Source organism: Mariprofundus micogutta (assembly GCF_001895085.1).
GTDB lineage: Bacteria > Pseudomonadota > Zetaproteobacteria > Mariprofundales > Mariprofundaceae > Mariprofundus > Mariprofundus micogutta.
In genome coordinates this window covers 57,672-115,342 of record NZ_BDFD01000005.1, presented here as the reverse complement: position 1 = coordinate 115,342, position 57,671 = coordinate 57,672, and the positions used below count along the sequence as shown (strand labels likewise).

Sequence of the window (57,671 nt, the reverse complement as noted above, 5' to 3'; positions counted from 1 at the left end):
ATGGAGCTATCCCAATACTTAACCGCCTCTTCGCCAAGGTCAGTTAGTGTAGCCCCAACATCTTCAGCACCAAGGTTCTCAGCAAGCCAGCCTATACCTTTAACCATGGATGCGCCGCCCTTCATCACAGAGGCACCATAATCTTTCATTGTGGCAGATTCACCATTGCTACCTACCTGATCCATAAAGGAGGGTGATTCATCAACTACAGCCCAAGGGTCAATCTGTTCTGAGCCAGGTGATACCTGTTGCGCTGGTTCTTCTGACATAACAGCCCATGGTTCTGGAATCTTGTTAGGTGCTACTGGTTCCTCTGCGACTACATCCCAAGCACCCATATCATTTCACCCTGACCGGTCTACCACTATCCAGCGTCCATTGTTGACCGTTACCAAATGAAGTTACCTTGCCTTCCCTGAGTTGCTGCGCTGCCTGCGGTGGTAATACTCCGTCAGAGCCCTCTTGGCCCTGAATCACCCGTGGTGCTGGTTGGGCCTCACTTTCCTTTCCACTAATCTGATCAATCAGCCCATATGCCTCACTGATCATCTGCTCACGACTACGGTAACGTGGGTCGCCTGGCTTGACCTGAAACATCAGCTGGTTCTCTTCAGATGCTTCTACCATATCAGCAACAAGCTTGGTTGGATTTGATTTTGCCCGTTGAGTGATTTTGAGAGCTTCACTTTTGTTTTTGGCAAGGCCATTTGATACCAAATACTCAATGTTTCTCTGCATGTTTGTTGGCTGTACCGGTTTAGCGGCATTCTCCGTCATTCGGTACTTATGCTTACGGTCTGCAAGTCGGGTTTCTTTGTCTTCCAGAAGTTTGAGTTTTTCTTTCTCAGTTAATTTGCCATCATCAAATACTCCAGAAGTATTCCAAAGCAAGTCACTGAAAACTTCTACTGGCATAATGGTTCCCTGGCCATCCTTCCTGCCAGGGTAATCCAGAGGGCCGGTTTCACCATCAGTTCTATTCAAATGAGTCAATACTCCCAAGTTGCCCTGATCGCTTTCCAAAAGCTGATATCCAGCGACTGGTTTATCTGGATTGATTGCACCTGAAGGGCTGCTAGCCAGATACTTCTTCATGAACCCAGCCTCATTGTTGAACCATGCGGCCCCCTGATTCATGGTGTCGATTCGTTTCATCCGTTCATCGTCAGGTAATGATTTGAATGCCTCTAGTGTTAGTGGGCTACCATTCCTATCTGACATGGCGGCACGAACCCTTTTAGACACAAACTTGCCACGCCGCATAAATTCTTCATCTTTCAAAGCGTTTGATCTCAGCTGATTTAGCTCAGCATTCATGTCCAATGTCTGCTGGCGTTGATCCATCATGCGATTGCGATAAGCCCGGGTTTCCGCCCTGTCTGCTTTTCGCTCTTCATCCAAACGATCCTGCCTGTTCATCTCATGACCAGTACGTATTCCGTTAAGAAACCCACTAGAGAATCCTTTTGCTCCAAAACCACTAATACCAAAAGCCATGTCACTGCCTCCAAAACGCAAAAAGACCGCTCCCCTTGCGGAAAACGGTCTTCGAAATAAATCGGCATCCCCTATATGGGAACAGTTGCTATTTTACTCCTTGGTGTACGTTCGTCAACCAATCACTGATGCATGCACCTCACGAGAAGTCTGAATCAGTACTTCTGCAGGAATACCAAGCCCCTGGTTAAGATTTCTGATCATATTTAGAGATAGGTTTCGCTTATGAGAAAGAACTTCGTATACACGGTTGCTCCTTCCAATCATTGGTTCAAGGTCTTTAATTGATAGACCTTGTTGCTCCATCTCAAACTTGATGGCCTCAATCGGGTCAGGCATATCAATTGGATAGTGTTTTGCTTCATAAGCTTCAACCAGTGTTGCAAGCACATCCAGTTTCTCACCTTCTGGGGAATCAGCTTTTGCCATCATAAGAGATTCAATCTCTTTTAATGCTGAGCGGTAATCAGCATCTGTCTTGATTGGTTTAATATCCACGATTACATACCTCCGGCATTAAATAGTTTGCACATCAATTTTATCATATTGCTCATGGGTACCAATAAAACGGATATAAACCACCCGATAAGCATAATTTATCCACACTACAAGCCGATATTTGTTTCCGGCTATATTGAACACAGCTCTTCCATCTCTAAGAGTGCTTGCGTTCTTAAACTGCCCTTTCAGCTCTGCAGGCGTTGACCAGTCTGCTTTTACTGTATGCTGATACCACGCTTCAAGAGGTTCCTTTGCATCAGCATAAGAGGGGGTACTGTCCAAAAACTCTCTGATTGCTGATCGGGCAATTACTCTCATTTACAGAATAATAGTCCCAGCATGGGACTATTTCAAGAGCTAATAATGTAACATCCCTATATCTATCAATTCCCTCTCCAACTGATCTGTAGCATACGGCAGAGCAGCGGACACCCAGGCTTTAACCAAATTAAACCAATTAGACACCTGCTTCCTGTTTGTTGAAAGTCGGTTTGCATGATCAATTTGGCGATAGCGTTGAGGGATATTTGCAATCTTACGAAGAGCGCCCTCAATTAGCAGAGGGTCACAATCAAGCTTTGGCACCAATTTCAAGGACAGGACTTCACATGCCTCCTCTGCTCGCTCGTAACGATCCGCATTGATTGCAACCAGTAAGAGTCCCATTTCATCGGTCAGGATATTCGATGCCGTGCGAACTACGTCATTTTCATGTGGCTGATTGAATGAAATGCGAATGGCCTCATCAAGTGAAGGGAATACAGAAGTCCATTTTTCTCCATCAATAATCATGGCCGAATCTCGACTGAATAATCCTTTTGGATGACTCCTCTTTTGCCTGAGCCAACAGCACACGACGAAACCCATGTGGTTTTGCCGGTTGGTAGTTTGCGGATATGTCCCCGCCTTAAATGGAGCCTTGGCGAACGGTGGCTGCCAGCGCCCCCACCTTCGTATGTTTTGCGTCCTTTGATGGTCAGTATTCGATACTCAAATTTCAGAAATTCACGTTTAAGCTTTCCAAGCTTTTGCCCCGGCTTAACCTTTGGAGCTGGTACAGTTTCAACTGCAATATTATTGCACTCAATTAGGGCATGCAAACCCATAAGAGCAGCTATGGCAGCTTTACAGGTATCTATTGAATTGGATTGTAATTGTTCCGTGAGCTCTGTACTTCTGGCCTCATATCGTTTCAGATCATCTGTACCAATGGTTATAAAGCGGTGTATTCCACATTCTCTAGTTTCGATTTCTGCCCAGCTAGGAGAACATATCCAACCATGATTGCCATGCTCTCGACTAAATAAGAATGTTCGTACTGACGTTGGAGACGTTCGCTTGTAGAGAACTACAACATCATGATCACCGTCTTCACCCTCATTGGAAATGAACTCAATACACATTAAATCAAATTCCAAATGAATCGGACTAGATCGAAATAGACCATCATCAGCCATATCACACTGAAAAGGCAGCTCATCGGTGGGACCAAGTGAAAACTTTACCGAGTGTCGTAGGTCTTCAAGTACATCTTCGGGCACTTGAAATTCGTTTAATATCTTATGCCCCCTGAAGTACTGTATGACCTTCGCCGAAAGCCCCTTGATTACAGGGTCTGCATATTCAACTGGTTTCTGGCTCATACCTTATCTCCTATTTCTAACCGCTTTGCATACGTTGCCATCAGCAGCGCATCAGCTTTGCCGTCATCGGCTTTGTATTTCAGTTCTACTTCAGGGAATAAGCGCCGAGCCATATTCAGGCTGCGTGCCTTGGTGTCCCCTGTGCCGGCATCAAGCACAGCCTTTTGCCACTTGTGCGGTGTAATGGTCATATGTGGGATACCAAGAGCTGCAAGGATGCCAAGCCAGGCACCGAAGTTTTGACCAAATTTAAACGTACTGCTTACACCTTGCTTGGGCATAGAATGAACAGATTCAATACAGGCCATGGTGATGTTGTGATTAACATGAATGTCGCGCAGCAGATCAGCAGCACTGACAATATCACCCGGATAACGCCATGCTTCTGCTCCTTCAGGGTGAATAATGGCAACCCCACCCTTCTGACCAGGATCAATTCCCAGAAAGCTTTTCATATTCCATCTCCTGTTGTTCAGATTTTATTTCTGTCTGTTGATTGTTTGAACCATCTTGAATGCATTTCTGGCATGACGTTACCCAACTGATGTCCAACAAGGCGCTGATGCCGAACACGTGTCCACACCTCAGGCAAGTGGTGGTTTTGAGTTTGTTTCGCATTAGAAATCTTCCCGGGCTAATGATTCGTAGCTAGCTGAACTTCCAACCCAAGCCATTGGCGCGTCACCGGTAGGCCCATTTCTATTTTTGGCAACGATTACTATTGCCCGGTCGTTATTCGACTCATCTTTATAGCGGTAAGGTAGCATAATTACATCCGAATCCTGTTCTATAGAGCCTGATTCTCTGAGGTGAGCAAGTGTTGGCCGTTTACCATCTGCTTCACGGTTTAACTGGCACAACAGCATCACGCAGCAGTTCAGCTGCTTGGCCAGGGTCTTAAATATTCGTGTCATTTCTCCAACCTGAAGATGGCGTGGCAGGCTTTTAGTTGACTCAGGATCCAGTAGACCGAGATAATCCACCATGAGCAGATCGAGTCCCTTCTTTGCATGATGCCTGCGAGCCTGTGCAGCAATCTGGCTAGCTGACCTCTTTGGATTATCATCAATGTAGAAGTTCAACTTTTTGATTGTATCAACCGACTTAGCCGCTCCTTCCCATGCTGAGTTTGAAATGACTGCGCCGGTTCGTAATAGCTTCAGATCCATCCTCGAAATAGAAGCCATGAGTCGATAAGCCACTGATTGATTATCCATTTCAATTGATGAAAAGCAGACCGCATTTGATTCAGCAACCCTTTGGCACATACCCATCGCGAAAGCCGTCTTGCCCATTGATACCCTACCAGCTACGGTTACAAGGGAGCCTCTTTCCAGCCCGCCGGTAAGGAAGTCCAGATCAGGATAACCCGATGGCATAAAGCGATTGTCATCAGTTCCCTCATGCCTGGACCGCATGTCATTGTAAGCATCAACAATCAGATCAACCACCGGTCGGTATTCTGAATCACATTCACTGTCTGCTGCTGTAATCAAACCTGTCAGCGAAGCATCTACACTTTCACCGGATTTTAGTTTCTTGTGAGCCAGAACAAGTGCAGACATGAAAACCCTCTTTCGATGTGCCTCAATTATCTCCCTGCCATGTTTCTCCGCTGCAGATGTGTATGCCTGGCCGATCATGTCTGAGATCGCCTGTTCATGCTCACTGCCTATCTCACGGCAAACAGAAACTGGATCTGAATAACCCGCAAGCATCGTGCGCCAGACATGAGAACAAAGCTTATCGCTAAAGTGATCAGGTTTAACTGACACCAAACCGATCAGATCCTGATCTATCAGGCATGAGCCTATGAAAGATTGTTCGATCTTTTTCATAGTGCCCTCGGTAGATCTTCGAGAGCCACACGGCTCATGTCTGCTGCACATTGGATCGGAACAGCATCAGCAGACTGTTGGTGAACTAGACCGCCATGCCATCCTTTCTCCTTTCGGCTACGAAGGTAATTGCGAAAGGTCGCATGCCAATCTGATTTCTTGTCGCCTTTGCTTTTCCAATAATCAACAAATTCAGCGATATACTTTTCTGGATTCTTGATATCTTCTTTTGTTGTCCAGGTGATCAGATTGTCATCTAGCCTGAAGTCATCAGGGACAGATGAAGTGCGAGTTTTCTCGCGCGGTTTATCTTCTTTCTTACCATTCTTTCCCTTCTTACCATTCTTGTCTGTGGCCCTAGTTTGGCCCTCCTTTGGCCCTTGTTCGGCCCCATCGCTGGCCCTTACCTTGGCCCCTGTGTCTCCATTTGATTGATAAAGTCCCCAATTCATAAGGGTTATAACTGATACTGCTTTGGCCCTTCCTGCCGCCCCTTTCATGGCCGCAATTTCGGCATTTTCAAAAAGTTTTAGAATTCTTCTAATTTGCTTTTCAGTGAGTCCGCACACCTTTGCCAATCGTTTTCGACCACCCAGCACTTGACCAGGCAATAACTCGATCACCTGTCCATCAACCACAACTTTATGTGGCTTATGGGTGGCACTAGTAAGCAGATAGATGAATACCGCCAAGGCATCATGATCACCCTGAATCATCCAACTATCCCTGATTTTCCGGGATAACTTCACATAGCCTTCAGCCATGCTACGCCCCTTTCCGAGCAACATTAGCCGACTTCCAGAAAGCTGATTGGCATTCAACGAGCAGTATCGATGACCTACCCTGTGATTTCAGGAAGGCTTTGAATGCAGCCCATACCTCTGCAGCAGTGGCATGTCTCTGTGCGCCACTCATGACCACATCTCCTTTGCATATGCAGCTGCTTTGGATTGAGTAAGAAAACTGGCAGCCAATTCATTGCATATGATGACTAGCCAGCAGCCGTGAGAATTTTTTTGTATTTTGCAGGTGGTATCTGTAGCTTTAGCTTCTCTTTCTTCGCCAAAAGAATTAAAAGCCCTAGCCTTATGTGCTGGGGTTTTTTGTGAGGTTTCCATGATTCACACCTCAGCCTGTTCAGAAGGTTGGCGATGGCTCCAGTCTTTGCCATCCAAAATTAGTTGTGCCATCTCATCTATAAAATCTGAACGCCAAACTGTGGTGCGCGTTGCCATTCTGATAGCTGGTGGTGCCTTCCCTTCTTTTACAAGTCTCCACCAAGTTGAAGATGAAATTCCGAATCTCTTACAGCAATCGCGTGTTCTCACAAATTCAATTTTATTGTTTTCCATTATCACTCCATAATACGAAAAAAAGGGCCGCCGAATGGCAGCCCTAGAAACAAAAAAAGCCGCTCAAAGGCGGCTTACAGTGTCATCCTGTGAAGGAATACAAATTGTGATTATTGATTAATTCATCCGTATCCTCCAAACAAAAAAGCCCCGCCAAAGGCAGGGCTCTCAGAATTTATTTTGATATAAAAAAAGCCGCCATATTGGCAGCCATTAAGTAATCAATTCGCACGTGTAGCGAAAGTATGGAAAAATATAGGGGTGTATTTGCCATCTGTCAATATTTAAGTTGCATCATGTGCGCCATACAGGCCAAGATCAAGATCTCCGCATGATTGGTATCACATCTGCACCAGCACAGAGGCCATCTAAATAATCGGCCCAGTGTTGCATCATTTTCTGGCGCTCTGGCAAATGCCGGGCATGGTTATATGAACGCTTCACTTCATTACCCTCTTGGTGGGCTAGCTGGCGTTCAATAACATCTGTAGGCCAGCCCTGCTCATGTAGAATTGTTGATGCCATACCACGGAACCCATGTGCACAGATCTCACTCTTATCATAACCCAGCCTACGCAGTGCGCTGTTCACCGTATTATTAGACATTGGCCGGGCAGCACTCCGAATTGAAGGGAAAACGTATTTCCCCTCACCTGTGAGCGCATGGGCATCACGAAGGATAGTTATCACCTGATCACTGAGCGGCACAATGTGAACTTGTTTCATTTTCATCTTCTCTGCAGGGATTCTCCACTCAGCTTTCTCTATGTTGATTTCTGACCACTCTGCTTGTCGTAATTCACCTGGCCTTACAAAGAGATACGGCGTTATCTTCATGGCACACTGAACAATAAATGTACCTTCAAAACTTTGGATAGCTCGTAACAGTTCGCCTACCTTTTTAGGGTCAGTAATTGTTGCCCTATGGGACACCACTTTAGGTTCAAGAGCACCTCTAAGGTCACGGGAGGGGTCGCTATCGATTCGTGCTGTCGCAACCGCATAGCGGAATACTTGGCCACATATAGAACGAAGTTTGTGTGCAGTATCTACTGCGCCTCGGTCTTCGGCTTTCCTCAACACTGCCAACACATCAACAGCTTTAATCTCATCGATAGGTAATGAGCCGATCCATGGGCAAATATCATTGTTCAGCCAGTTCTGGATTCGGTTTGTGTATTCAGGCACCCACTTTACTTTGTTTTTGATCAACCATTCTTTGGACACGCCTTCAAAGGTTAAAGCCATTCTTTGAGACTGTTTCTCTCGTCTGTCATGTTGCTTGGCCTGGCTGGGGTCAATATTTAGCTCTAAAAGCTTCTTTGCCTCATCACGCTTGGTACGGGCCTCTTTGAGCGTCACAGATGGATAGACACCTATTGCAAGCGTCTTCTGCTTGCCACCGAAGCGATAATTCATACGCCAGTATTTACCGGCGTTGGTTACTTGAAGGTACAGCCCACCACCATCGGATAATCTCACCTGTCTCTTGCCTTCAGGAAGCGCTGCAGATTTCACTTTCATATCAGACAACTTCATTCAACACCTCCATAGCGAATCGCCTTAAGCACTGGAAATAAAACGATTACGTTATATTTGATGGTATTAATTGAGCTCATTTCCATCAATTTGAATAAATACCATCAAAATTACCATCAATTTGTTGGTACATTATGAAGCATCATATCGTATCAGTTGTGATTTAGGCAAGAAAAAAGCCCAGAAACATTAGGTTTCTGAGCTGGAATGAAGCTTCTGAGGCTTTGATTTGGTACTCCCTAGGGGAATCGAACCCCTGTTTCCGGCGTGAGAGGCCAGCGTCCTAACCGCTAGACGAAGGGAGCGGGAAGATGTGTATTATTATTACCCGGGAATACTGCTTAGCAAGCCATTTAATCGCTCTATCAGATCATCCAGATTGTCTTTGAGGTGTCGTTTAACCACATAGGTGTTTGCGCCAGCATCCAGCGCACTACGCTGATCATTATCACTGTCGCGCGATGCCATCACCATAATTGGAGTAGATGCTGCACTTTTATCCTCACTGATTCTCACTCTTTTGATAAGATCCACACCGTTGATTCCCGGCATGTCCAAATCAGTTACAAGCAGGGCGTAACTGTTCAATGCCAGCTTATCCAGGGCATCCTCCCCCCCTACTGCCGTATCAACGATAAAACCAAACGATTCAAATAAATGTTTTTCGATTTCAAGTGCAATAGTTGAATCATCAACCAGTAACAGATGTTGATCGAATATATCCTTCCCCTGCAATAACTCAGATGTATATTCAACATCCGGTGCAGTTCGCCACATCTCTTTCAAACCGTTGGGTTCGATCAATAGCAATACACTTCCATCATCGGCAATCGCGTTGCCCATCAAACCCAGCGGGTGGTAATATTTCAGATATGGATCAATTTCACGCACAATAATTTCACGCTCTTCGTATACATCATCCACTACAATACCGAGGAAGCCTTCAATGTGTTCAACGATGACCAGACTGGCCTGCGTAGAAGTACTCGTCGCATTCCCCCCACCAAGGGCTTGATGAAGGTCAATAACAGGCACCCGATGCCCTTCATGTTTCAAATAACCCTGACTGAATGGCCCGTGCCCCCGCTTGATCTCCTCTTCATTCAACGGCAACACCTGATGAATAAACTGACTCAGCAGACCGAAATGGTTATTGGCTATCCTGAATGAGACCGCCTTCTGAACAGTCACACTGACAGGAAGAGTCAGTATAAATTTACTGCCTTTGCCCTGTTCTGATTCAACATGAACCGTACCTGTCAGTTCACGCATGGCCTCCAAAACAACACTCAGCCCAACTCCGCGACCGGCAACAGAATCCGTATTTGCAGCAGTTGAGAAGCCTGAATGGAAGATAAGCTCCAGCACTTCAGGCGTATCCATCTCACTGGCTTCAGATTCACTAATAATTCCTTGTTCCATGGCTTTCTTGCGAATTTTATCTGTATCAATCCCGGCACCGTCATCAATCACTTCGATACAGATACCGGTCCCCTTCCGAATAGCAGAGATGGTAATCTGCCCCTCTTCAGGTTTGTTGAGCCCCTTGCGAACCCCTGGGGTTTCAACACCGTGAACCACTGCATTATTAATCAGGTGGATCAGTGACTCTGACAGTGCCTGGGCTGCAATCTGGTCCATCTCAACATTTTCGCCGGAGACCAGAAGCTGGACCTTTTTGTCATAACGCTGGGATATATCCCGAACAGCACGGGGGAAGATTGAAAACACAGAACCAAGTGGCCTTAGCATCAAACCAAAAACCTGATCTCTGAGTCCACCTTGCATCAGCAGTGAACGTTTTTGAAACATACGAAATGTGTCTCGGAAGGTTTGAATGTCTCTCAATGCCTGGTCAAACTCAACCTGTAGCCTGGCATTTTGTGATGATTTCTCTGACTGGATAAAATCATCAGAAAACACCTTGTTTTTCAACTGTTTGAAATCACCCTGCAAACGCTCCAGCTGTTCAGGCATTGAGCCTCCACGGTAACGTTCCGAGCTGAATTCAATAATTTGATTGGAAAGCCTGTCCAGTCGGCTTCGATCAACCCTGAGGAAACTGCCAGAACTATTCTCTGGCGTACTATTATCTTCGAGTTGGTCCAGCACCGGGCGAAAATCAATTTCACGTACTACTTCTTTTTCTATTGCTGGTTTGGTAACAAGCGTGGGCAATGTTTCTTCAGGAGCCACGGACTTCTCAGTTTCGAGTGAACTTTCTATCGTTCCCATTACAGCCGCTATCAAATTTCTATTTACACGATGCTTCTTCTTTTTTCGACGCGGCTTTAATGACTCTTCCTGTGGGAGTTCTTCTGGCAAGGCTGAATCCTGTTCCTGTTGTTCATAATGATCACTCAGCTCTCTAAATCTCTCATGAAGCGGGGTCACATCAATATGTACCTCTCCATCCACGTGATTCACACGCTCAGCCAGCTGGTCATGCAGATCATACAGTAGCTGAATCATTGATTGTGAGCGCACATGGGTATGCTCAATGACAAACTCCATAGCATCTTCAAACAGATGAATGACGTCGCTGACATCCTGCACGCCAAGCATTTGCGCAGAGCCTTTAATGTTGTGGGCATCTCGCCTGAGTTGGGTTAAAGATTCCTCATCAAGGTTGCCGGATTCAAGCAGTACCACTCTTCGATTGATCGATATGAGACGTTCTTTCGCTTCATCAAAAAAAGAAGCAAGAAAGCCGGATGTATCAAATTTAGTCACACTTATACTTACGACATATTCTGCAGGCTTTCGGATGCTTCACTCAAACGTTTTGTTGCCTCTCTTGATTCCTGCAGTTTGGTTCCTGATATATTCAATAATTCAGAAATATGTTTGAGTGCCTGAAGAATTTTCTGATTCCTGTCATTTTGCCGTTCGGATGCCTGCATAATAACTGATGCTGTCTGCGTGGTTTTATCCGCCACATTTTGTGTTTTATCCATTAAGCCTGAGACGCGGGCACAGGTCTCAAGGCTTTGCACGATTTCCTGAGCTGCATCGCTATTTTCACCAGCGGATTCTACTGCCATTGTTTTCAGTTCCTCTACGGATGTGCGGATATCTTCGGCAACCTGACGAATTTGATCTGACATTGCCTGTACTTCAGACGTTACTGAAGAATTGTCGCCGGTAGATTCTATTGAAGCATTCAATGCCAGCAGATTTGCTTCTTCGGCCACCTCCAGAATTTGCCCGATAGCAGCAAGCACCTGATTCGACTTCTGATCAATAATAGACATTTTATCCGATGAAGTGTTGATGACATCCCGTACTTTGCCAATCGAAGAATCCAGCCCCTTGATTTCGGCAACTGCACCTTTGACAAATGAAGATGTGCCATCAGCATTTTTCTCCATAGTCGCAACGGTCGCTGAGATTTTATGACCTGAATCGGAAATCAATTCCAGCCCTTTGATTACTCTATGTATAAATTTCGATTGCTGGTCGGCCGCATCGACTTGCCCCTCACTCACACTAAGCATATTACCAGCGCTTACAGCCACACTGGAAGAAACCTTGGATAGCTCCTGTGCATGCCGGACCAGCCTGCGATTAAACAACTCAAGCAGAATCACAATCAGCAGAATAAACCCCAGCACAGCATACAACTGCAACTTGGCTTTTTTGTCATGCTCAGCTGACTTTTCCTGCAGGACTTTTTCAAGACTGATTACGATAGACTCAAGTTTTTCTGCAGTTGCCAGAACCAGATTCTGCGCCAGCACTGTTACATGGTCTGCCTGATTCGCAGGTATTTTTTTATCTGCGACATCCGAGGCAATATCCATCACTTCACTCATCAGGCGATTCACCTGATCCAGTGCCTTCTGATGCTCTTCAGTTAAATGATCAATGGCTTTGATTTGCGCATATGAATCTTTATAGGCTTTTACAGCCTTTTTCAATTTGGGAAAGTTTTCTTCGCTGGCTGTCAGGGCAAAATCATTCAGAGGCCGGACCACATCAGAAAGCGAGGCTCTGAATTGTTCAATATGGAACTGGTCGACATAAACCTTTTCAAGATTTTTCATACTGCTCTGCTCCCGCTGCATAGCGATGAAAATAATCGCAACCAGAATTACAAACAGTAAAATTGAATATATAAAGTTACGCCCAGCCATCTGCTTAAGCGATGTATGTTTGCCTGACTTATTATCCCCTGTATCTTCCATGACGCTGTCCCCTTCCCTTCAATACATAGCAGGAAAACCTTAACAGGTTTGCCAAAACAAATTCAATCTAATTTGTTAAATGCCTGATTCTCTTATTTCTGCAGTAATTGTGAGCAATCAAGCAATGCATAGTCGAGTCCATCATGCTCAAGTTGTGCAACATTTCCATATAGTTCAGACGCAGTGCTTTGGGCAATCAAATCGCGATCGATTTTCTGCATCCTTTTTACTTCATCAACCCAAATGCCAACATGCATCACTGGATGCCGTAACATTAACAGGCGTGTACGCGCTGTTGCATGCAGTGATGGCGATGGTAGCGATGAAACTTTCCCCACATTAATAATACAGACAATTTGTCCGTGAATATTCGCCAAACCTATCAGGTGGTCAGGTGCCATTGGAACGGCAGTAAGAGCTCCCGGCCTGACTACCTCCTTGATTTGAGTTGAGCGCAACAGCACATCTTTGCCACCGACAATTACGTGTAGCATATCATCCTGATCTCTCATCTGTTCAATATCTTTAGCAGTCTGCATACATCACCATATCTGATTTTATTGTACATTGGAGCGTATATGCGCATACAGACCAAGTGTTTTTTTCACTCTGGCCTGCAACTTCAATGGCTCTACAGGTTTGCCGATATAATCGTCAGCGCCATATTTCAAACCCAGCACTTCATCTTCCTCACTCTTGCGCGCTGTAAGCAGGATAATCGGCACATCACTAAAGCGCTCCTGTTCCCGCATGCGCTGGAGCAATTCCAGACCTGTCATATTCGGCATTTCGCAATCGGTCAGAACCAGGTTCGGTTTCATACTCTGCAACATATTCCACGCCTGCTGGCCATCCTCTGCCTGCAGCACTTTATATCCATCAGCATCAAGAATAAATTCGACAAGGTTTCGTACGCTGCTTGAATCATCAACAACAAGAATGGTCTGTTGGCCCGTATCTGTGTTCTGTTGCTGGCGCTGGTCCCTGTTTTTCTGAACTTTTCCATATGAGAGCATCTGCATGTTTTCATCGAGATGTTCATATAATTTAAACCCTTCAGGTTGTGTCGTTACGCGAATCACCTCTTCAAGACTGGTCTGGCCGGCCATTGCTTTCGACAAGCCATCCTCAAACATGGTGAACATACCCTCTTCTCTGGCAGCCTGCATCAGTTCGCGATCCAGTGCTCCGCGCGAAATCAGCTTGCGCATGCGATCATTCACATAAAGAACCTCATGGATGCCAAGACGGCCTTTATAGCCGATATCCATGCATTCTTTGCAACCTACCTTTTCAAAAAATACCACGTCATCAGGGATTCCCAGGCGCTCTATAAGATCACTGTTCGGGCGCCCTACCTTGCGACATTTTGTGCACAGACGGCGCACCAGACGTTGAGCAACAATCAAACTCAATGATGAACCAAGCATCATCGGGTCAATGCCTATATCGATAAGTCTGGTAATGGTGGAAGGGGCATCGTTGGTATGCAATGTTGATAATACGAGATGACCTGTCTGAGCTGCATGCAAAGCAATCTCAGCCGTTTCTTCATCACGAATCTCACCAACCATCACCACATCCGGATCTTGTCGCAGAATGGAACGTAATACCGTAGAAAAAGTCATACCGGACTTCTGGTTAACCTGTACCTGGTTGATACCTTCGATCTGGAATTCAACCGGATCTTCGATCGTAATCAGGTTCATCTCTTCATCTTTGATATGATGCAGAAATGAATACAGCGTCGTCGTTTTGCCACTGCCCGTCGGGCCGGTCACAAGTATCGCCCCCGTTGGCAGCTTAATGCATTCCCTGACCCGCTTATAGGCCAACTCTTCAAAGCAGAGCACATCCAGACTCAGTGCAAGTCCGCCTTTGTCCAGAATACGCATGACAACTTTTTCACCATGCATAGCCGGTAAAGTGGAGATACGCATATCATAGCTTTTACCCCATAGCTTGATGCGGGTACGTCCATCCTGAGGTGTACGGGCATTGGCAATATCCAGTTTGGACATGATTTTAATGCGCGAGACCACCAGAGGGTGCGCCTTGGAGGGAAACTTCAGCATAGGACGCAGTCGACCATCCACACGCAAACGCACCACACTCTGGCGCTCACCGGGTTCAATATGCACATCCGAACTACCAATCTTCATTGCCTGTACAATGATTCCGTTCACCAGCTTGAAAATGGGGGAATCTTCGGCACCGCGTTTTAGCTCATCCAGGTTTGCCGACACCGTACCAGAGTCAATCTCCTGGGTAAGCGCATGCTCATCATCAAGCCCTTCCATCGCAGCATCAAATGCCGAATCACTATTACTATAACTATCAGAAATTTTGCGTTGAATATAATCCGGGTGGGTAAAACGGGGCACTATGCGTTTCCCCAGCTTAAACCCCAGTGCATTAAGCATATTCACATCAAGCGGGTTTCCGGTTGCAATCAACAGATCTGTTTCATTTTGGGAAATAGGTACAAAGTCGTATTGCATGCACAGCTTTTCAGAACAGAGTTCCAGTAAACTGTCATCAATGGTCAGATTAGTAATATCTACATATGGGGTTTTATAAATTTTGGATACTGCATTAAGTAGTGTGCTGCTATCTACATTATGCATCTCAAGAAGACACAGGAGTAAACCTTTTTTATGAAACTGATCACTTTGTTCGGCTTCAGTAATCTGAGCCTCACTGATCACTCCCAGTTGAATCAGTTGCCGTTGATGCTTCAATTGCATTGTATCAGACCATGCCCTCACGATTGAATAAACATCTTATGGAAACTCATAAAAATCAGAGCGCCCGTTCAGGCCACATGGCCTGCCAAAACCGTGTACATCTTGCCCGTTTTTTCAAACAAAGACAAAACAGACTCTGCATCACACACTGAAAAACAGATTAATACCTTTCAGCTGTTTCTTAATGATATCAATCAAGCAGCCAAATATAAATCATATTATGACTTCAATGATATTGTGGAGTAGCAGTTTTACTGACTAGAGCTGACGTTAGCGTAAAAGGCAATACCATTTTCCTCGTCTTCATATAACGCAACCCATGCATCAATTCCCTGTTCCGTATCAGGCAGGGCGATCATCGGGATAATCACAGTGACATTCGTATTCAGAGAATCAATGATTTTACACAACCCCCCTACTTCAAAGGAAGTGTTGTCTTCACTGCTCAAGTCCAGGTATGAGAGGCTGCAGTTGATACCCATATCATTCAGGCTTCCTTCAGCATCACGTAATACGTCTTGCTGTACGTTGATGACATCGCCATTGACCGCATTTCTCGTTTGCGAAATCATCAGTACCATAGAACCTTTCATCGCCTGAATAAAATCACTGAACTTGCCAAGAACTATCGGCTCGAATTCAAAGTTTTCATCATACTTCTGGAATACGGCGAAATTAAAATTCCTGATTTCACCATCTGCATGTGCAGGTAATGGGGTCACGGTCAGCATTAGAAATGCTGCCACTGCAGATAAAAGCGTAAAACGCTGACGGTTTCGTCGAACAAATATGCTAGAAATGTATTTAGATGTTGCGGATTGCATAAATCGCATCCTCCATCATCTGATTGATCTTATCTTCCATGGCACGACGCATACGGTTCACATCTTTTTTACTCAAACCGGCTTTTTCCAATTCATCAAAATCTTTCATGCTGCCCATCGCATCACGCAATTTTCTAATGATAAGCTTCAAACGTTTCATGCCATCTACAGCTTCTGCAGCCTGTGCCTTCTGATAGCCAAACGACACATGTTCAGTAGTTGTTACCGGTGCAGCCAAAGCAAACATCACTGCAATAGTCATTGCGAATAAACTTTTTTTCACAGTTTTCCCCCACGGATTCATAATTAGCAGATGATACCAGCAATGTTACAACACATTGTCAAGATTGATGTCTATACCCTTGAAATAAAAAGGGAAACTGTCTTTAGAGCAATACGATGTAATTCAATGCTTTCGCGGTTATAGTTGCCCTGTGCTTAATTATCTGATGAAACGCATGGCTGGAATGATCCCCCTACTTCTGGGGATCACTATTATATCTTTTGGAATCATGCACCTTGCACCGGGTGAACCGGTGGTTACTGGGCAAGAGTTTAACCCGAAGGTTTCCAGTCAGGATATCGAACGCCTGCGTGCCTATTACGGTCTGGACAAACCCTTATATGAACAATACTGGAATTGGCTGAATCGTCTGGTCGTACTGGATTTTGGCCAATCATTTTCTGCAGATGGTCGTAGTGTGCTGGACAAAATATCGGAACGTATCCCCGTAACGCTATGGATTAATGTACTGGCCATGATGGTGATTATTGCCATTGCCATCCCCATAGGCATTGCCAGTGCTGTACGCCGGGACTCATGGTTTGATAAGGGCATGACCATCTTTGTCTTCATCGGTTTTGCCATCCCTTCTTTCTGGCTGGGACTTCTGTTAATGATCTCTCTTGGCGCCAATTTACAGTGGCTACCCATATCCGGATTACATGACTATAACTGGCAGCAAATGGGCTTCTGGCAACAGCAGATGGATCTACTGGAACACCTTGTCTTACCGGTATTTATCTCCGCCATTGGCGGGCTTGCCGGCATGAGCCGGTTTATGCGCACAGGCATGCTGGATGTCATACGCTCTGATTACATCACAACTGCACGTGCCATGGGTGTACCCGAAGGTGTGATTCGATACCGACTGGCGTTGAAAAATGCACTGCTGCCGATTATTACGCTGCTAGGTCTCTCCATTCCCGGATTGATCGGTGGCTCGGTAATTGTCGAGCAGCTATTCTCACTACCGGGCATGGGCCTGTTGTTTTTCGAAGCTGTCATGTCACGTGACTACCCTCTGGTGATGGGTATTACCGTGATTGGCGCAGTGCTGACACTGCTGGGCAACCTGATTGCAGACCTCTCCTATGCCTGGGCAGATCCTCGCATCCGCCATGGAGCAGGCTCATGACTTCCTTTGCCAGGCAGCGACCATTAATGTTTATCGGTGGCCTTATCGTGGCTATCATTACAGGCCTTGCCCTGTTTGCACCTTGGCTAGCCCCCTATGACCCATCTGAAATCAACGTCAAAGTGATACTCATGCCGCCATCCTGGGAACACTGGTGCGGCACAGATACTTTGGGGCGCGATATCTTTTCCCGCATGCTTTACGGTGCACGAATCTCTCTGGCAGTTGGTTTTGTCGCAGTCGGCATATCCCTGTTGATCGGGCTGATACTCGGAGCCGTTGCCGGATACAATGGTGGTCGCACCGATGGCATCGTTATGCGCCTGACTGATATGGTGCTCTGCTTCCCGACTTTTTTCCTGATTCTGGCTGTGATTGCATTTCTTGAGCCCTCGATCTGGAATATTATGATCATCATAGGCCTCACTTCATGGATGGGTGTAGCACGACTTGTAAGGGCTGAATTTCTCTCATTGCGTCATCGTGAGTTTGTTCTGGCGGCACAAAGCCTCGGAGTTCCGTCTATTCGCATGATGTGGCGTTATTTGCTACCCAATGCCATGGGGCCCATTCTGGTGTCAGCTGTACTTGGCATTGCTGGTGCTGTGCTTGTTGAATCCGGTCTCTCTTTTCTGGGGCTGGGAGTTCAACCACCAACACCTTCCTGGGGCAATATTCTTATTGAAGGAAAAGATAATATTGAAATTGCATGGTGGGTTTCAATGTTCCCGGGCCTTGCCATTCTGATTACAGTGCTGGGATATAATCTGCTTGGTGAGGGATTGAGAGATTACTTTGACCCGAAACTGGAACGTTGATGCAAAGTGATACTGATTACATGAACAAAGCTTTGCAACAGGCTGAAATAGCAGCGGAAAATGGCGAAGTACCTGTTGGCGCACTACTGATCACTGCTGATGGAGAGGAGTTTGTATCGGGCAATGCACCAATCACAACTGATGATGCTTCAGCCCACGCAGAAATGCGTGTCATTCGAGAGGCATGTCAGGCACTCGGCAATTATCGCCTGACTGGAAGTACGCTCTATGTGACGCTGGAACCGTGCCTGATGTGTGCAGGTGCCATCGTACATGCTCGCATAAGTCGAGTGGTATATGCAGCAAGTGATCCAAAAACCGGAGCAGTTGAATCCTTATACCAAATTCTGTCTGATGAAAGGTTAAATCATCAAGCAGAGATTACATCGGGCGTATTGGCCGATGAGAGCAGTAAGCTTCTGAAGTCTTTCTTCAGGTCACGTCGGAACAAACGCAAAAACAGTTAATCGATTGCTTTAAATTCCCGACCTAACAGAAAAAACTCGGGGGACGTTTTACGACTGGCTGCAGGTTTGATGTTTTTAATCTTCTTGAATGACAAACCAAGATCACGCCGGAAGGCATCATAACCTTCACCCATAAAAGTTTTCATCAGCACATCGCCTCCGGGACGCAAGTACTGACGGGCAAAATGCAAAGTCATCTCGTTCAGACCTATCATACGCATCTGATCCACCAGTTTGTCGCCGCTCATCTCCGGAGCCATATCGGACACCACCATATCAACTGCACGTCCTTCTAATGCTTCCTCAAGCGCCTTCTGTCCTTCTGGTGAATCAAAGTCAGCCTGAATCAGGCTAACGCCCTCAATCGGTTTGAGCGGCAACAGGTCAATACCAATGACTTTGCCTTCAGGACCCACACGTTTGGCAAGCTCAATACTCCATGAGCCTGGTGCACAACCGAGATCAACAATCACGGCATTTTTTTTAACCTGCAACTGATGCTGTTCAAGAATTTCAGTGAGCTTGAAAGCTGCACGTGAACGTTTCCCCTCTTTCTGGGCTCTTTTTACATGAGGATCGTTTGCATGGCGCTGATACCAGGCTGATGTCTTACGTGCAGCTTTGCTTTTTGAGTTGTACATAAAACCTCATTATCTGCATTTTTTGAATTGTGCCAAGTGAAGCAAACCCACTGCTTTGTTCTCTTTAGAACTATCGCACCAACTTTAGCAATACCCATTGCTCTGTTCTCTTTTGAACTATCGCACCAACTTAAGCAATACCCATTGCTCTGTTCTCTTTTGAACTATCGCACCAACTTAAGCAATACCCATTGCTTAAGTTGGTTTGCTACTCTTTCATTCTCCAGCCATTATACCACAGTGACCAGCAGGCCAGAATGGTGATGATAACTGATCCGAGTACAATACTAATTGAAGCAAACGGGTCCGTGTCACCTAGACCAAGGAAACCGAAACGGAAGCCATCAGTCAAATAGAAGAATGGATTAAAGGTATTAACCTGCTGCCAGATCTCGGGTAGCTGCTTCACTGAATAAAACACACCGGAGAGAAAGGTTAACGGCATAATCACAAAGTTGGTAATCATGGCAACATTATCAAAGTCTTTCGCCCACATGCCGCTAATCAGGCCAAGTCCACCCATAATAATGCTACCACTTATACCATAGAGCAGAATCACACCCGGATGCAAAAGCGAAAGATCAACAAATGGTATGAGTACCGTCAGAAACACTGTGGCCACGACCACCGCGCGCACAACAGCTGCAGCAAGAAAAGCAAACACCACTTCAATGGCAGATAACGGTGCCATAAGCAGATAGATATGCATACCCATAACTTTTCCCATAATCATCGAGCTGGATGTATTCGCAAAAGCGTTTTGCATCATGGCCATCATAGCCAAACCCGGAACAAGAAAGGTGAAATAGTCGATTTCCAGACCGGGAACCTGCCGTTCTCCCATCGCATAACGAAAAATCATCAGATACAGAATTGCAGTCAGTGCAGGTGTGATGATGGTTTGCATTTTAACTTTAAGAAAACGGCGAATTTCGCGTAGAAACAGGGTCCATGTGCCGCGCGGATTGATTGGTATCATGCTTTCGCCCCATGTCTGGCAGTGAGTCGCAGGAACACATCTTCCAGGTCTTCTGAGCGCACACCTGCGTCCACGGGTGGTCCAAAACGTGCAACAGCAGCTTCATAGGCCTGATGAAACGTTGAATTGCCATCGTCCAGACGCCCCAGTTTCAGGCAAAGCCCTTCTTCACTGCTTCTGGGTTCGTATGTGGCAAGGGCCAGCTTATCTGTTTCATTTAATGTCACAGGCTTGGCATAATTCAGCCACAGATATGAAGATGCAACGCTTTGCATCAACTGCTGCATAGGCTGGGCAGTCAGCAGATTGCCCTGATCGATAATGGCCACTTGATCACATAATTCTTCAGCTTCATCGAGATAATGGGTCGTCAACAGAATTGTGATACCTTTATTATTCAGTTCGCGCATGAAATCCCACAGACGACGGCGCAGTTCAACATCAACACCTGCAGTCGGTTCGTCTAATATCACCAGTTCAGGCCTGTGTACCAGGGCCTGTGCCACAAGCAGGCGACGACGCATACCACCAGAGAGCTGACGTGTATTCTTTTTGCTGTGTTCAGTCAGTTCCAATCGTTCAAACAGCTCATCAATCCACGCCTCATCCGGTTTGCAACCAAATAAGCCAGATGTGAAACGCAGTACCTCTCGCGGCGTGAAGAATGGGTCAAAAGCAATCTCTTGCGGCACGACTCCCATACGCTTTTTACACCAGGCACGATCATTAAACAGATCACGCCCGAACAGGGAAACATTGCCGGCAGTCGGCCGGACTGTATCAGCCAGAACGTTAATCATCGTACTTTTACCTGCACCATTGGGCCCTAGCAGCGCAAAAAAACTTCCCTGAGGTACTGTCAGGTTCACATCTTGAAGTGCGGTTTTGCCATTATTGTAAGTTTTACCCAGACCATGAATTTCAAGCGCATGCATTGTCAAACCCTATAGACTCACTAACAACAAAAAAACGAGGCCCGAGGACCCCGTTTTAAAAAGAAAATACCGGCAATCAGTATTCAGCATTGGCGCAACCGCCACCGTTCTCTGCAGGCGTGAATGATTTGCCGCAACCACAGGTGGAGCCTGCATTCGGATTACGAATGACAAAAGATTCCCCCTGAATCGACGTCTGATAATCAATCTCTGACCCATCCAGAAGATCAAGGCTGGACTGATCCACCAATAGTTTTACGCCATGGTTTTCAACCAGTGTATCATTATCATTCATCTGATCATCAAAGGTGAATCCATACTGGAACCCAGAGCAACCGCCACCGGATACAAATACGCGCAGGTTCAACGCTTCATTACTCTCTTTTTCCAACAGTCCCTGCACTTTCCGGGCTGCAGATTCAGTTAACATCACTGTCATTTTTAAACCTCTCAAAATACCTGAGGCTAATAATCAGGTATTTTGCAGATAAAATCAAACCCACAAGATGTATTGCTTCTTGCCTGACAGGCAAACAAAGCAACAATAGCTACATGTTTCGCCTGCTATTATTCCTGATGATTACTATTTTCCTGTCTGCATGCAGCGGACCTGAAGATATTCACGAAACCCGTTTTATCATGGGAACATTGGTTGAATTCACCATTGCAGATGCAGACAAAGAGAGGGCGGAGAAAGCCATCACTGCTGCAGCCCTGGAAATGCAGCGAATTGAAGATACTTTTACCATTTATGGAACACACCCCAATAGCGTGAAAGATTTTAACAACTCGGGGATCAATACCCCGGTGATATTGCCAAAGGAAGTCTCCGACCTGCTCCGGGTTGCGCTAAAAATTAAACAACAGAGTCAGGGTGCTTTCGATCCTGCTATCGGCGGACTCAATCTGCTATGGGGGTTTTCAGGCAGTGATACACCGTCGTTGCCTCCAGCTCAATCCGCTATCGATCAGATCAAACCGCCATCAACATGTATAAAAGAGACTGAAGGTGCCTGGATGCGCACTGATACTCGTTGCCTGCTTGATTTCGGGGCCATAGCCAAAGGTTATGCCATTGATCGGGGTATCGAACTATTCAAGCAACACGGTATCAATAGTGCCATTATCAATGCCGGTGGTGATATCCGCCTGATCGGCAGTCATGGTGACCGTCCCTGGCGAATCGGCATCAGGCACCCTCGCAATAAAGGTGAAGTTATCGAGACACTGGAGCTTGAAGGAGATGTGGCAGTCGTAACCTCAGGGGATTACGAACGTTTCTATATCCATGAAGGAAACAGATATCACCATATCATTAATCCGGCCACTGGGCATCCAGCCACAAACAGTCAGAGCGCAACCATTATTGCCGATAATGCCACATTAGCCGATGCCTGGAGCACTGCCCTGTTTATCCTTGGCGAGGATGGCATGAAACTAACAAATAACCTTAAGTATAAGTCTCTAACTATTGATTTAAAAGGGAGAAAGGCGATCTCAGATTAAAGCCATCTCTATTTTGTAAATAGTGTAAAGTTATAGCCAAAAGCAAGGCTCAGGACCTTAGCTCTGAATTTACCTTTTGGAGCGCGCATATATCCATATTGTGCTAACAGACTGAAATCATCCATCAACTGATATCCAAGCCCTGCATTGGCCTGCCATACAAGGCCACCACCTACAGCTAAACCACCACCACCTGCTGCCCCCAATAATCCTTCGGCTTCTATGAATAGAGGTGTGTTAAACATAGGGAGATGCACTCCAGCACCAACCAACCCAGTCATGTATGCACCAGCCTTGCCCTTATAAGCAGCAATCCCCTGCCCTGTCAGATAAAAATTAGAATGCGGGAAGTAGTCCAGTTGAATTCCAAGCAGATCAACATTCAGGTCAGGGAAAATAGAGCGCCAGTCAGGATCAGCTTTTAAATAAGTCTGATGTGTAGCCCTGATACGAAAGTGCTGTGGTTCAAAACCTGACAAATCACTGCTTGCTATGGGTTCATCATATGCATTCGGTGTAAAGAAATGATAACCAAGTTTGCCTGCAAGGCTGTAAGCTTTGAATGTAGTCTCAGGTACTTTCACATATCCACCAGACACTTCTGCAAACAGGTTATCCCCCAAACGTTGTTGCAACGATACAACACCATCAATAATCAGCCCACCACCAGTGGCAACGTTGCCGCCACCTGCCACTCCAAGCGATGACGAAACCTTCAACCAGGTTCCGTCCATGATTTCAAGACGATAACCCAGACCAAAGAGAATCTGCATGTAACCGCTGCTTTGCCCACCCATTGCACCTTCAGATTCAACCTTCACAAACAGGTTATCATCCAGGTATTTATTCCACTCAACACCCATCAAATGCATCGAACTATGTTGCGGGGTTCCGCTATCTGATAAAACACCGGTCGGGATGATATATGAACGAAAGACTGTCATAAATTCCTGTTCGGACTGATGTCCCCTTCCAAGTCTTGCCCCCTCCCATTCAGGCAGTTCATGATGCCCTGAAGCTATAAGCGTAGTAAATGGATATTCATAAGAAATGTAGGGCTGAGCGCTATGAATAGTCCCGTCTGGAAAGTCTATATAGGAAACACCTGCACCAAAATCTCCCAGCCAGGTTTTTACATGGGTCCCTAGATGGTAACGAAGCATTAAGCCACCGCCAGCCAATTGCAGGCCACCACGACCTCCACCTGCACCAACAAAGATACCTGAGTTCACTTCTAAAATATCTGTTAGAGGTAATCTTCCTTCGGCAGCAACTCCCAGAGTAATGAACCCTCCTCGTTGACCAACCAGTGCACCATAGGAAGCACCACCTACTGAAATATAATCATTGAGATCAAACAGCAGTGTTGCCCCAAGAAACCCCATTTTTTCGTTAGCTGGCAGAGTTACATTATCATAGGTAAATCGAAATTTGGCCGGAGCCGGTTCAACACTGGAAGCGGCATCAATAACTGCTGCATGTGCCTGGGGTCCAAACAGCGATAGAAGCAGAAACACTACAATGAAACGCTTTATTATCTCTAAACGAGAAGCCGTTGCTAAAGCAGTACCAGTGGACATGTGCAGCATAGTGCATAACTCGGCTTCATACGTCCATTGCAAAACCAAATTGTAGCTCCATAAAAATATTGCGTGAAATTGCGCACTTGTATTTTTCTTCTACACTAAGGAGCATGTGCACAAATACGCCACGGCTAAGGAATTCATTTATTAATGTATGAGTACAGTTATCTGTATGCGACACTTTCTGTTGGCATATTCTGGGGCTTCTTTTTCCTGATCCGGCCGGACCTTCGCCCTACCATGCTGATCATCTCATTTCTATTCGGCATTGGTGGCCTGCTCTCGGAATTTGTTTATGCCGGTGACTGGTGGGATCCGGTCACGCTGACAGGTACTACAGTCGGCATTGAAGATTTTCTATTCGGTTTTTTCTTTTCCGGTTCAGTCGCAGTTTGTTATGAAGTGATATTCATCCGGGGCTATGAAAAAAGGGAGCACACACCTAAGTGGCCTGTCAGGTTCAGATACATTGCTTTAATCACCTGCACCGTCTTCTTCGGTAGCACGCTGGTATTTATGCTGCATTCTTTTGTTGCCACAGTTCTCGCTTTCGGCATTTGCATTGTTCTTATCTTGAGTTTGAGAAAAGACCTGATCAACAATGCTGTCACCGGAAGCCTGTTCTCCTGCATAATGGCTTTCACCTTTTTTGGTGTACCTGAATGGATCAATAGTGGCTGGGTGAAAGCCACCTGGTCATTCCATAATCTTTCAGGCATTTTCGTACTACATGTTCCTCTGGAAGACTTTATCTGGTTCGCGATGGCCGGCGCATTTATCGCCCCTTTACATAAATTCTGGAAAAACAATCGCTCAATCGCATTATCAGAGCAGAAGAACAGCTGATAGTAACTGCTAAACCAGGCTAACCGCAGCCACAACCAGCAATGGAATCAATAGTTCCCGATTCCGACGGGGTTGCTTGCGTAATACAATTTTACTGGCGACAAGAAAAACTACTGACTCACCACATGTCATATAAAGAGACATCTGTGCATCAAGCGACAAAAACTCAAAACGTCCGATGATCCATGGCGTCCCCCAGGAAAACAGCAGGAGAAGACTCTCAAAACCAGTTGTAAGAAAAATTCGCGCATGCCGTTTGAACCAGAGTTTTAACCCTACCCAGCAGGCCAGAAGCGTTGTCATTGCCATCATGTAATATTCGACCCAAGCCTGATGAGAGGTATTGATAGAAAATATCAATGCAAACACAAGCAGATATAGCAGTCCCTGTGACCATGTCGCATGATGTCGAGCCTCTTTCCAGGGGTAGAGAACCACAACCAACATGATAACGGCAATCATAAACATCGGACTGCTACCCGTTAGCTGTGTAGAGAGTACTGGCAACAGCAGGATGAGTGGAATGAGCCAGGTAACAAATGGAATACTGGCCCCCAGAACGTGGGTCATCCTGTAATAGAAAGAAGGCTTGGCTGGATCATGAGAGTGTTCAATCTCTTCATCAGTAGAAGTGGTAAATGAGATCCCTGACTTTTCCAGCTTCATCAAACCCAGATAGGTCGTTACAATCAGTGCCAGCAGCACCAGCGATTGAAGCCACTCAGCACTACCGGAAAAAAATACAGCTACGCAGCCATAAATAAAAATCAGTCCGTAAAAAACTCCAACTACACCTGCATGGGAGAGTCCCAGATCAATCAAGCGATGATGGAAATGCGTTTTGTCAGGCAGAAAAGGACTTTTCCTCTGCAACACTCGTCGCACCATGACATAAATCGTATCAGACAGTGGCAGCCCTAGCAGTATTCCCATGCTGATTGGAGAAATAACTTCACCCTCTCCTGATTTCAACAGCATCAGAGACAGAGCTGCTAAAACAAAACCGAGAATCAGACTGCCTGTATCCCCCATAAATATGCGGGCAGGATGCGAATTGAAATAGAGAAACCCAATCATGGAACCAATCAGTACAACAGCAACCATCAGACTATGATGGTCCCCTATAATCAGGGCAAAGCTACCCAGAAAAAAAACGGCAATCAGTGCAATGCCCGCCGCTAGTCCATCCAGGCCATCGGAGAGGTTGAGCGCATTAATAAACCCCACCATAGCGAGCAATGTTAAGGGAATGGCAAACCATCCGGTTTCGATATTGCCTATGCCAAACAGGTCACCCAGATCATTGATTGCTGTATCACTCATGACCAGAAATACAATTGCACCAGCGATAATACCCAGGAACTTCAGCTTGGGTGAAATCTCAAACATATCATCGGCCATTCCGGTAAACCCAACGATAAACAGACCGAGCAAAAAGCCCTGTGTGGCGGGAGTGATGTCCAGCATGGTGAATGGTATCAACAGCAGGGAGATCAGGAATGCCAGTCCGCCCATGCGTGGTACGACATGAGCGTGCACCTTACGCTCATTGGGATGATCAACTGCTCCCAGACGCTCAGCCAGACGAAAAACGAGCGGCATAACCAGCAGAGTAAGCAATACAGCAGAGCAGAGTGGCAATAGAAAGAAAGATATGTCGCTTGCGGATAACATTTTAACCTCTTAGTACTCTGTGACACTGCATTTTGAACTAGGATAATCAAACAAAAAGACTAATCATTCTAAACTTTTATGACGCTTGAAAAACTGTGGTAATTTACTCAGATTCTTCCATAACAATGCACCAACGCCTCCGACCATATTCCTTTTCAAGGCATTATAGTCCTCAACAGACTTTTGTATGATATTAGCTAAAGATCTATTACTTTCCCCACCCAATCGCATTTTGACAAGTACCTGAGGTATATACGCACATTTAACTTTGTGTTGCCCTAGAAACCGGAGCATGCAGTCATAATCTGCAGCAATTTGAAATGAAGTATCAAATGAACCGAATTGCTCATAAACAGAACGGCGTACATAGAAGGTAGGGTGCGGAGGCATCCAGCCATGTTTCAACTTATTATACGAGTAAAGCCCGGATTTCCAATAACGGACGACCTTGTCTGGTTCGTTCTTACTGACATACACAAGGTCTCCGTAAACAGCATCTATCGAGGGATCTTCAAATGCCTTAGTAATTGTGGTCAACACTTCGTTATCTGCATAAAGATCATCTGCATGAAGAAAACCAATCACGTCACCTGTGGCCTGAGCGACCCCTTTGTTTAGAGCATCATAAATCCCCGAATCTGGTTCACTAACAATATAATCTAAACGGTTTCGCCACTGTTCCAGCAAGTCCAACGTTCCATCTGTAGATTTACCATCTATCACCAAATGCTCACAATTTCCCCAAACCTGCGAAGAAGCGGAATCTAGGCAGTCACTTATTGTGTCAACGCAATTCCAAGTGGCGGTTATGATAGATATTTTCAACACCCTAAAATTACCTCCTCCATATCATGTGTCCAACCAGTTCTTTCAATGCTTGTGCACTGCTATACAATTTATCAGCACTTGGTATCCACTGCCTCCAGCCGTTCACCTTTACCACCTCATAGTCAGTTGCTGCAGGAATGACATCTAATCTTTCTTCGGAAAAGTGAGTAAGCGCTCTACGCATGTGCATAGCAGATGTCACCAATAATATAGTGTGCACATCACGTTTATGGAGCAACATGGCGGAAAAATGTGCGTTTTCTCGGGTATTATTACTCTCCCTTTCCAACAGCATTGCCGTTTCTGGCACCCCAAGATCGCGCAACAGAAAACGCATCGCTTCTGCTTCAGAAGTTTTACTCGCAGAAGAATCGCTGCCACCACTTAATACAATCAGTGGCGCTTTGCCAGCATTAAATAACTTTGCCGCATACCAAATCCGGTCTGCTGCCCTAGTCAAGTCAGGAGCAAGTCTATGTGAATCTGCCGGACTAATAGCGCCACCAAGCACCACGATTGCGTCGGCTTGGGGTACATCATGTATCAGAGTTGGTGGGTAATCAGATTGAAGTTGGTCACATATCCAAGCACTCATCACGGGCAATGACCAAGCATACAACCACAATAGTCCTATTGCACCCAATACAAAAGCAAGTCGCATGCGACCAAAAAAACCTAACAGTAATGCCAAAAAGCTCAGCACCAAGGCCGCCCCAAGTGGTGAGATCAACGCAATTATCAATTTAGTGAATATCATCACCGGATGCACCCTCGATTACGAAATTCAGAGTTTTGATTCAATAAAAACGTTCTTTTCAAACGCATAGGAAAAGTAATTTACGAAAAATAAGAGCATTCACTACCAACTAAACCTTTATTCCCAACACCTGCTCAATCGCATCTACTACGTCCACCCTATAATCTCTCATATGGCGTTTCACTTCCATCACTTTGGCATCTACCAAATATCGATACCAGAAGCCTTGCAAGAAATGAAATACAGCCCCTGCTTGGCCATCCAAAAATCCAAAGCGGATCACATAGCGGTAGAAAAAATAAGCACAGGCCCGAAATCCGTTAGGTAATCGAGCATACACTGTTACCTTCATCCATCGCTTGATTGCCGCCATTTTATTGCCCTGTATACGAGATGAAGAATCATGAGGCAAGAAGTGGTATTCAAGGTTTAGCAGTACTACTGCCTCACGATTAGAATACATATTGTGCTTTTCAGTCCACCAAGTGAGCGATTTTTGGTTGTCATCTGCAAAGTCTGCATTGATGTGTTTGACTTGACCATCCACGATAATATGCTCATCCATCCAGCGATCTTCACAAAGTCCAAAACCAAATCGCCAAATCCGTAACAAACGAATTGGATACAAAGCTCCATGCTTAAGCCACTTACCCATAAAAATTCGGCGCAAATTTAAAGTGAAACCGTTTACTTGATCTCCTGCATTCGAAAGCATATGAGGTAACAACTTGACCAAATCAGGTGTAATATACTCATCAGCATCAAGTTTCATCACCCACTGGGTGGATATAGCAGCATGATCAAGAGCCCAATTCAATTGTTTTGCATGTGTAGTGAAAGGATTGACCAGAACACTGGCTCCCAGTTCACGTGCAATCTCACAAGTGCAGTCAGTTGACCCAGAATCAACAATAACTATTTTTGATGCAATAGTTTGAACGCTTTCAATGCACCGCTTAATATGGACTTCTTCATTTAGTGTTAGCACAATAATAGTTAAATCGTTGGCTCCTTGAACTATAGACACTTTACAATTCCTCTGTTCGAACATCTTTGCAACTAGTCTCAAATGCCTTGCGATCTCGCGAACCGATGGATTTAGCTGGAACCCCCGCAACTACTGTCCAAGGAGGTATATCTCGCGTTACTGTGCTTCGCGCAGCCACAACTGCTCCAGCACCCACCGTGACGCCCGGTCCGATGAAAACTGCTGCAGTCACCCACGCATTCTCTTCAATAACAATTGGAGCGGACACTATTGGTAGGTCATGGTGATTAAAATCATGGCTAGCAGTACACAGAAAGGAGTACTGGCTTACAGTAGCGCGTTGCCCCAAAATAACTTTATCAACGCAATAGCAGTCCACAAAATGACTTAGACAGCTGTGGTCATGCATTTCCAAATTCCAAGGAGCCCATATCTGAACTGAAGGATAAGCATAAGTTCCATGCCCCATCTTTGCTCCAAACACCCTTAACAAAAACCTCCGCCAACCGTGAAACATGCGTGGACTCGGCCGGAATAAAAAAATCCATACTATCCGCCAAATCAACCTAGCCAATTTATTGTTTATAGATAGATTTCGATACTGAAGGCGCTTTTGCATCTTTTTATTTAACCCTCATGAACACAATTAGGCTTATCCCCTATACTCAAAACCCATCGATAAACTTCAGTCATTGTCTGCGCAATGTCATCCCAGTCATATCTGCGTACATATTCACGCCCTAGTTCACCCATAACTTGGCGCTTATTATCACTTAATGTCATAGCTTCATGAAGTGCAATAACAAGGGGTTCGACACCAATATCAACCCACCATCCGCAACCATAACTTTCTAAATCAGACCAAGGGGCACCTTTAGTTGTAATCACTGGTACTCCATGAGCAAGTGCTTCGGCAACCACCACACCAAAATTCTCACTAAAGGTTGGCAACACAAACAAGTCAGAACTGTAGTATAGCTTAGACTTTTCTTCTCCATCGACTACTCCAACATACTCAACCGAATCGTTTACGCCCAACTTTTTTGCCAATGTCATTACTTCTGAGAGGTGGTTTACATCGTCCGGACCAGCCAAACACAATCGCCAACCATCTAATTTAAGTTGCCCCCAAGCTCGAATGAGATTCAGCAAACCTTTTTTCGAATGGATGCGAGAGAGAAATAACACTGTCCGCTTCAAATCAGGGGATTTGGACACAGAAAATGTCATATGCTGATCAGAGTGAACTCCATTAGGAATTACTGCAATTGGCTGATGCAAACCGACACGCCTAAGGTTCTCGTATTCCTCATGTGAGGTCGCGATCAGTACCTCAGCGGTCTCAAGATCCCGTTTCTGATACAATGCCATTGCAGCTCTCTTCTTCCACGCCTTGTGATTCATTGCCCAAGGCTCAAGCATGCCACGTGGCTGAATGATGAATGGGATCTCAAAATGGCGCGCCGTTTGCGCGACCCAATGATTCGATGGAGACCATACTCCATGATCATGAATCAAAGAAAAATGATTCTCTCGAACCAGGCTACCAAGTTCACTCCGCATTGGTAATCCAAAGCTTAATGAATAACGTGAAGTGGACTCTGCAAAAAGCCTCTTCACTGTCTTTGAAATAGAAGATGCCGAGGGCTCTCCAGCCATTCTTTGGCTTAATAACATTACATCAACAGCATCATTTTTTACTAATGAATCACAAAGCTGAACCACTGTACGCGACGGTCCGCCCGCTTTAGGGTGTAAACTGTCAACGGTATGCAATATGGTAAAGTTAGACATTGGACTCCTTCATTCAAATAAAAGAAATCTCTCGATTTTTCATTTTATTTGATGTATTTCATTATCTCATTTACAATTAATTTAGCATCAGTATCAGATACATGGTCATCATCCAAGTATAGAGGTATGCCACCTTTATGCACTATGCACCTTTCCTTTACATCAGAGTTACATCATACATGCTCGGGATATACGCGAAATAAATTTTGATGTTGTCCAATATTGTCTAATGCCTCATATGCTCTCCGATCATAGAAGTTTACTAAGTACACATAGCCAGTTGAATTGTGAAACCAAATTGTAACTTGGTTTCTCTGCTCACCTTACTAGGCCGGGCTTCTTTAGCGAGTTGGAATAATAGATTTGATTGAGAAATCGCATGTTTTGTTAATTAGCTTTTCGACCATACACATTTATCATCATACCCAAATGCAGGGCATCAACCAGCTTAAGTGAAGCTGATGAAGCTATACTCACAGCTGGAACTAATGGTTTTAAAAAGCCCGTTAGTCGTTTCTCAAAGGTTCTTTTGGGTATATTTGAAACCCATTGTATCTTTTCAACCACAAACCCGTGATTTTCTAATAGTCGAGTAAGGCTCATGGGGCTAAAAAAATTCAAATGTTCAGGAGGACATATAAAAGGATCGTTTTCTTGTAAAAGCTTCCGAAAAATACTGCTATAATTTGGCAGTGCTATTGCCAGAATTCCATCATGAACTAGAGAAGTGTGGGCTTTCTCAATCCATTGATTAACATCGAATACATGTTCAAGTATCTGGCTCATCAAAATAACTGATAGAGAATTGGGGGAGCACTCAAATTCTTCATAAGAGCATGCCTGGGGTCGTAACCCAGTCATTTCCTCGGAAATTTCCCTCTCATTCCCCCCAAGTTCTAATGAAATAACATCAAAGCCTGAATCTAATGCCTGCTTCGAGAAGAAGCCGTACCCACAACCAACATCCAAAAATTTATTGTTGTGTTCACTGGTATGGAGCTTCTTTATGGAGTCAATCATCCTTCTGGCATCAACTGTTGTATTTGGATCATCCTGTTCTCGTAAGAGAACAGAGTTCAGGCTTTTAGATTCTTTAACAGTAGCATTATCAACCCTACACTCATTATTAGAATAAAAATCCATCAAAAAACTCATGGAGGGGCGTGGATTAATAAACGCGTAGCCACATGAAGGGCATTTATCTATTTCATAATTATCCTCACCAACCTTTTTTAATCGCCACTGCTTTATTGTTGAAGAACAGACAGGACATTTATCGTATTTTTTCATTGAATCAAATGGCAATTAAACTCTCCAATCATCTGTATATGAAACCTAGATTTATTCGATCAAAAATAGCTGGGTGTTTTATTGAAGAATTACAACTATTTAAACTTTTACCAGCATATTATTTTTATAATTTGGCTTCATCATATGTCTGATCAATATATTTCAGCCAATCCAAACGCTCGCCTTTAGCTTCCTCTGTGCACTGACTATTCAGAACCCCTTCGCGAAACCACCTTTTTACTGGAATGGCAAACCCTGTCTTACGTCGCTCAACAATCTCTTGAGGCAACGGGTTTTTCGGTGCATTAGCCAGCAACATCTTATTAGGGAATCGCTTGAATTCAGGTATCAGGGGCTGAAGTTGCTGCAACAAAAATGAATCAACCAATGGGGTCCGCAGCTCAACACTGTGACTCATGCTTGCCCAATCGCTATCGCGCAAAAGCTGGTTGCGCATATAAGTCATAGATTCAATCTGAGCCAATGCCATCATCCGGTCTGCTCCTAACGATCCGGTCATACTCTCAACCTGCCTCTCAACATTAAAATCCTGCAACTCTTTTGCTGCCAACTCTGAGTCCATTAATTCCGAGAACACATCCGGACCATTCAAACTTCGCCGCAACCACCATGCTCCCGCCATGGTTTGGGCCCATTCCGGCGCATATCGCCAGCGACCATTGCCCGTGCGTTTGGCCTGTACTTGTGCGACCGTTCTCGCTAACGACATCGCTCCAGGCAGCTGTGATAATCCTTCCCATATTCGAACTAGTAGTGGCAATCGCCGAAAACTATCATAACCAAAGAATAGTTCATCCCCCCCAACACCGGAAACTACAACCTTTAATCCTCGTTCAGCCACTGCCTTGCTCGCATACCAAGTATTAACCCCATCAATACTTGGCTGATCCATGGCATCAAGAATCTTTGGCAGATCCTCTAGAAACTCCTCTTGAGTAATTCGTCGAATATGATGGCTTATACCATAATGATGAGCAATTCTGGATGCCACAGGAGCTTCATCCTCATGGGAACCAGCGAATTCATCATAAGCAATTGTGATTCCTTCCAGGTCACGAGTACCCGCTTCAACCATCAAACCGGCCAAGGCCCCAGAATCGATCCCCCCTGAGAGAAACACCCCGACAGGAACATCCGCCACCAGATGGCGCTCTACCGATTCTCGTAAAGCATCCCGAATTTGTACTCCAACCTCTTCATTCGAGAGAGCCTGAATAGTAGGCTCCGTATGCCAAGCCTCTCCAATATCATACCATTTACGAAACGATATGACTTTTGAGTCTTCAATCCAAAGGCAATGCCCAGCTTGCACGGCTTGAATATCTCTATACCAAGTGTGTGGCTCTGGCACGCTTCCCAACATCCAGAATCCTGCCTGCCCATACTCATCCGGTTCTTTGGAAACCATTCCTGTAGCGACAAGAGCCTTAACCTGTGATCCTAATAGCACACCATTTGCAATGGTAGCGATATAAAGCGGCTTGATCCCATAAGGGTCACGTGCAGCAAATACCTTTCTGGTGGTTCTATCCCAGATCACAAAGGAGAACATTCCATGCAACCGTTCAAGCATTGCCTCACCCTCAGCAGCGAAGAGGGCTAGAATCACCTCCGTATCGGAAGTTGTACGAAATATTTTACCCTGAGTTTCCATCTCACTTCGCAAAACTTTGTAGTTGTATATTTCTCCATTGAATACGATAACATATCTATTGCAAATTGAATGCATTGGTTGTTCCGCTCGATGATCGAGATCAAGAATTGCCAATCGACGATGGCCAAGGTAGATGCCGTCTTCTTTCCACTCACCTACTCCATCTGGACCACGAACAGCCAACCTATCAAGCGCCCTATCTGCGCTCTCTTGTGAAAACACACCATCTGTAACAGCAGCTATAAAGCCGCACATAAAAGGTCTCCTCTACCACAAACATTCATAAGATTAACTGCTACAACAACCATTTTTTAATTTCCTCTAGAAATATTTTTCCATATATCAGCATATCGCTTTGCTATAAGTTCTAAATCAAAATTAGATAAAATTGTTTCCCGCGCTCGACTCCGAATACGTTCTATAGCACTCTTTTTTCTTATTACATCTAATGTGACAGGAAGATCTTCCAATGCATTATAGATAAAACCATTTTCTCGATCTTGTATCAAATCATCTACACCAGGATAGCGTGAAGTAATTATAGGAGTCTTTTTCAACATTGCTTCGATCCAGGTTAGAGGAAGAAGGGACGTCGACATTGCTTCAGAAACAGAAACTGGAGAAAGAATCCCATCAGCCGCTTCCAATAACTCATGAAAGTCTTTAGGACCATTCTCAACAACAACATTCCCACCCGAATATTTTCGGTACTCTTCTTTATAACGAGTTGGCCTAATCGCTACAACAAACAATACGTTACTGAATTTTGATGACCGCAGACATGAAAGTGTTTGAAACAGTTCTTGTTCTGGCAGTCTATCAGAGACAACTATCAACAAGTCCTCTGGTTTACAGGAATAACGTTTTCGAAAAGCAGATTGTATCTTCGCTCTAGAGTTTAATTCAATTGTACGAACACCCCATGGTATAACTTCCAAGGCATTGTGTTCACAGCCTATCTTCTGTAACTCATCTGCAGCAGCTCGAGTATATGTTATTAATTTAGTAGCGTGAATTAAACCATACTTAACATAGTTCTTATAAATGCCCCCAGTACTATAATTCTCTAGAGAAATTCGCATTGTTGGTTTCGTTACCGTTATAGGGATGCTAGGGAATAACTTTTTGATAATAAATAGAACTGGCCCAACAGAGTCAGTGAAGTGCAACACACTTGGTTTATATGCTTTAATAAAGGCCCTCAAAGAAAAGAATGAATGCCATAAGAGAGATAAATTCATCTCTAAGCCATTTCTAATATTTGAGTGCCTTTTATGTGGCTGATAACTACCCAGTTGGTCTGAAAACTGTGGCCTATGGAATATTCGGTTTTTACTTTGAAATATTACTTCATGACTACCGACCTGTTTTTTTTCTAATACTTCTTTTGCATCATTCAAGCTCCAGACGGCCAAATCAATATCATTAGAAAGAGAACCAATTAATTCATGAACAAAGTTCTTATCGCTTGGCGTAGGATAAGGAACGTATCCAATCGAAATAACTAGCACTCGAACAGAGTTGTTTTTAGCGATCATAGCGCAACAAAAAGTTTAAAATAAACCAAATGGAATCAAATACTTTTATTTACTTTTAGAGTCACATAAATACGTGAGCAATACCTTGGGAATAGCCGGGAAAACATCTTGTCAAAATTACTTACAACTGGGGAAAAGGCATCTCCAAACAATCCGAAACTCCCCATCCCAAGGAAGAACGCACCTTCGACTCTTTCTACAGTTGCCCCTGATGAAGTCGCAACCTCTTCAATTTCACTCGCTTTGAGGCGCGTTGTTCTCCTGCGGTTTCTTCCCATTTGAAGCCTTTGTTCGTTTACACACTCCACTAGCACACGTCCCTCAGGCCGAACTATCCTCATCATTTCAATTATCACGTTTTTGGCATATGCCTTAGACTCGGTCTGATTCAAAAGTCTGACCGTATAAGCAACATCATATGAATTATCTTCATATGGAAGTTTGGCTGCCTCTGCAACATCTAAGCTTTGAGATGCACCTTTTTCTTCTAGCTTTTCTTGTAACTTTCCTAGCATGCTGGACGACGCATCTGCGCCATCAACAGAGTAACCAGCTTCTACGCATTCCATCAATATCCGACCAGTTCCACAGCCAATTTCGACCACTTTAGCGGACTTGGAGGTTTGATCTAACAAGCGCATAACCTTTGATAGCTCTATAAAGTGAACTTCCATTCCAGCTCTTGATGAAAAGCGTGCCTTATCATACTTTTCTGCACTTTCATGAGAATACGCTGTTTGCACCTTAAAATCATGTTCTTCTTTCATTTAAATTTCCTTTTTAGAGCACGGAAAATTTATCCGCTAAATCTTCCATATAAGATCAACATTATCACCTTTATTCATAAAGGTCAGGAGCATACTAGATACATAATTTCCATTGAGAAGTTGTTTTATTCTAAATTTTTTTTGTGCATTAGAAGATCCCTCAAGATCAACAGAGTTCCATTTAAACACTAACTGAGTTTCCTCTGACTTCCTTCCCTCTATGTTGATACTTTTCATTTCTTCATGCCATCGGAAAACACCTAATAACTTATGTGTTGTTGAAATTCGGACATCATTCATTATAAACCTATAGACTAAGTCTGTATCCATAAGGAAGTGAAAGTCATCCCTTAATCCACCAACAGCTTCAAAAACTTTTTTTCTAAAAAACATGCTTTGTTGCCCAAATGCAATTACACCTTTCTTTGCCAAGTATTTTGATGGCTTTGGATATACATAACATTTGGTTATACTCCCATTGATATCAGCATATGCAATACCGCCCATCAACACATCGACCTCAGGATGTGTTTTAAAAAACTCTCCGACAAAATCTAAAGCTCCAGGCAGTAGAACATCATCTGAATTAATCCATCCTATGATTTCACCATTCGATCTGGAAAAACCTTTCATTATCGCATCACTTTGACCTTCGTCTTTTTCAGAAACCCAGAAGTTTATATCTCTATCATATTTCTCAATTATTTTGACACTATCATCATCGGAGCCGCCATCCATTACAAAATATTCAAGGTTTGCATACTGTTGACCAATTACAGATCTAATGGTGGTCTCAAGAAACTTAGCTTGATTATACGATGGTGTTACCATTGTGATAGTCGGCAATTCTTTTACTTTATGCATAGATAAACATTCCTTGAAAACAGTTAAATTCACACGCCTTCACTTTCAGCCCCCCCTTAATAAAGAGATTATTAGCATTGCCAATATAATCAATTGGAGTTTTTGAATCCATTAATTCTAATTAGTGCAGCGAGAATGGCTACCCACAAAATTACCATTGGTAACGCACCCGCTCCAATATTAATGAAGGTTGCAGAAGCCATTGTCACTAATGAAATTGAGATATATCCATTAAAATCCTGTCTCTTCTGTATGCTTCCATACGCCTGCAGGGAAGTTGTTATAATTATAAGGGTTAAAAGAATAGTACCTATTAGTCCAAAATCTAATAACAGTATGATCCAACCTGAATCAATTGTATCAGAAACGTTCCCTTTAGCTATTCCAGCTAAATGATACATATACATGCCAAGGCCAACACCCGAAGCAGATAACTCCAAATTATCTTTGAATAAATATGTTAAAGCTTCAGTCTCATGCCTCTCTTCATATGTTGTTTCAATACGGTCAATTGAACGATGATATATAAGTTCAGTAACACTGAACTCGCCTTCAGATAAAGTTGGTAATGCTACATATAATCCCAAGGCTCCAACAATAATAGGGGCTGCTAATCGTAACATTTTATATATTCCAGATTGTTTTAGTACCATAAAGACAATTGGGATAGTGCTCAATGCCAATCCTATAAAGGCACTAGTTGCAAACGTAGTTATCAACACAATAAAAAGAGTTACAATAAACTGCCACTTAGACCACCATGGCCTATTACCCTTGTTCAAAACAACAGTATACATAAGAGAGAGAACTAGTAGCGGAAGTAGAAATACCCCTAATTTTTTAGGCTCACCAGCAAATGAATGTAAACGGTATACATATGAATTGTCGATTCCAAAACCCGCAAATTGGTGGTTGTCTCCAATAGCTCTCAAAATCGGCATAAATTCTAATCCAATAATATGAAACAGCAGCTCAACCAAGGCCCCGCCTACTGCAATCAACCCAGCAATGGCATAACAAGCGATGAATTTTTCAAATGATATTACGTTCCGTAATGCGAGAAATACTAGTGGTACAAGCGACAGGGTTGTTATGTATGAAACAAACTGTACAGCAGGCCGAAAGGTGGTGCTTTGAGCTGCAAAGGTCCCACCTCCAAACTTGAATGGCGGCTCGACAATATACCCAAAAATCAAACAGCAGATTAACCAAAATAACAAACACCATAGAGCCACTATAAGCGATGTGCTTGCCCTCTTCATCCAACTCAGATTGTTAATTACCATGAACAACGAAAATATAGAAATGATTTTTATTGGGAACCATATTGTAATAAAAAAATAAACAAACCCATTTAGTGCTAGTGCAAAGGGTATTGAACATAGCAATAAAAGTGGCCTATTTTGGACTAAAGCAAAAAAACCAAGCCCAAAAAAACCAAGCAGTACAATAATAGAACTTAGATTCCAATCCATTTAGTCGAACCATATAAATATATATTCACTGATCCCGGTCGATAAAAAGAAGGAAAAAGAGAGCGCAAGCATCACCTCTAACTCAGCAATGCTAAAATGCGTTTTCCAATTAATGTCATAAATAGGCCTAGCATGACAATAACTGCATAAACTACTGAACAAACTAGTAGTGCATTCGCCCCATGTAAATCAAATAAATAAATAGCTCCGAATACGACAGATGATGCAAAAGTAACCAGCAACAAAGTATTCCATCCGCTTTCTGGAATCAACTGGGCCATAGGGATCTCATTAAATAAGTGATATTGAATTAAAAGAAGTATGCTTCCAACAACCAGTGAAAGTGACCACCCGATAACAACTCCAAAGCCGCCAAAAACAAAACCTAAGAATAAGCCCAGTGTAACATTTAATACACAAATCAATGAATGAGCAATTAGATTCGGGCGTAAGGACCCTGCACCTTGATTGAAAAAAAATGCACTACCAGCAAAGGTGTTAATCATCCAGCCAACAACTAGTAACCATGAGAAAACAATAAATACTTGGTTACTATCCCCCATCCAAATATCAGATATCGCAGGAACAGCAACTATAAGAAATCCAAAAAGAAGAAGGTTAATTGAGAAAAACATATCATATGTCTTCAGGTACAATAATTTCACTCTATTGACATCAATTTCGACTATCTCAGCAACTGCAGGCACGAAGATTCTATTGACACTCACGATAAGTGATCGAATTTGCATTACCATTCGATTTGCCATCTCATAATAACCTACCATAGGAAGTCCACCAAAATAGGACAGCAACCCCTTTGTTACGGGCTCATAAGTCATGCTGATCACAGAGGTGAATTGAAAAGTTATTGAATATCGCCAAATTTCAAGAAAAACATTCTTCCTCCATTTTGCCATTAAGTGGAATGAAGGTAATTCTTTCCTGAGAAACACCCATGCAGTCAGCAAGATAAATAAAGATTGAAACAACTGTGAGTATGCTAGTGCGATAAAACCAAAGTCAGGCAGCAAAATTATGACTAGCCCAAGATTTATAAGGATACCAGACATCATCAATACATTTCTAATATCCATCCTCTGGCACCCGTCCAAGCCTGCCATCATTACGCCTGAAACTGTATTAATGCATAATGTTATTAATGCGAAGGGCAACAAAATCAATGCGTACGAAACTTTTTCCTGTGGAATTAAAAATCCTAATACAACCTGAAGTGGGTAGTAAGATAAAATGGATACAATCAGAATAATTGAAAATACTGTAACTAATGCAGTCTCGGTAATTTCACTAGCTTTATTCTCGTTCCCCTTAGCTCGATATTTCGCAACAAATTTTACAACGCTACTTGCAAAACCAAGCTCGCTGAGCCTTGCCGATGCAACACTCACCAACACCAATGACCAGACCCCCAGCAAATCAACACCTATGGAATCAAGTAAATATTTATAAAGGAAAAAATATACTCCTCCTGTCACTAGCACTTGGAGAAGAGTGAATATTCCATTCCGTTTAAGTACTTGTTTCAACTTAACTTCTTGAATCTAACGATAAAGTGATCTCGAGCAGTTGACCATATTGGAGGCGAATCAAGTAACTCTGGAAATTGAGCTGTTATTGTTTTTCCTCCCAGTCCTAGCTTCCTTGCGAAACGCAGAAGAAAGGGGGTGAAGCGGTAGACTAAGTTTATCATGGTTTCCTTTATCTTATTGGCAATTGAAAGCCTTGCTCGTTGAGCATGAGAAAAGTATTGAACTTCAGCAACCTGTAGGCCGCATTCATGTGCAACATATTCACACCATTCAGGGTTAATAAAAGATAAATGCTCACCAATCGTACAATACCAGTATCTACTTCCCATTAGCTTCCAAGATGCAGCATGCGAGTTTCCAGTGGTAATAATGATTTCACCATCACGTGTAGTTACATTTGCAAGTGCTTTCAAAAATGACTTCGGATCAAATGAATGCTCAATAACATCAAATGATGTCACTATATGAAATTGTTGTTTTAGAGAATCGAGCGAGTCAAAGTCGTTTCCAATAATATCGACACCAAGTTTTCTGGCTCTACTTGCTGCCTGCTGATGAATTTCAACACCAAACTTTTTGGATGAATTATCTATACCTCTGAGAAACTCACCGCCAAAACACCCAACATCAAGAATATGATACCCACTTGGTTTTTCATTAAGCCATGAATAAACAATTTCCCAGTCCGTTCTTTTTTCTTCTTTTCCGGGGGTCCAGTTTTCATCATTACCTGAACAATATAATGCATCAAGATGCTCTTTTGACAACTTAGGATACCTAAAGAAGCAATGACATCTTCGGCATGAAAACAGTCCCCCCCCCCTTAGAGGAGCCGACAATTGAGTCCCAGCAAAAGCATCAGTTGAAGGGATTTTTCCTATAAACCGCAAATCACTGGAAAGACAGGATGGACAGTATCTTGAAATACTATTGGGCATGGCTATTTCTTCAAAAAAACGGCATCAAAGAATTGCGTTCTTCCATCTTGCTTATCGTAATATTGCTGTAAATTCCCTGAATACTTAAACCCCAACTTTTCCATCTTTCCGAGAATGGTCGTGAATTCAGACTGTCCATCATATAGGCTTTCTACGCATACCTCTAGAATTACTGCTTTTGCTAAACGGAATATACCCTGCCCACCTTCTATAACTTTAACCTCAAACCCTTGGACATCCACCTTTATAAAGATATCTTCAACCAGCATATTACTTAAACTAGATAGAGCTTTATCTAAGGTAGTCATTTTTACATCTATTTTTGTCTGATTGGCCGTCTCGGGAAACAGCTCATCGTTATTTCTTGTGGATTGTAGAATAGATGAGGAAGTACTATGATCAACATGTAGGTTCATCGCTACAACACCTTCGTTGTCCCCCAATGCCACATTGAAAATCGTTACATCCTTACCAGTTTCTTTCTTCCAGCTTTCTAGAGCGGTAAAAGCATTTGGTAATGGTTCAAAACAAAACAGACGAGCGCTTGGAAATGTTTGCAATATAGATTTTGCAAACTGTCCTTCATTAGCACCGATATCTATAATTGTTTTAATTGATAAGCTCTTTATTCCTAATAAAGTATTTTCAGGAACATTGTAAGGCTTATTGTAATAAAGATTAATTGATTTCAATATTGATTTGATTGCTTCTTTCATTGGTTGTTGTTCCTTAATATCCAGGTTATAATCTATATGTTGACTAATGATGAAGAATAGAAACACACACCATTTCAATGCAATTTAGATATTTTTTTCAAGCCGCTCCAATTGTCTGCTTTTTATCTATCGATACTTGTAAGTAAAAATTCCGGAGATCACTGATTCTTATCAGCGTTGAGAGAACTGACCATCATCGCACCGATTGCGTATTCTTTCTGCAATAAGTATACCAACCATGGCTAGAAAGCCAAATATAATACCTGCTAGAAGCGCCAATTGAGTTCGTTTAGGCTTGTACTTGTTATCTGGAGGCGCAGCGGCATCTAAAACCTGAAATGCAAACTGCTTGCGACTGTTTGCAAGCATTGCTTTTCTTTGCTCTTGAGCAATCAACTCGAAAAGAGATCTGCGCATATCCTCAACTTGAGTCCGAGCCAACTCATTATAGAGATACTTCAGGTTGCCTTCACTTGCTACAACTGCACGTTGCCTAAGATGTTCATTCAATTGATCCACCAGAAGATTTACCCATGCTGATGCCAACTCCGCACTTTTCCATTCAATACTCATGGTCACCAGGTTAGATTTTTTGTCGACCGAAACTGAGAGCACCTCAGTAAACCGACGATAAGCATCCCAATTGTTTGGTTGATCTTCAGGGTCAAGCTCTTTCCATTTTTCAACCGCCTCATCCCACTCATCTTCAAACAGTATCGGCATAAGTTTCTGGGCTTTGATGAACTTCCACAAAAAGTCACGTGACTTCAATACTGCAAGGTTCTCTTCAATATTTCCACCACCACCAAGTGAAATGCCAGCCAAGGATGCGAGGCTTCCAAGGCCTCCCAACGAAGGCCCCCTCTTAGCACCTTCATCTGCGACTGGAGCAAGCAACACGTCTGCACGATAAATATTTGGCAATGTAAGTGAGTAGCCTGCCACAAGCATAGTCGCGATGAAAGACACAGCTATAACTACCACCTTCCTTTTCCAGATAGCTCGCCAGTATTGAAGAAGATGAATCTCATCCTCATTTTGCTGCATGCCATACATAGCAGCAAGCATCTGAGGATCAATTTGCGGCTGATGAACTGGTGACTGAGGCCGCTCTTCATGCTGTTGTTTGTTTTTTTTGGTCATCAGAGAATACCCACTGTAACCATTGATGCTGTAAATACACCGATCTGCATCAAGACTTTCGACCAATCAAGGGTTGCATCAAGCAGATTAAAGACCTCAAGTTTCTGTGGTACTACTATAGTATCACCAGGATACATGGCCGTATTGCTACTCCAGCCGCTTCCTGAATCGACATAGCCATTCGCCCTGACAATATAGACTCTCTCTTCATCACCCATAGAGGTTACGCCACCAGCCAAATCAATAAAGTCATCCCTATTCATATTTTTGCGATAAAGCATGGCTGACTGATTGTATACCTCGCCAATGACCATCACCTGATCTGGACGCTTCGGCACGTATAAGGTATCACCATCCACAAGACTTAGTGTTGATCCGCCTTTCAACCTCCCCCTTTCATCTATATCAACCAACAATCGTCCTTCCGGTTTGAGGTTTCTAAATTTCTCCAGCACTCCTTGTGCCGCTGACAATCCTTTTTGTTTATCCATGAGGATCTTAGGATCATTGATAGATTGAATCGCTGATTCGGTTTGCGCTATCTCTCTCTCCAGTTTATCTGCATATTCATTAAGCCTTTTCTGTTGCTCATCACGAATTGATTGTCTGGAAAAGAAAGCTGCAGACATAAATGCATCTTCCGTTAAGCCACCGGCTCTCTCTATAACCTGAGACAACGTTTCACCATTTTCAATGGTGTATGTACCCGGAAAACGAAACTCACCTTTCAACTCAATCATCTCATGTGCTCGCCAGTTACTAACTGTGCGGACCATGATTACATCATGAGCCTGAAGCAGAATGTCTGCAGAGGCATCTCCGGAAAGTGCTTTGGCCAAATCCAACTGGCTATGCTTGAGTACTCTCTTTTCTCCCTCGATCACCTCATACCGAGTTAGCTCAGCTTGCTGTAAATATGCATTCTCCAACGGACCGCCTGCTGCCAGCACAAGATCTGAAACCTTCAAGGCTTTACCCAATGGAAATTTGCCGGGATGCCTGACTGCACCAGTAACAACGACACTATCCAACTGACTCATAACTGTATTGGAGAACACCATCAGCTTATCATCAGGCTTCAAATCAGGATTAAGGCTCTTGTATCCATCTTTCAACAGTTTGCCAAGCGGTGGACGCAGTATCGTCAATTCACCACTCACACTGTCTTCGCGTTGGATGATAATGTAATCCATGAATGCATTGGGCAGAAGATCATCTTGTGAATGAATCACATCTGATAACTTCATTCCCCTTTTAAATCCAAAAGCACCAGGGCGTTTTACATAACCCTCAACCAGAATTGTATCCGATACTACTCCCGGGACCGGATAAATGAGAAGAATATCCCCATTTTTAACTCGGGTGGAATGACCAGCTTTTGAGACATTCACATTCAACAGGGTTCGATCACCTTTTGATGTTATTCGTTCAATCTGTGCATGTTTGGAATCTGCAGTTGCAAGCTTACCTCCAGCCAGACGCAGAACATCAGCCACAGCGTTAGCTGCTTTGCTATTTTTCACTTCATAAATTCCTGGTCTGGTAACCTCACCGGCCACAGCTATGACATCGCCAATAGGGGGGACGAAGACAACATCACCGGGCTGAAGTCGCATATCCTGTCTACTGTCACCTTTTAGAAGAAAATCATACAAGTCCAGCTCAACAATAGGACGACCTGTGCGCTTAAGAATAATATGGCGCATGCTGCCCTGCTTACTCACTCCACCGGACACAAACAGGGCATTAGATATAGTTGAAAGGCCGCTGACAAGATATGAACCCGGATTATTCACATCACCCAAAACAAACACACGCATTGAGCGCAGTCTTCCCATCGATACGGAACCTGTAACACCAATCATATGCTGATTGATTTTTTCAGCGATCAAGGCCTTTGCTTGCTGGAAATCCTGACCAACCAGACTTAGGGAACCTATGGAAGGTAAATCAACTATACCTTCACGATCAATTACAACCTGAATTCGCTCATCTTTGCTACCATAGAACTGAATGTTCAGCTCATCCCCTGGACCCAGCACATATTCAGGCGGCACGGGTATTTCAGTTGCCGGAGCAAAAGTGGAAGGAGAACCCGCAAACAGATTGTACCCATATTGAGAGAGGTTGCCATTAATCACCCTTTTCTGCTTGGAATTTAGTATTGCCCCCCAGGAATTTCTCAGTGACTCATCAGCCCTGAGCATACCTTCAACACTTGTAGCTTCATCAGTAGCTTCATCAGTAGCTTCATCAGTTGCTTCATCAGTGGCTTCATCAGTAGCTTCATCAACAGTTACACCTAATAATTTCAAACGCTCCTGCACTGACTTCTCAATTGCACTAGTTTCAAGTTTGATCGGAGTGATGATTGTCGGTGGAACTTGAGGAACCTCTTCCCTCATAGCACCACCAGGCAAGGAGACCCCAGCTTGCTTGGCTAGCCTTGCTTTATCTGAATCAGGTAAAGATGCCGCCATTCGCATCTGATCTGGAGTCAGCGTAATCGCAAAAGCAGGAGTAGTAATTGCCATCACAGTAAGCAGCAGGACAGACACTCCCGCAACCATGGATAATGGGTTGATTTTAAAACAATTCATTACAGACATTTCCCCTAGTATCTTCTGTTGAACTAAAACATTTGTCACTTCAAATGCGAAATGAACATTTGCATGGGACTGGTAAGACACCCATAATTAGAATAATCAGGAACCATACCCACCATAACATATTCCTCAAGCTGATTTGAACTTAAACCAGAATGCTTGCAGCAAAATTTCAACACAGATTACCCTGATATGACAATAATGCCTAATCACTACCAAACAGGTCTCGTGTAAACACTTTGTTTTTTACATCAACAAGATCATTAGACATACGGTTGGCGACAATAACATCAGATGATTGCTTAAACTCGTTCAGATCAGCAATAACACGTGAGTTGAAAAAACTCTTGTCGTCTAATGCCGGTTCATAAATGACAACCTCAACGCCTTTTGCCTTGATGCGCTTCATAATACCTTGAATACTGGAAGCGCGGAAGTTATCGGAACCACTCTTCATAATCAGTCGATAGATGCCGACCACCTTCGGCTTGTGCTTAAGGATGCTGTCCGCAATAAAATCCTTACGCGTAGTATTCGCATCAACAATGGCATTGATCAGATTTTGAGGCACATCCTGATAGTTGGCCAACAACTGTTTGGTGTCCTTGGGCAGGCAGTAACCGCCGTATCCAAAGGATGGATTGTTATAAAAGTCACCAATGCGGGGGTCCAGACAGACGCCCTGAATCACCTGCTTGGAATCAAGGCCATGTGTTGCAGCATAGGAATCCAACTCATTGAAATAGGCTACGCGCATAGCCAGATAGGTGTTGGCGAAAAGTTTGATTGCTTCGGCCTCAGTAGAGTCCGTGAACAGCGTAGCAATATCCTGCTTGATAGCACCCTGCCTGAGCAACCCGGCAAAACATTCTGCTCGCTCGGAGCGCTCTCCCACAACAATGCGTGAAGGGTACAGGTTGTCATGAAGAGCCTTACCTTCACGCAGAAATTCGGGAGAGAAAATCAAATTGCCGCACTTGAATCCGGCCCTTGCTTTAGCCGTATAACCTACGGGTACTGTGGACTTGATAATCATCACTGCTTCGGGATTTATATTCATTACATCCTGAATCACCGCTTCGACGGAACCCGTGTTAAAGCTATTGTTCTCGGGATCATAATCGGTCGGTGTTGCAATGATGACATAATCGGCATCAACATATGCTTCTCTTTTGTCGAGTGTGGCGCGAAAGCGAAGATCTTTCTCTTTCAGAAAGGTTTCGATCTCATCATCAGCGATAGGTGATTGCTTATTGTTAAGCATTGCAACCTTTTCAGTGTCGATATCAAGCGCCACCACTTCATTATGCTGCGCAAGCAACATGGCGTTAGAGAGCCCGACATAACCGGTTCCCGCAATAGCAATCTTCATTTAATTTCCACTTGCTCCATGATTTGTTGTTTTTCGTACACAGCCACTCACTATTCTCGCATGCCACTGAAATCTGGGCGAATTCCCACGCTCAGTAGAATTCAGTACTTTATAGCTCAGTGTAAAAAATAACACAAGCTGACAGCAATTCTTTCACATCCCGTCTCACAACATCAAAGGTCACATACACGCTTGTCCCGTATTATTAATTTCCATCTCAACTTTTATAGTATTCCAGGTACCATTGTATGAATTCACTAACGCCTTGCTCAACTGAGGTATCGGGTCTAAATCCAACATCATTAATCAAAGCATCAACATTTGCAGCCGTTGCCGGAACATCACCAGCCTGCATGGGAAGGAAATTTTTCTTCGCTTCTACGCCAAGTGCTTTCTCAATCGCAGAGATAAAATCCATCAAAGCCACAGGGGTAGAATTACCTATGTTATAAACCCGCCATGGTGCTCTGCTCGTAGCCGGATCAGGCTGCTTGCCGTCCCAATCAGGATTACCTTCAACAATATTATCAAGCACTCGAACAACGCCTTCCACAATATCATCAATATAGGTGAAATCGCGTTTCATCTGTCCATGATTGAATACTTTGATTGGCTCACCTGCCAGTATCGCCTTGGTGAACAAAATAGGAGCCATATCTGGCCTGCCCCATGGCCCGTACACAGTAAAAAAACGCAAGCCAGTTGTTGGGATTCCATACAGATGTGAATACGAATGGGCCATCAACTCATTCGCTTTTTTACTGGCTGCATACAGAGACACCGGATGGTCAACATTATCATGTACAGAGAACGGCATGGTCTCGTTAGCGCCATATACTGATGAAGATGATGCATAAACCAGATGTTTTACGTCATGATGACGGCACCCCTCAAGGATATTGGTAAAACCGACGATATTACTGTCGACATATGCATGAGGGTTCTGTAACGAATAGCGAACACCAGCCTGAGCTGCAAGGTTAACAACTTTGTCGAACTTCTCATCGGCAAACAGAGCTTCCATGCCTTCACGGTCAGAAAGATCCATCTTCACGAGACGGAAGTTCTGGTGGTCTGAAAATTGCGCAAGTCGAGCTTGTTTCAAGCTTACATCGTAATAGTCATTGAAGTTATCCAATCCAATCACTTCATCACCCCGTTCAAGCAGGCAAACAGCTAAATGGGCTCCGATAAATCCAGCAACTCCTGTAACAAGAACTTTGGCCACTCTTACTCCTTTAGATATTGAGATATACGACTTACTCAATCAACCATCACATAAGCCATGCAGGCCACAGAACTTGAGAAGTGTGGACTGCAATCTACCCATAACGTTAGAAATCTAAATAACTGATTTACAAAATGAATCACTTCAACGTTTCTCCGAGTCAAGCATGCTGCTAGTGTGCTGCGCCATGAACAGAGCTGACCTTTTCCAACAACATATGAAAGAACGTATCCTGATCCTGGATGGTGCCATGGGCACGATGATCCAGTCATATGGTTTGCAGGAGGCCGATTACCGCGGTGAACGCTTTGCTGAGTGGCCAAGTGAGTTGAAAGGCAATAACGATCTGCTGTCGCTTACCCAGCCCCAGATCATTCGTGAAATTCATACGGCTTACCTGGAAGCCGGCTCTGACATCATTGAGACTAACACGTTTAATGCCAACTCGGCATCTATGGCCGACTACGGTATGGAATCGCTGGTTTATGAATTGAATCTGGCTGGCGCAAAAGCTGCACGTGAAGCATGTGACGCGATAGCCACGCCTGAAAGACCGCGCTTTGTTGCCGGCGTTCTGGGCCCTACTTCACGCACCTGTTCTCTCTCACCGGATGTCAATGATCCGGGTTTCCGCAACATCACCTTTGATGAACTGGTTGAAACGTATCGCGAGGCGACTCGCGGGCTTTTTGACGGCGGTGCGGATATCATTCTGATCGAAACGGTCTTCGATACACTCAATGCCAAAGCGGCCGTTTTCGCAGTGAAGCAGTATTTTGAAGATGCCGGTGTAGAGCTACCGATCATGATCTCCGGCACCATCACCGACGCCTCAGGACGCACCCTTTCAGGTCAAACAGCCACTGCGTTTTACAACTCTCTCGCACATGCCAATCCAGTTTCCATTGGGCTAAATTGTGCCTTGGGTGCTGGTGAGTTACGTCAATATATTGAAGAACTTTCTGATACAGTTTCCTGCGGCATCAATGCGCATCCGAATGCCGGGCTTCCCAATGCCATGGGAGGCTATGATGAAACAGCCGAAGAGATGGCTGCCGAGATTAAAGAGTGGGCTGAATCAGGTTTTTTGAACATTATCGGCGGCTGCTGCGGAACCGGCCCTGATCACATTCGTGCAATGGCACAGGCAGTAGAAGGTATTGCTCCCCGCCCTGCCCCACAGCGGGAAGTCATGTGTCGCCTTTCAGGGCTCGAACCTCTACACATCGACAGCAATAGCCTGTTCGTAAATGTAGGCGAACGTGCCAATGTTACCGGTTCAGCGATATTCAAACGCCTGATCCTTAATGGAGAGTACGACAAAGCGCTGAGCGTCTGTCGTGAGCAGGTGGAAAATGGTGCTCAGATCATCGACATCAATATGGACGAAGCCATGCTGGATGGCAAACAGGCCATGGTCACCTTCCTCAACCTGATTGCCTCCGAACCGGATATCTCACGTGTACCCGTGATGATCGACTCCTCCAAATGGGAAATTATCGAAGCCGGGCTGAAATGCATTCAAGGTAAAGGGGTCGTCAACTCGATTTCCATGAAAGAAGGCAGGGATGCTTTCGTTCATCATGCTAAGCTGCTGGCAAAATACGGTGCTGCAGTTGTGGTCATGGCCTTTGATGAAGAAGGTCAGGCAGATACTTTTGAACGCAAGATTGAAATTTGCGAAAACTCCTACCGTATTCTGGTAGATGAGTGTGCTTTTCCACCTGAAGACATCATCTTCGATCCGAACATCTTTGCTATCGCCACAGGCATTGAGGAGCACAATAATTACGCAGTGGATTTCATTGAAGCAACAGGCTGGATCAAAAAGAACCTGCCACATGCAATGATTTCCGGTGGTGTATCCAACGTATCATTCTCATTCCGTGGCAATAATCCGGTACGCGAAGCCATTCATTCCGTATTCCTCTATCACGCCATCAAACAGGGTATGGATATGGGCATTGTGAATGCCGGCATGCTTGAAATTTATGAAGAGCTACCCAAAGCGTTGCGTGATGCCGTTGAAGATGTGGTACTCAACCGGAACCCTGACGCAACCGATAATCTGCTCAATATTGCTGATGACTACCGTGGTGATGGCAAACAGGTTAAAAAAGCGGATGAAGAGTGGCGCAGCTGGCCTGTGGTTAAGAGACTCGAGCATGCTCTAGTCAAAGGCATTGATGCGCATGTAGATGAAGATACTGAAGAAGCTCGACTGCAGTTCCCTTCTCCCATCGAAGTCATCGAAGGCCCATTGATGGACGGCATGAATGTTGTCGGCGACCTGTTCGGCGATGGCAAGATGTTCCTGCCACAAGTGGTAAAATCAGCACGTGTGATGAAAAAAGCTGTGGCCTGGCTGATGCCTTATATCGAAGCGGCAAAAGCTACAGGAACATCCTCATCCAACGGCAAAGTACTGATGGCTACCGTGAAAGGCGATGTCCACGATATCGGCAAGAATATTGTCGGCGTAGTCCTGCAGTGTAATAACTTTGAAGTCATTGACCTCGGTGTCATGGTACCTGCTGCCAGGATCCTGGAAGAAGCGACAAAACACAATGTGGACATCATCGGGCTTTCCGGCCTGATTACACCATCACTGGATGAAATGGTGCATCTGGCCAAAGAGATGAAACGTCTTGGTTTCAACAAACCTGTCATGTTAGGTGGCGCAACAACCTCCAAAGCCCATACGGCTGTAAAAATCATGCCTGAATACGATGAGCCGGTAATCTGGGTAAAAGACGCTTCACGCGCCGTAGGTGTGGCACAGAATCTGATTTCCGCCCTCAATCACGATGAGTTTGTGAGTGAAACCCGAAAGGAATATGAAGCTGTACGCGATCGTTATCTGGGCCGTCAAAGCCAGACTGACTGGCTTTCACTTGCTGATGCGCGTGCAAACAGAACCGCGTTGAACCCGGCCACCATTGCAACAGCACCGGCCACGCCAGGTGTACAGGTTCTGAAAAACATCTCCATTTCCGAGATCCGCAACTATATTGACTGGACACCATTCTTCTCCGCCTGGGAGCTGAATGGTGCCTATCCACGTATCCTGAACGATCCGCACAAAGGAAAAGAAGCACAGAAACTATTCAACGAAGCGCAAGTCTGGCTCGACAAAATCATTGATGAGAACTGGTTTGAAGCGCGCGCAGTATTTGGCCTGTTCCCTGCAAGCTCCACTGATAATGACAGTGTCATTATTTATGATGAAGCCGGTGAAGAAACAACACGTTTTCACTTTGTACGTCAGCAGCAGGACAAAAAAGATGCCCGCGCAAACCTCTGCCTCTCTGATTTCATTGCAACTGCCAACGACCATATCGGAGCTTTCGCAGTGGGAGTCTTCGGAGCAGAGGAAAAAGCCAAGGCATTCGAAGCAGAACAAGATGATTATGCAGCCATTATGATCAAAGTTTTGGCTGATCGCCTGGCAGAAGCTTTGGCTGAAATGCTGCACAAAGATGTTCGCACGAAACACTGGGGATACGAAGTACATGGACGTACAAGTGCCGCGGGAGACACGACGTTGGAAGCGACCGAAGTACATGGACGTACAAGTGCCGCGCGAGACACGACGTCGGAAGAGGCCGCAACTGGTGAATCCTATTATCAGGATCTGATCAAAGAGAAATATCAGGGCATCCGCCCTGCCGCCGGTTACCCGGCATGCCCTGAGCACACTGAAAAAGGTACACTTTGGAATCTTCTCGAAGTAGAAGAGAATATCGGCATGAAATTGACTGACTCATTTGCTATGATGCCTGCAGCTGCAGTTTCAGGTCTCTACTTTGCTAATCCCGAAGCCCACTACTTCACCGTAGGCAAGATCAACAAGGATCAGGTGGCGGATTATGCCCAACGTAAAGGCATGAGCCTGAATGAGGCCGAGAAGTGGCTGGCTCCAAATATAGGCTACTGATACATGTTTAGAAAAACGGCAGCCACACACCGCAGCTTTGCTTCGCGTATGTGGTCTACCTTATAGATGAGGAAATTATGACTGAAATCGCAACAACTCCAACTGATGACACACCTGTTTTCAGCTTACAGAAACTGTATATAAAGGATATCTCATTTGAGAATCCAAACGCGCCCATGGTTTTCACCATCCAAAACCCTCAGCCAAATATTGAGATGAACATGAAGATGGAAAACCGACAAATTGATGAGGATCACTGGGAAGTATCCTTAAAGGCTTCGATTGTGGCACGTGATACAGAACAGGATAATCAGGTAAGATTTGAAATTGAAGTGGAACAGGCTGGCCTGTTTTACCTGAAAAATATCCCTGAAGAGCATATCGATGTACTTATTAACGTTGATTGCCCGACCATGATTTTCCCGTATACCCGCCAAATCATCAGTCAACTGACAGTTGATGGTGGTTTCATGCCACTGCTGCTGGACCCGATTAATTTTGCAGCAGCATATGAAGTTAACCGTAAACAACAGACTAAACACTGATACATTCTACACACCAAGCTGAGGGCTTGCATACCTGCAACGCCCTCAGCCTGGTGAAATAGATATAAACCTCGATGCATACAAAACCATCTGACTCTCTATTAAGACCTGAGTTCACACTGAGTCTGGCAGAACAACTGCTCAAAGGTCAGTCCATCAATCTACTCAGCCCACACGGGCAAGGGCGAAGACGAACCCTGAAAGATTTGCGTGATATTTTACCAGACATCATGCAAATCTTTCACGTGAACATGCGGGACTACTGCTCCAATTTCAAAGCTTTTTGTGGGGAACTCGCATCACAGAACGGGTGTATCAACACAGGTAATGATAATCTTGCCGAACTACTTGATGGCATGACTCAGAAAGCCTGTCAGACCTTACTCATCCTGCACAATTTTGATGAAATCAGAAACAGCCAAGCCATCGCAGGTGGATACAATACAACATTCTTCCAGGCCCTGAACAGCATTCAGGAACGACAAAACATGAGCCTGCTTTGCGTGTGTGAACAGGTGCTTGATCACCACCTGATTCATGCAGATGGATCTGAAGTGAGAAGATCAAACCTAACGTGTCAATTGCTAGCGCTGCCTGAATTAAACCCCGCTCAGCTCATGGCCGAATTACAACGCAATAATATTGCACTTCTTGATGAAACTGAACTGGTAGCACTATCCGGCTGGCTTGCAGATCACTCCTCGCCATGCTCCATACTGGATAACTTGAACCCCGACTGGCTCAAACAACAATACTGGAAACAACAATAAAAAAGGCTGAGAAGTTTTGCTTCTCAGCCCTTCCTCCTTCTACCCGACTATTTGCCTAACAAGCCTTTAAGGGCACCTCCGGCACCACCACCAACAGCACCGCCTGCGCCACCGACCTTATCCAGCGCCTGTGTTTTAAATGCATCAGCAGATTTTCCGAGGTATTTATTCACACCTAGTCTGGCAACTGAGCCTTTTACATTGCCAAGGAGTTTAGAAGAGAGTTGCTGAGCCACCTCTGCTGCTGTCGCCCCGCCACTCTTCTGACCAACATCACGCATCACAATTTTTGGCAGTTTCACTGTCTGCTGCTGATCACCAAGAGCCGCGATTCGTACTTTGGCAGTTGAACCCTCCACAACCAGTCGCTTGATAATCATTTTCAGCTCTTCGCCACTACTACTGGAAGAAGAGCTGCTGCTACCGCCAGAGCCGAGGCTTTTCTTCAACACATCAACATTGGAAACACCTGCCTTATTGATTTCATATACCACAGCCGGCGCACTAATGAGAATTTCATCGATAACAATTGGATTTTGTCGGATGGTCGATGTATCAATATTGGTTGTGATATTGCCAAGCTCAAAAATATTCGGATCAGAGAAACCTGCTGGATTGCCAACATTCAGGCCGGAAATCGAGGCCTTACCATCTTCAAGCACAATTTTCACATCGGATACTGTCACTCTGGTTTTTGTCGCATCCGAGCCATACACCTGAATGGCATCTTTCACCATACCGTCAAGATTGGAGAGCACAAAAAACAGACCACCAACAATGATAAGTCCTAATCCCACAACGCCGATCAACACCTTTTTCATAAGCAACTCCTGAAATCCGAAATAGTAAATGGAGTATAGCATGATTTTCCACAAGCACAGAATCTGTAGTCAATTCGAAGAGAATATTTCAGCCATCAACCACCTCTGCCTTAAAACTGGCACAAATCTTGATGTCACTCTTGTATTGAACTTTCTAGAATAACTGCAGGAGCCTGATTTGGAATACATACAATGTCCGCATTGTGAAAAAAAATATGCTGCAAACGACACGATCAAAGCATCTGTCGGCAAAAAAATTCGCTGCAAGCAGTGTAAAGAGCCCTTTGAAATAATCGTTCAACAACGACCCCGCAAAAACACGGCAGCAAACAAACCAGAAAAAAATCAAGCCGCAGAGCAAAACAAAGCAGTTGAAGAAACGGTTCAGTCAGAAGGAGTAAAAAAACCTTCAAAAGCATCAGAACCAGCAAAAGAAAAGCGTAGTAACAAGAAAAACAAGAAAAACAAGAAATCTGCAACCGGGAAAAAACGACTCAACACGCAGCTGATTATCACCTCAGTCCTGGTCATCACGCTGATTATCACCGCCATTGTTGGGTTTCTTTTTTTCAATAATCCAGAGTTGTTTCAAGCCTCTGAAAGCAAACAAAACAGCAAAACCATTCAACCACTTATTCCGGACTTTGATCCATTTGCCAAAGGCATAGGTCCAGCTGCACCAGAGAGCAAAAAAGAAGAATCCGCACCATCAGAGGAAGAAAAACTCAAGGATGAAGGTTTATTGGCTCCAGAAGCTGAGCAGCCCAAAACTGATCCTGCCCCGGGTATTCCTGAACCAGATTCATCCGAACAACAGACAGTCAGGGAAAATATTCCGCCAGAGTCTGAAGGACCGAAAAACCCCACTCAGGCATGTAAAGATGCTGCCTCTATCCGCTGGATCAGTATCTATAAACTATCTCATGAGAAACTGAATTCTGAGACTTATATGAAACTATTTGGTCAGGGTGCTGGGCAGACCGCTGAGGTGCGCAAGTTATGCAAGGACAATTCGCTCGTCACTCGCTTAACCTCTGCAGCCAGGGAAGAAAAAATACCTGAATGGATCAGGAAAGAGATTGAAACCCGCAGAGACATTGAAGAAGCCAGAAAAAAACATCTGGAAGAATCAAGACAACATTGACATCCTCCCCTACCTTCACTTCGTTCAGGACAAGGATTCCCCAAAACCGCTTATGCAGCTAACGGGAGAGACTGCATTACTGCGCCTCGGGTTCCTGCTTCATAGGGAGCTTGACCGCCTATCCCTCCACAGGCAGTAGCGGCAAGCCCTGCCGCCAGAATGTTTTTTGCAGCGTTTAGATCTGCGTTTTCGGCATGGCCACAGGCCGTGCATGAGAACTGCTCCTGAGTTATGCGGTTTCCTTTATCGGTGAATTCACAGGTTGAGCATTTCCGAGATGTATTACGCGGATTGATCAGGATCACCTGACCACCGCGCCACTGCTGTTTGTAGCCCAATTGTTGTCCGAACTCGAACCACCCCATATCGAGAATTGAGCGGTTGAGTCCTGCTTTCTGCCGGACGCTGGTGCCTGGCTCATCGACTGAGCCTTTTGCAGATGCTGTCATGTTTTTGGTACGCAAATCTTCGAGCACGGTCACCGCGTGGTTTTTGCTGATGATCGTTGTTGCTTTGTGGATTGCGTCATTCCGGGCATCTGCGATTTTGATATACAGGCGAGTGATACGTTCGCGCTGCTTTTTCCAGTTGTTGGAAAACTTGGTTTTGCGAGCAAGTCTCCGCTGCTCTCTGGCTAACTTTTTCGACAATCGTTTGAGTGGTTTCGAACCTTCAAAAACTGAGCCGTCGGACAGCGTTGCAAGATTCACCACACCCCGGTCAATGCCGGTTGCCGTTGAAGATTCGTGGACAGGTTCATCAACTTCAATCGCCGTCAGGATGGATACAAACCAGTGCTTTCCTCTGCGAGAAACGGTCGCACTTCGTATTAACCCTTTAATGGATCGTGACTCACGAAACCGCACTATTCCGACCTTAGGGAGAAAGACGCGGTCTCCTTCAATCCGGACAGATTGTGGAAAACGGAATGAGTCACCTAAGCCTTTCCGTTTGAATTGAGGCATACGTTTTAATGGCTGCTTGCGATCAAACCCATCGCTGAAAGCCCGGTCCAAATCCTTGAGGCACTGCTGCAGGACTTGCGATTGAGCTTGCGCCAGAAAGCCAAACTCATCCGATTTCTTCCAGAGAGTTAACCACCAGGCGGCCTCGTGATACCGTATGATCGGCTGCTTGTCCTTTAGTCGCTGCAGATTCATGAAAAGCATTTTGTTCCAGAGAAATCTTCGGCATCCAGCGAATTCGGCAAATAAATGCTTCTGATCTTCCGTTGGCTCAAGCCTGAATTTATATGCTTTCAAAACCTGCATAGTGTACGATCGTACACCACGCTGAGATTCATTTCAACAGGTAGTGAGAGCATTATATCCCCACCCAAAGCTACGCTTTCGATGGGGCCTTACGGATCGTTGGATAAAGGGCTTTTATCAGCTTGCAGCGCGCCTCAGCAAAAACGACCTGAAAAGCAAGTTAACTGAGCAGTTCCAGCATACGCTGACCAAGCAGTGTGGGGTTTCGCTCAACGCTTACTCCGGCCGCCTCCAGAGCGGAAAACTTGGCATCTGCGGTTCCCTTTCCACCTGAGATAATCGCACCGGCGTGCCCCATACGTTTTCCTTTCGGCGCTGTCGCTCCGGCAATGAAAGCAACCACAGGTTTCGCAATATGTTCGCGAATATATTGCGCGGCATGCTCTTCATCCGAACCACCAATTTCACCAATGAGCACAACACCTTCAGTCTGCTCATCAGCTTCAAACAGTTTTAGCGCATCAATAAAATCCATACCATGAACAGGGTCGCCGCCCATACCGATACAAGTCGACTGACCAAGACCTGTCTGGGTAAGCTGATCAACCGCTTCATAGGTCAGTGTGCCCGAACGGGATATCACCCCAACCCGACCCGGCTTGTGAATATGGCCGGGCATAATACCGATCTTGGCTTCTCCGGGTGTGATAATACCCGGGCAA

The 57,671-nt window shown here is 44.6% G+C and carries 54 protein-coding genes and 1 tRNA gene (2 of these 55 cut by a window edge); 9 read left to right on the top strand and 46 right to left on the bottom strand.

Features of this window, described 5'->3' with window-relative positions:
• The 20 genes from MMIC_RS04445 to MMIC_RS04355 all read right to left on the bottom strand — a co-directional run.
• Positions 1 to 269 carry the start of a PLxRFG domain-containing protein gene (locus MMIC_RS04445; RefSeq protein ID WP_171966454.1) on the bottom strand. The gene continues 6,721 nt to the left of window position 1, outside the view, so only the first 269 of its 6,990 coding nucleotides appear in the window; the start codon lies at positions 267 to 269; its stop codon lies off the left edge, out of view.
• A 70-nt stretch (positions 270 to 339) separates the two neighbouring features.
• Positions 340 to 1,497, bottom strand: coding sequence for a hypothetical protein (locus MMIC_RS04440; RefSeq protein ID WP_072659248.1), 1,158 nt, complete (start codon positions 1,495 to 1,497; stop codon positions 340 to 342).
• A gap of 114 nt (positions 1,498 to 1,611) precedes the next feature.
• Positions 1,612 to 1,995 (bottom strand): helix-turn-helix domain-containing protein, encoded by a 384-nt coding sequence (locus MMIC_RS04435; protein WP_072659247.1) that lies wholly within the window; start codon positions 1,993 to 1,995, stop codon positions 1,612 to 1,614.
• Positions 1,996 to 2,013: 18 nt separating this feature from the next.
• Positions 2,014 to 2,316: a type II toxin-antitoxin system HigB family toxin gene (locus tag MMIC_RS04430; protein WP_072659246.1), complete on the bottom strand. Its 303-nt coding sequence runs from the start codon at positions 2,314 to 2,316 to the stop codon at positions 2,014 to 2,016.
• Between the two features lie 39 nt (positions 2,317 to 2,355).
• Positions 2,356 to 2,790, bottom strand: a complete 435-nt coding sequence (locus MMIC_RS04425) for a hypothetical protein (protein ID WP_072659245.1) — start codon at positions 2,788 to 2,790, stop codon at positions 2,356 to 2,358.
• Positions 2,787 to 3,641 carry an AcrVA2 family anti-CRISPR protein gene (locus MMIC_RS04420; protein ID WP_072659244.1) on the bottom strand — a complete coding sequence of 285 codons (855 nt, stop codon included), beginning with the start codon at positions 3,639 to 3,641 and terminating at the stop codon, positions 2,787 to 2,789. Before MMIC_RS04420 ends, MMIC_RS04425 begins: the two co-directional genes overlap by 4 nt.
• Positions 3,638 to 4,096, bottom strand: coding sequence for a RuvC family protein (locus tag MMIC_RS04415; protein ID WP_072659243.1), 459 nt, complete (start codon positions 4,094 to 4,096; stop codon positions 3,638 to 3,640). The genes MMIC_RS04420 and MMIC_RS04415 overlap by 4 nt, the downstream gene beginning before the upstream one ends.
• 162 nt (positions 4,097 to 4,258) lie before the next feature.
• Positions 4,259 to 5,479, bottom strand: coding sequence for a replicative DNA helicase (locus tag MMIC_RS04410; RefSeq protein WP_072659242.1), 1,221 nt, complete (start codon positions 5,477 to 5,479; stop codon positions 4,259 to 4,261).
• A complete protein-coding gene (locus MMIC_RS04405; RefSeq protein WP_072659241.1) occupies positions 5,476 to 6,243 on the bottom strand; it encodes a hypothetical protein in 768 nt (255 codons plus the stop codon). The genes MMIC_RS04410 and MMIC_RS04405 overlap by 4 nt, the downstream gene beginning before the upstream one ends.
• A gap of 1 nt (position 6,244) precedes the next feature.
• Positions 6,245 to 6,394, bottom strand: coding sequence for a hypothetical protein (locus MMIC_RS12680; RefSeq protein ID WP_171966453.1), 150 nt, complete (start codon positions 6,392 to 6,394; stop codon positions 6,245 to 6,247).
• Complete coding sequence (locus MMIC_RS04400) at positions 6,391 to 6,597, bottom strand: hypothetical protein (protein ID WP_072659240.1); 207 nt, start codon at positions 6,595 to 6,597, stop codon at positions 6,391 to 6,393. The genes MMIC_RS12680 and MMIC_RS04400 overlap by 4 nt, the downstream gene beginning before the upstream one ends.
• A 3-nt stretch (positions 6,598 to 6,600) precedes the next feature.
• Positions 6,601 to 6,831: a helix-turn-helix transcriptional regulator gene (locus MMIC_RS04395; RefSeq protein WP_072659239.1), complete on the bottom strand. Its 231-nt coding sequence runs from the start codon at positions 6,829 to 6,831 to the stop codon at positions 6,601 to 6,603.
• Positions 6,832 to 7,149: 318 nt separating this feature from the next.
• On the bottom strand, positions 7,150 to 8,370 hold the full coding sequence (locus tag MMIC_RS04390; protein ID WP_072659238.1) for a tyrosine-type recombinase/integrase: 1,221 nt from the start codon (positions 8,368 to 8,370) through the stop codon (positions 7,150 to 7,152).
• Between the two features lie 230 nt (positions 8,371 to 8,600).
• A tRNA-Glu gene (locus MMIC_RS04385) sits at positions 8,601 to 8,675 on the bottom strand.
• 19 nt (positions 8,676 to 8,694) lie between these two features.
• Entirely contained in the window at positions 8,695 to 11,103 is a 2,409-nt protein-coding gene (locus MMIC_RS04380) for a hybrid sensor histidine kinase/response regulator (RefSeq protein ID WP_072659237.1), read from the bottom strand.
• 8 nt (positions 11,104 to 11,111) lie between these two features.
• Complete coding sequence (locus MMIC_RS04375; protein ID WP_072659236.1) at positions 11,112 to 12,557, bottom strand: methyl-accepting chemotaxis protein; 1,446 nt, start codon at positions 12,555 to 12,557, stop codon at positions 11,112 to 11,114.
• 92 nt (positions 12,558 to 12,649) lie between these two features.
• The gene (locus tag MMIC_RS04370) at positions 12,650 to 13,096 is read right to left on the bottom strand and encodes a chemotaxis protein CheW (RefSeq protein WP_227819353.1); all 447 of its coding nucleotides are present in this window, start codon (positions 13,094 to 13,096) and stop codon (positions 12,650 to 12,652) included.
• An 18-nt stretch (positions 13,097 to 13,114) separates the two neighbouring features.
• Complete coding sequence (locus MMIC_RS04365; protein ID WP_072659235.1) at positions 13,115 to 15,304, bottom strand: ATPase, T2SS/T4P/T4SS family; 2,190 nt, start codon at positions 15,302 to 15,304, stop codon at positions 13,115 to 13,117.
• 251 nt (positions 15,305 to 15,555) lie between these two features.
• Positions 15,556 to 16,128, bottom strand: coding sequence for a hypothetical protein (locus MMIC_RS04360; RefSeq protein WP_072659234.1), 573 nt, complete (start codon positions 16,126 to 16,128; stop codon positions 15,556 to 15,558).
• Positions 16,109 to 16,411 (bottom strand): hypothetical protein, encoded by a 303-nt coding sequence (locus MMIC_RS04355; RefSeq protein ID WP_227819352.1) that lies wholly within the window; start codon positions 16,409 to 16,411, stop codon positions 16,109 to 16,111. Before MMIC_RS04355 ends, MMIC_RS04360 begins: the two co-directional genes overlap by 20 nt.
• A 151-nt stretch (positions 16,412 to 16,562) precedes the next feature.
• Between MMIC_RS04355 and MMIC_RS04350 the strand changes: the two genes are divergently transcribed.
• From MMIC_RS04350 to tadA, 3 genes are read left to right on the top strand one after another with little or no spacing between them, the layout of a single operon-like run.
• Positions 16,563 to 17,546 (top strand): ABC transporter permease, encoded by a 984-nt coding sequence (locus tag MMIC_RS04350; RefSeq protein WP_072659233.1) that lies wholly within the window; start codon positions 16,563 to 16,565, stop codon positions 17,544 to 17,546.
• The gene (locus MMIC_RS04345; RefSeq protein WP_072659232.1) at positions 17,543 to 18,364 is read left to right on the top strand and encodes an ABC transporter permease; all 822 of its coding nucleotides are present in this window, start codon (positions 17,543 to 17,545) and stop codon (positions 18,362 to 18,364) included. The genes MMIC_RS04350 and MMIC_RS04345 overlap by 4 nt, the downstream gene beginning before the upstream one ends.
• Positions 18,364 to 18,831 carry a tRNA adenosine(34) deaminase TadA gene (gene tadA / locus MMIC_RS04340; RefSeq protein ID WP_072659231.1) on the top strand — a complete coding sequence of 156 codons (468 nt, stop codon included), beginning with the start codon at positions 18,364 to 18,366 and terminating at the stop codon, positions 18,829 to 18,831. The genes MMIC_RS04345 and tadA overlap by 1 nt, the downstream gene beginning before the upstream one ends.
• On the opposite strand, the gene MMIC_RS04335 is transcribed toward tadA, so the two are convergent.
• From MMIC_RS04335 to erpA, 4 genes are all read right to left on the bottom strand, one after another.
• Positions 18,828 to 19,472 carry an RlmE family RNA methyltransferase gene (locus MMIC_RS04335; protein ID WP_072659230.1) on the bottom strand — a complete coding sequence of 215 codons (645 nt, stop codon included), beginning with the start codon at positions 19,470 to 19,472 and terminating at the stop codon, positions 18,828 to 18,830. The genes tadA and MMIC_RS04335 overlap by 4 nt on opposite strands.
• 208 nt (positions 19,473 to 19,680) lie before the next feature.
• Positions 19,681 to 20,451: an ABC transporter permease gene (locus tag MMIC_RS04330; protein ID WP_072659229.1), complete on the bottom strand. Its 771-nt coding sequence runs from the start codon at positions 20,449 to 20,451 to the stop codon at positions 19,681 to 19,683.
• Entirely contained in the window at positions 20,448 to 21,386 is a 939-nt protein-coding gene (locus MMIC_RS04325; RefSeq protein WP_072659228.1) for an ABC transporter ATP-binding protein, read from the bottom strand. Before MMIC_RS04325 ends, MMIC_RS04330 begins: the two co-directional genes overlap by 4 nt.
• A 76-nt stretch (positions 21,387 to 21,462) precedes the next feature.
• On the bottom strand, positions 21,463 to 21,825 hold the full coding sequence (erpA, locus tag MMIC_RS04320; protein ID WP_072659227.1) for an iron-sulfur cluster insertion protein ErpA: 363 nt from the start codon (positions 21,823 to 21,825) through the stop codon (positions 21,463 to 21,465).
• A gap of 113 nt (positions 21,826 to 21,938) precedes the next feature.
• Here erpA and MMIC_RS04315 point away from each other — a divergent pair, with 113 nt between their 5' ends.
• Positions 21,939 to 22,892 (top strand): FAD:protein FMN transferase, encoded by a 954-nt coding sequence (locus tag MMIC_RS04315; RefSeq protein WP_072659226.1) that lies wholly within the window; start codon positions 21,939 to 21,941, stop codon positions 22,890 to 22,892.
• 8 nt (positions 22,893 to 22,900) lie between these two features.
• Here MMIC_RS04315 and MMIC_RS04310 read toward each other — a convergent pair whose 3' ends face one another.
• Positions 22,901 to 24,472, bottom strand: a complete 1,572-nt coding sequence (locus MMIC_RS04310) for a hypothetical protein (RefSeq protein WP_143144878.1) — start codon at positions 24,470 to 24,472, stop codon at positions 22,901 to 22,903.
• Between the two features lie 153 nt (positions 24,473 to 24,625).
• Here MMIC_RS04310 and MMIC_RS04305 point away from each other — a divergent pair, with 153 nt between their 5' ends.
• Complete coding sequence (locus MMIC_RS04305) at positions 24,626 to 25,321, top strand: lycopene cyclase domain-containing protein (RefSeq protein ID WP_072659225.1); 696 nt, start codon at positions 24,626 to 24,628, stop codon at positions 25,319 to 25,321.
• A 9-nt stretch (positions 25,322 to 25,330) separates the two neighbouring features.
• Here the strand turns inward: MMIC_RS04305 and MMIC_RS04300 are convergent, their stop codons facing one another.
• From MMIC_RS04300 to MMIC_RS04210, 18 genes are all read right to left on the bottom strand, one after another.
• On the bottom strand, positions 25,331 to 26,995 hold the full coding sequence (locus tag MMIC_RS04300) for a glycosyltransferase family 4 protein (protein ID WP_072659224.1): 1,665 nt from the start codon (positions 26,993 to 26,995) through the stop codon (positions 25,331 to 25,333).
• Between the two features lie 63 nt (positions 26,996 to 27,058).
• Positions 27,059 to 27,820 carry a glycosyltransferase family 2 protein gene (locus tag MMIC_RS04295; RefSeq protein WP_072659259.1) on the bottom strand — a complete coding sequence of 254 codons (762 nt, stop codon included), beginning with the start codon at positions 27,818 to 27,820 and terminating at the stop codon, positions 27,059 to 27,061.
• Between the two features lie 10 nt (positions 27,821 to 27,830).
• Positions 27,831 to 28,580, bottom strand: coding sequence for a YdcF family protein (locus MMIC_RS04290; RefSeq protein WP_072659223.1), 750 nt, complete (start codon positions 28,578 to 28,580; stop codon positions 27,831 to 27,833).
• 109 nt (positions 28,581 to 28,689) lie between these two features.
• Entirely contained in the window at positions 28,690 to 29,607 is a 918-nt protein-coding gene (locus MMIC_RS04285) for a glycosyltransferase family 2 protein (protein WP_227819351.1), read from the bottom strand.
• A 588-nt stretch (positions 29,608 to 30,195) separates the two neighbouring features.
• Positions 30,196 to 31,362: a glycosyltransferase gene (locus MMIC_RS04275; protein ID WP_072659220.1), complete on the bottom strand. Its 1,167-nt coding sequence runs from the start codon at positions 31,360 to 31,362 to the stop codon at positions 30,196 to 30,198.
• 387 nt (positions 31,363 to 31,749) lie between these two features.
• Positions 31,750 to 32,667, bottom strand: coding sequence for a class I SAM-dependent methyltransferase (locus MMIC_RS04270; RefSeq protein WP_143144877.1), 918 nt, complete (start codon positions 32,665 to 32,667; stop codon positions 31,750 to 31,752).
• A gap of 109 nt (positions 32,668 to 32,776) precedes the next feature.
• Positions 32,777 to 34,582, bottom strand: a complete 1,806-nt coding sequence (gene asnB / locus MMIC_RS04265; protein WP_072659218.1) for an asparagine synthase (glutamine-hydrolyzing) — start codon at positions 34,580 to 34,582, stop codon at positions 32,777 to 32,779.
• Positions 34,583 to 34,638: 56 nt separating this feature from the next.
• The gene (locus MMIC_RS04260; RefSeq protein WP_072659217.1) at positions 34,639 to 35,865 is read right to left on the bottom strand and encodes a glycosyltransferase family 4 protein; all 1,227 of its coding nucleotides are present in this window, start codon (positions 35,863 to 35,865) and stop codon (positions 34,639 to 34,641) included.
• A gap of 35 nt (positions 35,866 to 35,900) precedes the next feature.
• Positions 35,901 to 36,632: a class I SAM-dependent methyltransferase gene (locus tag MMIC_RS04255; protein ID WP_072659216.1), complete on the bottom strand. Its 732-nt coding sequence runs from the start codon at positions 36,630 to 36,632 to the stop codon at positions 35,901 to 35,903.
• A gap of 36 nt (positions 36,633 to 36,668) precedes the next feature.
• Complete coding sequence (locus MMIC_RS04250; RefSeq protein WP_072659215.1) at positions 36,669 to 37,496, bottom strand: glycosyltransferase family 2 protein; 828 nt, start codon at positions 37,494 to 37,496, stop codon at positions 36,669 to 36,671.
• Positions 37,497 to 37,585: 89 nt separating this feature from the next.
• Positions 37,586 to 38,971, bottom strand: coding sequence for a hypothetical protein (locus tag MMIC_RS04245; RefSeq protein ID WP_072659214.1), 1,386 nt, complete (start codon positions 38,969 to 38,971; stop codon positions 37,586 to 37,588).
• Positions 38,972 to 39,048: 77 nt separating this feature from the next.
• Positions 39,049 to 40,515 carry an oligosaccharide flippase family protein gene (locus MMIC_RS04240; RefSeq protein WP_072659213.1) on the bottom strand — a complete coding sequence of 489 codons (1,467 nt, stop codon included), beginning with the start codon at positions 40,513 to 40,515 and terminating at the stop codon, positions 39,049 to 39,051.
• Positions 40,512 to 41,285 carry a class I SAM-dependent methyltransferase gene (locus tag MMIC_RS04235; RefSeq protein WP_072659212.1) on the bottom strand — a complete coding sequence of 258 codons (774 nt, stop codon included), beginning with the start codon at positions 41,283 to 41,285 and terminating at the stop codon, positions 40,512 to 40,514. Before MMIC_RS04235 ends, MMIC_RS04240 begins: the two co-directional genes overlap by 4 nt.
• Before the next feature lie 173 nt (positions 41,286 to 41,458).
• On the bottom strand, positions 41,459 to 42,172 hold the full coding sequence (locus MMIC_RS04230) for an FkbM family methyltransferase (RefSeq protein ID WP_143144876.1): 714 nt from the start codon (positions 42,170 to 42,172) through the stop codon (positions 41,459 to 41,461).
• A gap of 171 nt (positions 42,173 to 42,343) precedes the next feature.
• Positions 42,344 to 43,315 (bottom strand): Wzz/FepE/Etk N-terminal domain-containing protein, encoded by a 972-nt coding sequence (locus MMIC_RS04225; RefSeq protein WP_072659210.1) that lies wholly within the window; start codon positions 43,313 to 43,315, stop codon positions 42,344 to 42,346.
• Positions 43,315 to 45,915 (bottom strand): SLBB domain-containing protein, encoded by a 2,601-nt coding sequence (locus MMIC_RS04220; protein ID WP_072659209.1) that lies wholly within the window; start codon positions 45,913 to 45,915, stop codon positions 43,315 to 43,317. The genes MMIC_RS04225 and MMIC_RS04220 overlap by 1 nt, the downstream gene beginning before the upstream one ends.
• Before the next feature lie 211 nt (positions 45,916 to 46,126).
• On the bottom strand, positions 46,127 to 47,293 hold the full coding sequence (locus tag MMIC_RS04215) for a nucleotide sugar dehydrogenase (RefSeq protein ID WP_072659208.1): 1,167 nt from the start codon (positions 47,291 to 47,293) through the stop codon (positions 46,127 to 46,129).
• 217 nt (positions 47,294 to 47,510) lie between these two features.
• Positions 47,511 to 48,521 carry an NAD-dependent epimerase gene (locus MMIC_RS04210; protein ID WP_072659207.1) on the bottom strand — a complete coding sequence of 337 codons (1,011 nt, stop codon included), beginning with the start codon at positions 48,519 to 48,521 and terminating at the stop codon, positions 47,511 to 47,513.
• 187 nt (positions 48,522 to 48,708) lie between these two features.
• Here MMIC_RS04210 and metH point away from each other — a divergent pair, with 187 nt between their 5' ends.
• The 3 genes from metH (at position 48,709) to MMIC_RS04195 (ending at position 53,773) form a co-directional block, all read left to right on the top strand.
• Positions 48,709 to 52,458 carry a methionine synthase gene (gene metH / locus MMIC_RS04205; protein ID WP_072659206.1) on the top strand — a complete coding sequence of 1,250 codons (3,750 nt, stop codon included), beginning with the start codon at positions 48,709 to 48,711 and terminating at the stop codon, positions 52,456 to 52,458.
• Positions 52,459 to 52,535: 77 nt separating this feature from the next.
• Positions 52,536 to 53,003: a protein-export chaperone SecB gene (secB, locus tag MMIC_RS04200; RefSeq protein WP_072659205.1), complete on the top strand. Its 468-nt coding sequence runs from the start codon at positions 52,536 to 52,538 to the stop codon at positions 53,001 to 53,003.
• A gap of 74 nt (positions 53,004 to 53,077) precedes the next feature.
• Positions 53,078 to 53,773, top strand: coding sequence for a hypothetical protein (locus tag MMIC_RS04195; protein ID WP_072659204.1), 696 nt, complete (start codon positions 53,078 to 53,080; stop codon positions 53,771 to 53,773).
• A gap of 47 nt (positions 53,774 to 53,820) precedes the next feature.
• On the opposite strand, the gene MMIC_RS04190 is transcribed toward MMIC_RS04195, so the two are convergent.
• On the bottom strand, positions 53,821 to 54,594 hold the full coding sequence (locus tag MMIC_RS04190; protein ID WP_072659203.1) for an AsmA family protein: 774 nt from the start codon (positions 54,592 to 54,594) through the stop codon (positions 53,821 to 53,823).
• 178 nt (positions 54,595 to 54,772) lie between these two features.
• Here MMIC_RS04190 and MMIC_RS04185 point away from each other — a divergent pair, with 178 nt between their 5' ends.
• On the top strand, positions 54,773 to 55,738 hold the full coding sequence (locus MMIC_RS04185; RefSeq protein ID WP_072659202.1) for a zinc ribbon domain-containing protein: 966 nt from the start codon (positions 54,773 to 54,775) through the stop codon (positions 55,736 to 55,738).
• A 50-nt stretch (positions 55,739 to 55,788) separates the two neighbouring features.
• On the opposite strand, the gene MMIC_RS04180 is transcribed toward MMIC_RS04185, so the two are convergent.
• Both MMIC_RS04180 and sucD read right to left on the bottom strand, forming a co-directional pair.
• Positions 55,789 to 57,009, bottom strand: a complete 1,221-nt coding sequence (locus tag MMIC_RS04180) for an RNA-guided endonuclease InsQ/TnpB family protein (RefSeq protein WP_072659201.1) — start codon at positions 57,007 to 57,009, stop codon at positions 55,789 to 55,791.
• A 160-nt stretch (positions 57,010 to 57,169) separates the two neighbouring features.
• Positions 57,170 to 57,671, bottom strand: the 3' portion of a protein-coding gene (gene sucD, locus MMIC_RS04175) for a succinate--CoA ligase subunit alpha (protein WP_072659200.1). 368 nt of this gene lie beyond the right edge of the window; the window shows 502 of its 870 coding nt (coding positions 369-870); the start codon falls outside the window, past its right edge; its stop codon occupies positions 57,170 to 57,172.

Bases quoted from the DNA above. Each gene is read 5' to 3' on its own strand.
- MMIC_RS04440 (WP_072659248.1), bottom strand. From the start codon at position 1,497: ATGGCTTTTGGTATTAGTGGTTTTGGAGCAAAAGGATTCTCTAGTGGG.
- MMIC_RS04430 (WP_072659246.1), bottom strand. From the start codon at position 2,316: ATGAGAGTAATTGCCCGATCAGCAATCAGAGAGTTTTTGGACAGTACC.
- MMIC_RS04425 (WP_072659245.1), bottom strand. From the start codon at position 2,790: ATGATTATTGATGGAGAAAAATGGACTTCTGTATTCCCTTCACTTGAT.
- MMIC_RS04420 (WP_072659244.1), bottom strand. From the start codon at position 3,641: ATGAGCCAGAAACCAGTTGAATATGCAGACCCTGTAATCAAGGGGCTT.
- MMIC_RS04415 (WP_072659243.1), bottom strand. From the start codon at position 4,096: ATGAAAAGCTTTCTGGGAATTGATCCTGGTCAGAAGGGTGGGGTTGCC.
- MMIC_RS04410 (WP_072659242.1), bottom strand. From the start codon at position 5,479: ATGAAAAAGATCGAACAATCTTTCATAGGCTCATGCCTGATAGATCAG.
- MMIC_RS04405 (WP_072659241.1), bottom strand. From the start codon at position 6,243: ATGGCTGAAGGCTATGTGAAGTTATCCCGGAAAATCAGGGATAGTTGG.
- MMIC_RS12680 (WP_171966453.1), bottom strand. From the start codon at position 6,394: ATGAGTGGCGCACAGAGACATGCCACTGCTGCAGAGGTATGGGCTGCA.
- MMIC_RS04400 (WP_072659240.1), bottom strand. From the start codon at position 6,597: ATGGAAACCTCACAAAAAACCCCAGCACATAAGGCTAGGGCTTTTAAT.
- MMIC_RS04395 (WP_072659239.1), bottom strand. From the start codon at position 6,831: ATGGAAAACAATAAAATTGAATTTGTGAGAACACGCGATTGCTGTAAG.
- MMIC_RS04390 (WP_072659238.1), bottom strand. From the start codon at position 8,370: ATGAAGTTGTCTGATATGAAAGTGAAATCTGCAGCGCTTCCTGAAGGC.
- MMIC_RS04375 (WP_072659236.1), bottom strand. From the start codon at position 12,557: ATGGAAGATACAGGGGATAATAAGTCAGGCAAACATACATCGCTTAAG.
- MMIC_RS04370 (WP_227819353.1), bottom strand. From the start codon at position 13,096: ATGCAGACTGCTAAAGATATTGAACAGATGAGAGATCAGGATGATATG.
- MMIC_RS04365 (WP_072659235.1), bottom strand. From the start codon at position 15,304: ATGCAATTGAAGCATCAACGGCAACTGATTCAACTGGGAGTGATCAGT.
- MMIC_RS04360 (WP_072659234.1), bottom strand. From the start codon at position 16,128: ATGCAATCCGCAACATCTAAATACATTTCTAGCATATTTGTTCGACGA.
- MMIC_RS04345 (WP_072659232.1), top strand. From the start codon at position 17,543: ATGACTTCCTTTGCCAGGCAGCGACCATTAATGTTTATCGGTGGCCTT.
- tadA (WP_072659231.1), top strand. From the start codon at position 18,364: ATGCAAAGTGATACTGATTACATGAACAAAGCTTTGCAACAGGCTGAA.
- MMIC_RS04335 (WP_072659230.1), bottom strand. From the start codon at position 19,472: ATGTACAACTCAAAAAGCAAAGCTGCACGTAAGACATCAGCCTGGTAT.
- MMIC_RS04330 (WP_072659229.1), bottom strand. From the start codon at position 20,451: ATGATACCAATCAATCCGCGCGGCACATGGACCCTGTTTCTACGCGAA.
- MMIC_RS04325 (WP_072659228.1), bottom strand. From the start codon at position 21,386: ATGCATGCGCTTGAAATTCATGGTCTGGGTAAAACTTACAATAATGGC.
- erpA (WP_072659227.1), bottom strand. From the start codon at position 21,825: ATGACAGTGATGTTAACTGAATCTGCAGCCCGGAAAGTGCAGGGACTG.
- MMIC_RS04315 (WP_072659226.1), top strand. From the start codon at position 21,939: ATGTTTCGCCTGCTATTATTCCTGATGATTACTATTTTCCTGTCTGCA.
- MMIC_RS04310 (WP_143144878.1), bottom strand. From the start codon at position 24,472: ATGTCCACTGGTACTGCTTTAGCAACGGCTTCTCGTTTAGAGATAATA.
- MMIC_RS04305 (WP_072659225.1), top strand. From the start codon at position 24,626: ATGTATGAGTACAGTTATCTGTATGCGACACTTTCTGTTGGCATATTC.
- MMIC_RS04300 (WP_072659224.1), bottom strand. From the start codon at position 26,995: ATGTTATCCGCAAGCGACATATCTTTCTTTCTATTGCCACTCTGCTCT.
- MMIC_RS04290 (WP_072659223.1), bottom strand. From the start codon at position 28,580: ATGATATTCACTAAATTGATAATTGCGTTGATCTCACCACTTGGGGCG.
- MMIC_RS04275 (WP_072659220.1), bottom strand. From the start codon at position 31,362: ATGTCTAACTTTACCATATTGCATACCGTTGACAGTTTACACCCTAAA.
- asnB (WP_072659218.1), bottom strand. From the start codon at position 34,582: ATGTGCGGCTTTATAGCTGCTGTTACAGATGGTGTGTTTTCACAAGAG.
- MMIC_RS04260 (WP_072659217.1), bottom strand. From the start codon at position 35,865: ATGATCGCTAAAAACAACTCTGTTCGAGTGCTAGTTATTTCGATTGGA.
- MMIC_RS04255 (WP_072659216.1), bottom strand. From the start codon at position 36,632: ATGAAAGAAGAACATGATTTTAAGGTGCAAACAGCGTATTCTCATGAA.
- MMIC_RS04250 (WP_072659215.1), bottom strand. From the start codon at position 37,496: ATGCATAAAGTAAAAGAATTGCCGACTATCACAATGGTAACACCATCG.
- MMIC_RS04245 (WP_072659214.1), bottom strand. From the start codon at position 38,971: ATGGATTGGAATCTAAGTTCTATTATTGTACTGCTTGGTTTTTTTGGG.
- MMIC_RS04230 (WP_143144876.1), bottom strand. From the start codon at position 42,172: ATGAAAGAAGCAATCAAATCAATATTGAAATCAATTAATCTTTATTAC.
- MMIC_RS04225 (WP_072659210.1), bottom strand. From the start codon at position 43,315: ATGACCAAAAAAAACAAACAACAGCATGAAGAGCGGCCTCAGTCACCA.
- MMIC_RS04220 (WP_072659209.1), bottom strand. From the start codon at position 45,915: ATGAATTGTTTTAAAATCAACCCATTATCCATGGTTGCGGGAGTGTCT.
- MMIC_RS04215 (WP_072659208.1), bottom strand. From the start codon at position 47,293: ATGAAGATTGCTATTGCGGGAACCGGTTATGTCGGGCTCTCTAACGCC.
- metH (WP_072659206.1), top strand. From the start codon at position 48,709: ATGAACAGAGCTGACCTTTTCCAACAACATATGAAAGAACGTATCCTG.
- secB (WP_072659205.1), top strand. From the start codon at position 52,536: ATGACTGAAATCGCAACAACTCCAACTGATGACACACCTGTTTTCAGC.
- MMIC_RS04195 (WP_072659204.1), top strand. From the start codon at position 53,078: ATGCATACAAAACCATCTGACTCTCTATTAAGACCTGAGTTCACACTG.
- MMIC_RS04190 (WP_072659203.1), bottom strand. From the start codon at position 54,594: ATGAAAAAGGTGTTGATCGGCGTTGTGGGATTAGGACTTATCATTGTT.
- MMIC_RS04180 (WP_072659201.1), bottom strand. From the start codon at position 57,009: ATGCAGGTTTTGAAAGCATATAAATTCAGGCTTGAGCCAACGGAAGAT.